The organism is Sporolactobacillus sp. KGMB 08714, assembly GCF_036598985.1.
Taxonomy (GTDB): Bacteria; Bacillota; Bacilli; order Bacillales; family Sporolactobacillaceae; genus Sporolactobacillus.
In genome coordinates this window covers 115,343-173,013 of the sequence record NZ_JAUUBW010000012.1, presented here as the reverse complement: position 1 = coordinate 173,013, position 57,671 = coordinate 115,343, and the positions used below count along the sequence as shown (strand labels likewise).

Genomic DNA, 57,671 nt, shown 5'->3' with positions numbered 1-57,671 from the left:
GTACTCGTCTATAACGCCGACAGTGAACGGGTTGTCTCTTTTATTGCCGGAAAAACAAAGGCGCGGAAGGTCCCTTTTTCGATGACCGGCAGAACGGAGGACGGCGCTTATATCGAAGACGGAGCCATTTATTTTCGGACGGAGCGGATTCTTGAATGCAGCGAAATGGGGCTGCCGGGCACCCACAATCTTCAGAACGCGCTTGCCGCCGTTGCGGCGGCAAAAATATCCGGCGTACCGACGGCGCAAATTGTCCGGATATTGAAAACATTCACGGGCGTCCGTCATCGCCTCCAATATGTCAATGTCACACGGGGCAGGACGGTCTACAACGATTCAAAGGCGACGAACATACTGGCAACGTCGAAAGCGCTGACTTCTTTTCCCGGAAAATCGATCGTGCTGCTGGCAGGCGGACTGGACCGCGGCAATACGTTCGATGCGCTGATCCCTTATTTAAAAAAGGCCGATATCAAAGCGGCGCTTCTTTTCGGCGAGACAAAAGACAAACTGCGTGATGCCTGCGAAAGAGCCGGCATTGCGCGGGTTGAAAATGTTGAAAATGTCGAGCAGGCCGTTCCGGAAGCTTTCCGCCTTTCCGGGCCGGGCGACGTCGTTCTCCTGTCGCCGGCCTGTGCCAGCTGGGATCAATATGACTCATTCGAACAACGGGGTGACATCTTTATTAGCGAAGTGAATAAGTTTAGATAAGGACAGGTCGGTCTGCGGCAGTTCAGCAGGCGACTCGAGGGCCTGATCTGAACGGAGTGTTGTGCATGCCCGAACATCGATCGTCACCGGACCGTTTGCTGCTTGTCGTTGCTTTCGCCCTTTTGGCTGTGGGGCTGATCATGGTATATAGTGCAAGCGAAGTCTGGGCTTCCTACAAGTTCGGAGGAGATTCGTTCTACTTTTTTAAAAGACAGCTTCTTTTCGCTGCGATCGGAACCGTGCTTATGTTTATGGTGATGAGGATTGATTATCGGATCTGGCGTTCGTGGGCGAAAGTCGGCATGGCTGTCTGCTTTCTGCTGCTGATTCTCGTGGTGATCCCGGGAGTCGGCCTTGTGCGCGGGGGGGCGAGCAGCTGGCTCGGAGTGGGAGCTTTCTCGATCCAGCCTTCTGAATTCATGAAAGTTGCCTTGATCATTTATTTGTCCAGACATCTTTCCGAGCATCAGCCGGCGCTTCGCTATTTCAGAAAGGGCCTGCTGCCGGCCCTTCTTCCTGTTTTTCTCGCTTTCGGGCTGATCATGCTTCAGCCCGATCTCGGAACGGGGACGGTGCTTGTTCTGACCTGCATTACCATGATATTTGTCGCCGGAGCCCGTATCCGCCACTTTGCCGTTATGGGAGCGGTCGGAGCGGCCGGAGCGGCTGCACTGATCCTGTCGGCGCCTTATCGGGTTAAGCGGCTGACTTCGTTTGTTAATCCATGGCAGGATCCGCTCGGAAGCGGATTCCAGATTATCCAGTCGCTGCTGGCTATCGGGCCGGGGGGGCTGCTCGGATTCGGGCTGGGCCAGAGCAGACAGAAATATCAATATCTTCCGGAGCCGCAGACCGACTTCATTTTCTCGATTATATCGGAAGAACTGGGGCTCATCGGGGCCGCGGCTGTACTGCTTCTCTTCTGCATGCTGCTCTGGCGCGGCCTGCTGATCGCGATGAAAGCGGACGACTTGTTCGGAACATTGCTGGCCGTCGGAATTACGGGCATGATCGCCATCCAGGTGATGATCAATATCGCTGTCGTCACAGGCCTGATCCCGGTGACCGGAATCACGCTGCCTTTCCTGAGTTACGGCGGATCATCGCTGACTCTGATGCTTGTGTCGATCGGCATACTGCTGAACATCAGCATGTCCGCCCGGCAATAGACAATGTGAACAGCAAACTCTGTTTTATGCGGTCGGTCTGCATAACGGGTTTGCTGTTTTAATCAAAAGAAAATAAAATAGAATTAACGGAGAAGAAAGCGACAGCGTTTAAAACCCTTCTTCCCGAAGCACCGTATTATCCGATAGATGAGAGAGGGGGAGAGCCGTGGACAGGAAAAAAGTCGTGCCGCTGGAAGACCGGCTTCCGCAATTAAAAAAAGAACGGAAACAAAAGGCAAACCACCGTTTTGTTCTTTACGCATCCTTCTTTTTCCTTCTGCTATTGGTTGTGGTCTATTTTCAGTCTCCGTTCAGCAAAGTCAGCCAGCTTTCCGTATCGGGCGAGCAGCTGGTCAGCTACAGCCAGGTCGTTCAGGCCAGCGGCATTTCCGACCGGACACATATCTGGGATGTCCGGCCCGCAGCCGCTGAAAAACAGATTGAAAAGCTTCCGACCGTCCGGACCGCTTCCGTCCGGGCCGAATTTCCAAACCGCGTAACGATTCGGATACAGGAATACGAACGGAAAGCTTATCTGGAAAAGAACGGCGGATACTATCCGATTCTTCAGAACGGCGCGCTGCTTGCCAAAATTTCCGGCAGCAGGCTGCCTGTTGATGCGCCGGTGTTATACGGTTTCAGCCGTCAGGCCGATTTAAGGGCGGTTACCGAGGGATTGGCGAAGATTCCTCAGCAGGTGATTCATAGCATTTCCGATATCCATTACATATCCGCTCCGACGGACAATGACAACCTGATGCTTTATATGAATGACGGCAACCGCGTAGTTGCCAGTACGAATACTTTTGCTAGGAACATACAGCTTTATCCTGAAATTGCCGCCAGTTTGCCCAAGGGAGCGCACGGGACGATTCATCTCAGTGTCGGCAGTTATTTTGTCCCCGACAGCACGCAAGGCAGCGCCGGAAACTGACCGGAGACAGACGAACAGCACGGGAAGAACCGTCCTGCGAAAAAATTCGGATGGATTAATCTTCTGAATTTTATGTCTTTAACCGGATTAAAAGAAGTTTTCAAATGGATTACTAATCGTGATTATGCCTTTTCTAGTCTACCAAGTTGGTGTAGACTAGAATTTAGTTCTAGTTTCATCGTTTGCTCTTTTAATTTGGGAATGAAAAAGTAAGGGATTCTCTTCATTTTATTCTCAAGAATGCCGATGAAAACATGTAGAACGGGATGATTTTTTGTTTTATCGATTAAAATAAAGGGATATGTTCTGTTTTGTAGAATACAAAGATTAAGGTGTGTTTCTATAATGAGGAGCAGAAAGCGTTGGGTTGAAAATAAAATGAGCCTTCCTTTGTCTTTCAGAAGTCCAGCCATTTATCACTCGATCCAAACATCCCGAATAGAGGAACAACGGATGCTCAGGTAAAGGGGGTGCCACAGAATGAACAGCGAGGATGTATTTGTTAGCCTAGACATCGGTACGTCCAGTATTAAGGTTGTCATCGGAGAAATGGCCGGCGAATCCCTTAACGTCATTGGTGTTGGCGAATCTGTATCATATGGGATCAGGAAAGGTTCTATTGTTGATATCGATGAAACGGTCCGGTCCATTCAGAATGCCGTGGAACAGGCTGAAAGAATGGTGGGTCTGAATATTAAAAGCGTGATCGTCGGTGTTTCCGGAAACCATATCCAGCTAAGGCACTGTCATGGTATTGTAGCTGTCTCCAATGAGAATCATGAGATTGGCGATGTCGATATCGCAAGAGTCATAGATGCCGCCCAGGTCATGTCCATTCCTCCCGAGCGGGAGATCATCGACGTTGTGCCGGAACAGTTCATCGTTGACGGAGTGGATGAAATTCACGACCCGAGAGGAATGATCGGGGTCAGGCTTGAGATGGAAGGAACGCTGATCACAGGATCCAAAACTGTTCTCCATAATTTGCTGCGTTGCGTGGAGAAGGCGGGATTGCAGATTTCGGATGTCTGCCTGCAGACACTTGCGCTCAGTTCGGTTGCCCTGTCCAAAGACGAGAAGAATCTCGGTGTCGCCCTGATCGATATAGGCGGGGGAGCGACGAGTGTTGCCGTTTTTGATCAAGGATCTCTGCTTTCCACATTCGAGCTGCCCATCGGAGGAAATCATATTACAAAAGACATATCGATTATTCAGCGAATTCCCACGGATGAAGCGGAACAGCTGAAGGTCAAGCATGGCGCGGCCTTTGTCGGAATCGCATCCGAGGAGGATACTTTTACGGCTTCGCAGATCGGCAGCGCCAAAAAACAGATGCTCAATCAGGAAGAGCTTGCGGAGATCATTGAAGCAAGGATGGCGGAAATTTTCGATATTGTCCGCGAAGAACTGGAAAGAATCGGAATTTACGATCTTCCGGGCGGCTTTGTGCTGACCGGCGGCGTGACGGCTATGCCCGGCGTGCTGGATCTTGCGGTCAATAAACTGGCTTCCAACGTCCGCATTGCGGCACCGGATTATATCGGCGTTCGCGAACCAAAGTATACGGCCTGCATCGGTCTCATCCAGTTCGCCTATCACAATGTCAAGATTCAGGGCAAAGAAGTTGCGGCTGCCGTTGCTCCCGAACGCTATGAAGCTGAGCCGAAACAACGAAAGCAAAAAAAGAAGATAAATCTGGATCGAAATGAACATGAAGGCGTAACGGCCAAAGTGAAGAACTGGTTCAATTTATTCTTCGATTAATCGGGTGGCGGAATCATTATATGGGAGGAAATGAACAATGTATGAGAACGATGTGGAGATGGAGGAACGTCTCGCGAAAATAAAAGTCATCGGCGTGGGTGGCGGCGGAAATAATGCGGTCAACCGAATGATCGAAAGCGGCATTCAGGGGGTTGATTTTGTATGCGCTAATACGGATGCGCAGGCGCTCAAGCTGTCGAGGGCGAGAGTCCAGCTTCAGCTCGGCGAAAAGCTGACCCGCGGACTCGGCGCAGGCGCGAACCCCGACATCGGTAAAAAGGCCGCTGAAGAAAGCCGGGATCAGGTCGAAGAAATTCTGAAGGGTGCCGATATGGTATTTATCACGGCCGGCATGGGCGGCGGAACCGGAACGGGTGCCGCACCGGTTATTGCCGAAGTCGCAAAAGAAGTCGGCGCGCTGACTGTCGGGGTAGTTACCCGGCCGTTTACCTTTGAAGGAAGAAAACGGGCCAAGCAGGCTTCGAACGGAATCGCTACACTCAAGGAAAAAGTAGATACATTGATCGTGATTCCGAATGACCGCCTGCTGGAAATCGTCGATAAAAACACACCGATGCTTGACGCGTTCAGAGAGGCAGACAATGTTCTGCGCCAGGGCGTTCAGGGCATATCCGACCTGATCGCTGTTCCCGGCCTGATCAATCTTGATTTCGCCGATGTGAAAACGATCATGACCGAGGGCGGTTCGGCACTGATGGCGATCGGCATTGCTTCGGGAGAAAACAGAGCGGCCGAAGCAGCGAAGAAAGCGATTGCCAGTCCGCTTCTGGAGAAATCGATTGACGGCGCGAGAGGTGTGCTGATGAACATCACGGGCGGGAGCAATCTCAGCCTGTACGAAGTTAATGAAGCAGCGGATATTGTGGCTACGGCAGCGGACGAAGAAGTTAACATGATTTTCGGCTCGGTCATCAGTGAAGAACTGGAAGACGAAATCGTTGTCACTGTGATCGCGACCGGTTTTCAGGAAGAAGCGCAGGAGCATCAGCAGATCAAACCGGAACAGGAGCCTCACCTTGGCCGCCGTCAGGCGGCGAGTGCGGCTTCCGATACGGAAAAAAAGCCGGGCGGCTTGAAACATGAAGTCCGCCGCGATGAAGGGCCGGGTCTTCCGAAACAGCCGCTCCGCAGGCCGCATAGCCTTGTGGAGGACGAGGAGACGTTGGACATTCCGACTTTCCTGCGCAATCGGAGAAGCAAAAATCAATAAGCGGCCGTGCAGCCGGATCAGGCTGCATCCGCCGGATCAGACAGATTCTCTCAATGATTGTTCCACGCAACGCACAATGAATAGTGACAGGCTCCGGAACGATGATTCTTGCAATCATCCGTTTCCGGAGCTTTATTTTTGTTCTGCGAGCGACAAAAAGAGCCAAAATAACAGGGAAAATCCTGCCAAGGAATGACAGACTTTCATGGATAAAGGCCCGTATACTATTCCTAAACATGCAAAGGAGGTGGGAGCTTGGTTCTTTACCTGGATGCCGTATGGCTTCTTAATCTGCTGATCGATGCCAGTTTGCTGCAATTGACGGCGCTGATGCTCAAGCGGCGGACAAATCGGCTGCGCTTCTGGCTCGGCGCACTCACGGCATCGTCCGTCGTTCTGATCCTTTTCACGCCTCTTGCTTTTCTGGTCGCCCATCCCTTAGGCAAATTTCTTTTTTCCGTGCTGATCATATACGTCACCTTTGGATTCCGCCGGCTATCCGTTTTTGTACAGAATCTTGCAGCTTTCTACTTTCTGGCATTTGCGATCGGGGGAGGACTTTTTGCCCTGCATTATTTTTTTCAGAATGATGCGTTCTATGCGAACAGCCGTTTCCTGACGACACTGAATTACGGGGATCCGGTCAGCTGGATTGTAATCGTCGCCGGTTTTCCGTTTCTTTGGTTCTTCTCGAAAAAAAGGATCGATCATACGGTAGTCAGAAAATGGCAAAGTTCTGCGGGCGCCGAAGCGATCATTCAGATGGCTGATCTGACGATTAAAGCGAAAGCCTTCATCGACAGCGGCAATAAACTGTATGAACCGCTGACCCGGTTTCCGGTCATGTTTCTGAGCCGGGAGGCTTGCAAGGATGCGCTTCCCGCCGAACTCTTCCGGGCTTTTTCCGGAGAGGAAGGCATGCTGGGCCGGGAGAGCCTGGCGGCCGAATGGAAAAACCGTCTCGCACTGATTCCGTACACGGCGGTTGACGGCAGCCGCCGCTTTGCGACCGCCGTCAGGCCGGATCGCGTTCTGATCATACACGAAGGGAAACTGATTGAGTGCCGAAAAGTCTATGTGGCACTGACGGAACACGCTCTCAGCGCAGCGGGTGATTTTGACAGTCTTCTTCACCCGGACATGCTGCTTCACGGCAAGGTGATTGAACCGGCATCCTGACCTGCGACTGCAATCAAGGAGGAATAAGCGAATGAAAACCTTTTTTCGGAAAATGTGGTTTCGGATTCTTGTTAAGCTCCATATAAAACCTGAAGAAATTTACTATATCGGGGGAAGCGACGGACTCCCTTCTCCGCTTTCGAAAGATGAAGAGGCGGAGCTGATGAAAAAGCTGCCTTCCGGCGATCAGAAAGTGCGCGCCACGCTGATTGAGCGCAATCTGAGGCTCGTGGTCTATATCGCGCGCAAGTTCGACAATACGCGGATCAATATTGAAGATCTGATCAGTATCGGAACCATTGGATTAATTAAAGCCGTCAATACCTTTAATCCCGAAAAGAAGATCAAACTGGCGACCTATGCATCGCGCTGCATTGAAAATGAAATTCTGATGTATCTGCGCAGAAATAACCGGACACGTACAGAGGTTTCGCTGGATGAACCGCTGAATGTGGACTGGGACGGCAACGAATTGCTGCTGTCGGACGTGCTCGGCACGGCGGTCGACATAACGACAAAAGGCATGGAGCGGAAAGTGGATCGTTCGCTTCTGCAGCGGGCGATGCTGATGCTGAGCGACCGGGAAAAAGAAATTATGACGCTGCGTTTCGGGCTGGCAGGCGGAAAGGAGAAGACGCAGAAGGATGTTGCCGATCAGCTCGGCATCTCGCAGTCGTATATTTCAAGGCTTGAAAAACGGATTATCAAACGGCTGAAGAAGGAATTCAGTAAAATGGCCTAGTCCGCCCGCGACGGAAAACAGGAGGGAATTGCCGTGCATAAAATGACATCCGCAGGAGATACTTGACGTTATAGAAAGCTCCGATTATGTGGGGAGGTCATCCTTTATGGCACGGCACAAAGTAGAAATCTGCGGGGTGGACACAGCAAAGCTTCCTGTCCTGACGAACGTAGAAATGCGTAAGTTATTTACAGAACTTCAGTCGGGTACGATCGAGGCGAGAGAGAAACTTGTAAACGGCAACCTTCGCCTTGTACTCAGTGTGATTCAGCGTTTTAATCACCGCGGCGAGTCTGTGGACGATTTGTTTCAGGTCGGCTGTATTGGACTGATGAAATCGATTGATAACTTTGATCTAAGTCAGAATGTCCGTTTTTCGACCTATGCCGTCCCGATGATCATCGGCGAAATCCGCCGCTATTTGAGAGACAACAATCCGATCCGCGTATCGCGTTCTTTGCGCGACATGGCCTATAAGGCGCTGCAGGCCAAAGAACGCTATATTGCTAAACACTCCAAGGAGCCCTCCGCCTCCGAACTGGCAAAAATGCTTGATCTTCCTGTCGAGGATGTCGTTTTTGCCATGGATGCCATCCAGGATCCCGTTTCTCTTTTTGAGCCGATCTACAGCGACGGCGGCGATCCGATTTTCATCATGGACCAGATCAGTGATGAAAAGCACAGAGACAGAGAATGGGTGGACAAGATAGCCCTTAAAGAAGCGATGGGCAAGTTGCATGATCGCGAAAAGAAAATCGTTGCCATGCGCTTTTTTTATGGGAAAACCCAGATGGAAGTGGCTCAGGAAATCGGTATTTCACAGGCGCAGGTTTCCCGCCTCGAGAAAATGGCAATCAAGGAAATGAATCAGGATATCGGGCCGTGACGGATGCCTGATGGAAAACAACAATCCGGCGCTTGCTGCAGGCAGGCGCCTTTTTTATGTCCGCCGTGATAAGATCTCTGCAGATACCGCTCCTGCCGCCTGCTGCCGATCCCGTCTCCATTTTTCACTTCTCAACCCGCACGCGCCCCCATATATTAAGATAGTGAGAGGGGGAGAAGCCGTGCCAAGAATTTCCGATTTCCAGACAAAAGAGGTTGTCAATGTTGAGAACGGTAAAAGGCTGGGTCATATAGGAGACCTTGACGTGAATCTGTCTACGGGAAAAATTGAGAATCTGATCATCCCCGGTGCCGGCCGCGTCATGGGCCTGTTCGGAAGAGAAAACGATGTGGTTGTACCATGGAACAATATTGTACGCATTGGAGCCGATGTCATCCTTGTCCGCTTTTACAATGATCGGGATCCGGCTCCGGGCGAAAAAGAATCATAAATTAAAGCGCTGTTCCGGCGGATATGGTAGAATAAAGGAAAATAATCGTGCCCTTGAATCCGCGAAGAAGGGATGAACGTGATGGCGGAACCTTTCTCCATTAAGAATAAGCTGACTCTGATGACGGAACCGGCTGCTGCAGGGCATAGAATGATCCTGTCCGGCATTTCGCTGCGGACGGGAGGGACGAGTCGGGCGCCTTTTGCCTCGCTGAATCTGGGCCTTCACGTCGGCGACGATCGGGAAAATGTTGTGGCAAACCGCAGAAAGGCTGCCGAAGAGATCGGCTTTTCTTTAGAGCGCTGGGTTTGCGCGCAACAAGTGCACGGTACAAACATCGCCCGTGTGACGGGTGAATGTGCCGGCGCCGGAGCGACAAGTCCCGACACCGCTGTTAAAAATGTCGACGGCCTGTTTACAACAGAACCGGATCTGCTGCTCGCGCTCTGTTTTGCAGATTGTGTTCCCGTGTACTTTTACAGTAAACAGCCCGCTGCCGTCGGGCTGATGCACTGCGGCTGGCGCGGCACCGTTCGGCTCGGTGCCGTCAGAATGGTTGAAACTATGTGCAGGACGCTTGATCTCGTGCCGGAGGATATTTATGCGGTCATCGGTCCGGCGATTGCCGGTGCGGACTATGAAGTAGATCAGACGGTTATCGATGAAGTATCAAAGCTTGGCCGCGGGATCCGGAACGGTGCAGTCACGCTGCACGGAGACGAGCATTATCTGCTTGATCTTCAGGCGCTGAACCGGGCTGTCCTGATCAGGGCAGGCGTCCCTCAAGAACAGATTCAGGTAACCGGCTATAAGACGAGCGTCTTCCCGGAACTTTTTTATTCATATCGGAAAGATCATGGGCGCACCGGGCGTATGATGGGATTTATCGGCATGAAGAACAAAGGGGAAGGTACAAGTTGACAGTTGCGGAAAATCTTCGTATCATTGATGAAAAAATTGAGGAGGCCTGCAGGAAATCGGGCCGCCGTCCGGAAGAGGTGACCGTGATTGCGGTCACAAAGTATGTCGGAAACGAACGGGCGCAGGAAGCCGTCGATTGCGGACTCTTCAATCTGGCCGAAAACCGGAAAGAAGGGCTGCTCGAGAAACAGAGCGCCATCCATGACGGCCGCGTTGTCTGGCATCTTATCGGGACGCTTCAGACAAGAAAAGTAAAAGACGTTGTCGGCCGGATCGACTATTTTCATGCGCTTGATCGCTTAAAGCTGGCGGCCGAAATCAATAAACGGATGAAGGCCGGCAAACTGAAATGTTTTATCGAAATGAATCTTTCCGGAGAAGCATCGAAGCACGGAATCGCTGAAGAAGAACTGGATTCTTTTATTGAAGAGCTCGGGGCTTTTGAACATATTCAGGTGATCGGCCTGATGACGATGGCGCCGAATACAGAAGACACGGCACTGATCCGCAAAGTATTCCGCGGCCTTCGCCAGTGCCGCGACCGGATCAGAGACCGCCGCCTCGACTATGCACCGTGCACGGAGCTTTCAATGGGAATGTCCCATGATTTCCAAATTGCCGTTGAAGAGGGTGCAACATTCGTCAGAATAGGGACCTCGCTGGTTGGAAATGAATGGAAGGGGAGCTGAAAAAGATGGGGCTCAAAACGACATTCAGGCGGTTTTTTGATCTCGAAGAAACTGTGGAACCTTCGGACGAAAGTGCTTTTTACAAAAATAAGGATGCTGTTCAGATACCCGCCGAGAAACGAACGATTGAAAAGGGCGGGAGAATCGTTGCTATTCAGAACGTCCGCCAGCGGGACAAGGTTGTTCTTGTCGAACCGAAATCGTTTGAAGAGGTGGAAGGCGTGGTCGGACATCTGAAGAACAAACGCACGGTCATCTGCAACCTGCAGAGTGTGACGAAAGCGGAGGGGCAGCGGATCCTCGATTTTATGGGCGGGACCGTTTTTGCCCTGGACGGACAGATTCGAAAAATAGGAAGGGATACATTCTTATTTGCACCGGATTTTGTCGATATCACAGGAATCATTAACGACTGGAAAGAAGACGGACAATCTTATTGACCGGATGAAGCGAGGTGAATGCATTGTATCTGATTGCAGATGTGCTGGCACAGCTAATCAGTATTTATTCATGGATTTTAGTCATCTATATTTTAATGTCGTGGCTGCCGAGCGTCCAAAGTTCCCGGATCGGCCGCCTGTTTGCAAGAGTGTGCGAACCTTTCCTTTCCCCATTTCGGAGGATCATTCCGCCGATCGGCGGCGTCCTTGATCTTTCTCCGATTGTCGCATTTCTTGTGCTTCAGCTGGCGACGAGAGGCATTTACCAGATCGCCCTGATGTTCGGGTGATTCAATATGTCCGTTTATGAACATTTCCGCCGCGAAGAGCGGCCGATTATCGATCATTTTCTGGATTTAAAGGATCAGGTTTCGAAATACTATGCGCCAAAACTGACCGATTTTCTCGACCCGCGCCGGCAAAAAATTTTACATTCGGTGATCGGCGGCGAGGAGATCACGTTTGCTCTGTCGGGAGGCCATGCGGAGGCGGAACGCAAGCGGGCGCTGATTCTTCCGCCGTACCGCGAAGCTCGGGAACAGGATTTCGGGCTTTCATATATTGAGGTGGATTATCCTTCGCGGTTTGCGGATCTGTCGCATGCGCAGCTGCTCGGTGCGCTGCTCGGGACCGGCCTTGTCAGAAGCAAACTGGGCGATCTGATTGTTTCGGACGGGCGGGTTCAGTTCATTGCCGCAACGGAAGTTGAAAAATTTTTGCTGATGAATCTGACGTCTGTCGGAAAAACAGCGGTGACCTGCCGGAAGATTGACCGGGCGTCACTGATACATAGCGAAGAGAGCTGGCTGGAGTCTGAGGGAACGGTCGCTTCCCTCAGACTGGATGCGGTCATGGCGGAAATTTATCATTTGTCCCGCTCTAAAGTCTCCGAGCTGGTTGCGCGGGGAATGGCCAAAGTGAACTGGCAGATTGTGGACAGAAAAGATTTTTATATCGAAGAGGGTGACACACTGTCTTTACGCGGCTACGGACGAAGCAAAATAATCGTGATCGCCGGCCTTACAAAAAAGAACAAAATTCGTTTGCGATATGGTAAACTGAAATAAGTAATTCTATACGTGACTATACATTGACTGGGAGGTGAACCGGATTGCCATTAACACCGTTGGATATTCATAATAAAGAATTTTCTCGTGGTTTTCGCGGTTACGATGAGGACGAGGTCAACGATTTTCTTGATCAGATCATTAAAGACTATGAAGCCTTGATCAGAGAGAAGAAAGATCTGGAACTGCAGGTTAAAAATTCAGAAGAAAAGCTCAGCCACTTTTCAAACATTGAAACAACATTGAATAAAAGCATTCTGGTCGCTCAGGAAACAGCGGAAGAAGTGAAACAAAACGCTAATAAAGAAGGCAAGCTGATCGTGATGGAGGCAAAGAAAAATGCCGACCGGATCATCAACGAAGCACTTGAAAAATCGCGCAAAGTGACAGTCAATATTGAAGAACTGAAAAAAGAAGCCAATGTCTACCGCACCCGTTTTCAGATGCTGATTGAAGCACAGCTTGAGCTCCTGAAAAGCGACGACTGGAAGAATCTTGCCGCCGGTTCGGGCGATGAGGACGAACCGGCGGATCAGGACGGCAGTGTCATACAGACGCGAGCTTGACACCATGCCGGCAAATGCATATACTGGCTTTATATGAAGATTTTTAATATTCAGCAGGCGATGACGGAGAGAGTAATCAGTGCGGCGAAAGCAAGCGAGCCGGGAGGCGGTGCAAGCCCGGTGTTTCAAGCACTGAAGAAAATCACTCCTGAGTTCGGATCTGAACGGGCGGACAGCTCCGCTCCGAGTAGGGAAGACGCTTCATTCACGTTATGGAATGATTCGAGCGGCAGAGCAGATCTGTCAATAGGGTGGTACCGCGGTCCTTCCGTCCCTTTGGGATGGGGGGGCTTTTTTGATATAAATTTTTTGTGACTGACTTTGAGAAAGATGGAGGCGCAAAACATTGGATTATAAAAAAACCTTGCTGATGCCGAAGACGGCTTTTAAAATGCGCGGCAATCTGCCGAACAAAGAGCCGGTGATGCAGCAAAAGTGGGATGACGATCACATCTACGAGCAGTCTTTAAAACGCAACGAGGGCAAACCGAAGTTTATCCTGCATGACGGTCCTCCCTATGCCAACGGCGATATTCATATCGGCCATGCCGAGAATAAAGTGCTGAAAGATATCATTAATCGCTTTAAATCGATGTCCGGCTACCAGACCCCTTATGTACCCGGATGGGATACGCACGGGCTGCCGATCGAACAGCAGCTGGCCAAACAGGGTATCGACCGCAAAAAAATGTCTGTTGCCGAACTGCGCGAGAAATGCAAAGACTATGCGCTCGGCCAGGTAGAGCGTCAGAAGAAGCAGTTCAAACGCTTGGGCGTCCGCGGCGACTGGGATCATCCTTACCTGACCCTTAAAAAGGAATTTGAGGCGGAACAGATCGAAGTCTTCGGCACCATGGCGAAAAAGGGGTATATCTATAAAGATAAAAAAACTGTTTATTGGTCTCCGTCCTCAGAATCTGCGCTTGCCGAAGCCGAGATTGAATATAAGGATGTCCAATCTTATTCGATCTATGTCGCCTTTCATGTCACGGACGGCAAGGATGTTCTGCAAAAAGACGAAGAAGTGGTAATCTGGACGACCACACCCTGGACGATGCCGGCCAATCTTGCCATCGCGGTCAATCCGAAATTCGATTACAGTGTAGTTCGGGTCGGAGAGCGAAAATTTGTCGTGGCGTCGGATCTGGTTGCATCGCTCACAAAGACGCTGGCCTGGGAGAATCCTGAAGTGCTTCGGACTTTTAGCGGAAAAGCACTTGAAGGCGTGGTCTGCCGCCATCCGTTCTATAATCGCAATTCGCCGCTGATTCTCGGCGACCACGTCACGCTTGACGCCGGAACCGGCTGTGTCCATACGGCGCCGGGCTTTGGCGCAGATGATTTTAATGTCGGCAAAAAATACGGCCTCGATATTCTTTGCCCCGTCGATGATCGCGGCTGTATGACGGACGAAGCACCGGGTTTTGAAGGCATGTTTTATGAGAAAATCAATGAACCGGTCCTTGACAAACTGAAAGCAGTTCATGCACTGTTGAAAGTCGGCACCTTTACTCATTCGTATCCGCATGACTGGCGGACGAAAAAACCGGTCATCTTTCGGGCAACGAAGCAGTGGTTTGCTTCCATCAAAGCATTTCGTCAGGATATTCTAAAGGCGATTCATGAAGTGAGATGGATCCCTTCATGGGGCGACGTCCGTATGACGAACATGATTAAGGATCGCGAAGACTGGTGCATTTCACGCCAGCGTGCCTGGGGCGTCCCGATCCCGGTCTTTTACGGAGAAGACGGCGAGCCGATCATCACCGATGAAACGATCCGCCGCGTTGCCGAATTGTTCCGCAAACACGGATCGAATATCTGGTTCCAATGGGACGCGAAAGATCTGCTTCCCGAGGGTTTTGCTTCTGTGCACAGTCCGAACGGAACGTTCAAAAAAGAGACGGACATTATGGATGTCTGGTTTGATTCCGGATCGACGCATCAGGGAGTGCTGACGACCCGCCCGGAACTGCGCCGGCCGGCGGATATGTATCTCGAAGGTTCCGACCAATACCGCGGCTGGTTCAATTCTTCGCTGGCGACGGCGGTGGCGGTTACGGGACATGCGCCGTACAGGCAAGTGCTCAGTCACGGATTCACACTTGACGGCCGGGGGCTGAAAATGAGCAAGTCCGTCGGCAACGTCATTGACCCGATGAAAGTGATGAAACAGTTCGGAGCCGACATTATCCGGCTCTGGGTCGCATCCGTCGACTATCAGGCGGACGCCAGGGTCTCGAATGACATTCTCGCGCAGGTGGCGGAAGTTTATCGTAAAATCCGCAATACGATTCGTTTTATGCTCGGCAATCTGAATGATTTCGATCCGAAAAATGCAGTGGCCGTTGAGGATATGCCGGAACTGGAACAATTCATGACGGTTAAGTTGAACGGATTGGTGGATACATGCCTGAAGAGCTACAACGACTACCAGTTCCTGAATGTTTATAAGGCCGTTCAAAACTACTGTACGACGGATCTGAGTGCTTTTTACATGGACATTGTGAAAGACGCGCTTTATGTTCAGCCGAGAGCAAGCCTTGTCCGCCGTGCCGCACAGACGGTGCTCTACAGGACTGCAGTGGCCCTGACTAAATTGCTGTCGCCGATCATCCCGCATACGGCCGAAGAAATCTGGCAGTTCATCCCGGGTGCCGCTCGGGTTTCCGCTTACGTTCAGCTGACCGACATGCCGGAACCGGTTCATGTGCCGGATGCGAAGGCGCTTGAAGAGAAATGGGAAAAGATTCTTGCGGTTCGCGACGACGTGCTGAAGTCGCTGGAAAAGGCCCGGGATGCCAAACTGATCGGCAAATCGCTTGAAGCGTCGGTTGCTTTGTATCTGCCCGAGAATATGAAATGGTTAAAAGAACAGCCCGCTCTGGACAAACTGTTTATCGTCTCCCATGTCGACTGTTCCGACGGTCCGGACTCCGCTCCTGAAACGGCGGACCGCTATTCTCCGGAAGCCGTGAACGTCGGCCGCGCCGAAGGGGAAAAATGCGAACGCTGCTGGGCGATCCTGCCGACAGTCGGACAGGATCCGGAGCATCCGACTCTGTGCGCCTCATGCTGTGAAACGGTCAAACATGACTATGCGGGTGTCAGTCTCGACGACTGACCGGCCCGGCGGCCTGTGACAGAAGAAAAATTTTTCCTTAAGACGTAATTTTTTCGCCGTCTTAAAATGCCCCCTTTACTGCACACTAAACATGTGTGCGGAAAGGGGGATTTAATTTGTTCAGCTACCGCAGGATAAAGAAACAACTGCTTAAACGCAAAGAAATGCTCGAAAAAAAAATGAAAAGCGACATGGAGACCGCCGCGGAACTGGGGTCGGTTTCCGACATTGCATCGGGAGAGCTGTCCGCTTATGATAACCATCCGGCAGAATCCGCCACACAGCTTTATGAACGGGAGAAGGATCTGGCTTTCAGCAAACGCATGCATGATGAATGGAACGATATCAATGACGCTCTGGCAAAAATGGAAAAAGGGACGTACGGCATTGATGAAATAACGGGCAAAAAGATTCCGATTGCACGCCTGAAAGCGCTTCCGACAGCCAGAACCGCGGTTGAAAACGCACCGCCGAAACATAGCCGGAAAGAACGCCCGGTTGAAGAATCGCTGATCGCCGATCCCGGCCGAACGGGGTTCTCGGCTTTGAATCAAAGTGGTTTCGACGAACAGAACGCCTTTGATCTGGTCTCCGAATACAATGATCAGGAGATGATTTATGAAGACACTCCTTATAGCGATGATGAAGAAGGGATCGGTTTTGTCGAAGTTGTGGAAGCGATAGCGGCCACGGACATTGACGGCTATTCGGGCGACGAAAGGGTCCGCTTCTTAAGAAATCAGTACTACGATCAGTGGATGGACGGGATCGACGAAAGCGACCCGGCCGAGCACTGAAAATGGCGGCGGACGGCACGGTCCGCCGCCGTACATAATCTATTCCGGGATCCGGACGCGAAGGAAGCGGTTTTTAGGGCTGAGGGATGCCCGGCCGGGGCCAAGTGTGCTAAAATGCAGAAAGGATGCAATTGTCTTTTTAAAGAGAGAAAAGCTTGGAGGAATTTAAGTGATCTTCTACATAATTGCACTGATCATTCTGGCGCTCGATCAGTTATCCAAATGGCTGGTCGTTCAGAATATGAGCGTCGGAGAGGATATTCCGGTCATCCCGCATGTGTTCTACCTGACTTCGCTTCGCAACACGGGAGCCGCCTGGAATATACTGGAGGGACAGTTTGTCTTCTTTTTTATCATAACAGCCGTTGTGCTTGGAATCGTGATTTATTATATGCAGAAGGCGGGAAGAAAGCAGCCGCTGCTCGGAACGGCTCTTGCTCTGATTATCGGCGGAACGCTCGGAAATTTTGCGGATCGGCTTTTCAGGGGCGAAGTCGTCGATTTTATCCACATCTATATTATTCATTACAGCTACCCCGTGTTCAATATTGCCGATTCCTCGCTTTTCATCGGTGTCGTTTTGCTGATTATTTATCTTGTCGTGGACGGGAGGAGAAAGAATTAGGTAATGACGGATCTGGAGAAAGTTGCGCTTCAGCGCGATGAAGGAAAACGAATCGACAAGTGGGCTGCCGGACTGCTCGGCTCCGAGTCGCGAAACCGCCTGCAGCAGTTGATTAAAGATGGATATGTCCGGGTTAATGATCAGGGCGTCAAGGCCAATTATCGCTTGAAGGAAGGCGACCGGGTCACGATTCTTCTGCCTGATCCCGAGCCGGTGGATATCCCCGCGGAAGCTATTCCGCTTGATATTGTCTATGAAGACGATCAGGTAATTGTCGTCAATAAACCGAGAGGGATGGTGGTCCATCCGGCCCCCGGCCATCTGACCGGCACACTTGTCAATGCCTTGCTCTATCACTGCAAGGATCTGTCGGGGATTAACGGCGTGCTGCGCCCGGGCATCGTCCACCGGATCGATAAGGATACCTCGGGCCTGCTGATGGCGGCGAAAACAGACGATGCCCACCGTTGTCTGGCAAAACAGCTAAAAGACAAGACGACGCGGCGTCTCTATCTGGCCATTGTCCACGGCGAATTATCCGATCCGTCCGGGACGATCGATGCCCCGATCGGCCGCGACGAAAAAGATCGGAAAAAGATGGCGGTAACCGCTCGCAACGGCAAAAGGGCCGTTACGCATTTCAAGGTGCTTGAGCGTTTTACCGGCTACACGTATGTCGCCTGCCGCCTGGAGACGGGACGGACGCATCAGATCCGTGTACACATGGCTTATATCGGGCATCCGCTTGCCGGCGATCCGAAATACGGGCCGAGAAAGACATTGGCTATCGGCGGACAGGCGCTGCACGCCGCCGAGCTTGGCTTTACCCATCCGAAGTCGCGTCGGTTTATGCTTTTCAAAGCGGAACCGCCGGCCGATTTCCAGAACCTGCTGAAAGAACTGCGCCGGTCGGTTTTAAGGTAAAATCCAGTGCTGTCTCTCAAATTTATACAAAGAGGATAATCCGCTGCGCTTTAAGAAAAACGATAATGAGTATCCCCCTCAACTCATGTATCCCGTCGGGGCGCATCGTGGAAGCGCCGTCGATTTTTCCGAAAAACGATCGGTTTTCACGAGCGGCCGTCCGGTGCCCCGAATGTTTGTGCGAACGGCGATCTATTCTGCTGAAAAGGGAGATACCTTGTATGGACAGACGTTACATGGCGGAAACACCTGATCTTCTTCTTCGGCCTGCTGCGTACCCCCGTAAATCGGTGTGCGCCGAAAAACGCATCAGTTAATCGCCGTAAAGCAGTAAAGTGCAAAATATTAACAGTAATCGGCAGTAAACGGACCGGAATCAATAGGTGCGAATGATCGGAACAGCAATTTGTACCCGATTGATTAAATCAACCCGCGGCCGGGAATTTTGGCCGTTTATCGGTCGACGCACCGAATCGTGTTAAAGCCGCACCGAAATAGAAAGAAGTCGCACCAAACAAGAGAGGTCGCCCCGAATCCGGCTATAGACGCACCCGAAATGCGGAGAAGCCGCACCGAAATGCCGAAAAAGCGCACCGAATCGGGCCAAACTTGCACCAAATCGTCGGGAAGCCGCACCAAACAAGAGAGGTTGCCCCGAATCCGGCTGCAGTTAGGTGCTGTTTTTCGGTCGGCGCCGGTGCTTAATCGGTCTTCGAGGATACATCCGGTTTATCAACCGCGACAGGAAGTTTATCAACTGCTGCAAAAGTTTGTTCATCGCAGAAACGCTCGCCGTCTGTGAAAACGTGCCATCGTGTCCGGACTTATCCTCCTCCAAAAATATACCGGTTCTCGTTCAAAAACATGATTCTTCGCAAAACCGATCAGCCGGAGTGCGGATACCGGTTCATTTTGAATTGACAATCGGACAGAATTTTGTCATACTGAATGCAGTTGAATGAATTCCTTTTAAATAAGTCCCGAGAGGCTGAAAAGGGTGATAGACGTTGACAGTATATTTTGTCGGCAGTACAGTCTCTTGCTTCTAAACAGGCAAGTTTTTTTTATAGCTGAATAAGGGCAGCGGGTGAGTTTTGTTTTGGAAGAAAAAGAAATCATGGATGAGAAAGCGATTGCCAGGGCGCTGACACGACTGGCCCACGAGGTGATCGAGCGCAACGAAGGCATCTCTTCAGTCGTGCTGATCGGCATCAGGACAAGAGGCATTTATCTGGCCGATCGGCTTGCTGAAAGGATCGCCGGAATTGAGAACAGCAAAGTATCGGTCGGTGAGCTCGACATCACCCTCTATCGTGATGATTTAAAACAGAAGACGGCGGACCCGGAATTCAGCGGCAGCAGGATTCCGGTATCGATCGAAGGGAAAACCGTGATTCTGGTCGATGACGTGCTGTACACGGGACGGACGGCGAGGGCGGCAATGGATGCGCTGATGGATATCGGGCGGCCGCAGCGGATCCAGCTGGCGGTGCTGATTGACCGCGGGCACCGTGAACTTCCGATTCGTCCGGACTATATCGGAAAAAATGTACCGACATCGAAAGAAGAAATCATTGCCGTTCAGCTCAAAGAGGTGGACGGAGCCGACCGGGTCGTTATTCGGACACGGAACAAATAATTGAATAGCGTTCGTTAAGCATCTTTTAAGGGCAGTCCCGAGAGACTGATAAAGAGCAGCGTTAGCGCGGAACAGCGGTATTTTGCACATTAACCTCTTTGTCGGATCTCCGGCAGAGAGGTTTTTTCTTGATTTTGAAGGACCCGGAACCGTTTTAAAGACGGCCTGCCGCACGGTGAAACACATATTAAAAAATGGGGAGGAATCACGACATGGTCAATCTGCTCAGTTTAAGCGATCTAAGCCTGGATGAAATTAACGGCATTCTGAATCGTGCGCAACAAATTCTGGATATGAAGGAACGCGGCTGGTTTGCTCCGAAACAGACGCTGGTCGCCAATCTTTTCTTTGAACCGAGTACGAGAACACGATTCAGTTTTGAAACAGCGGAAAAAAGGCTTGGCTTTCACGTCCTCAATTTCAGCAGCAAAGCATCCAGTACGCAGAAGGGAGAGTCGCTGTACGATACGGTTAGGACGATGCAGGCCATCGGCGCGCAGGCGGTGGTCGTCCGCCATCGAAGAGAAGGCTACTACCGCGAACTGATGCGCGGCATCGGCATTCCCGTCCTGAATGCCGGAGACGGCGCCGGGGATCACCCGACCCAGGCTCTGCTCGATTTACTGACCATCCGGCAGGAATTCCTGCTCTTCAAAGGGCTGACTGTGGCAATCATCGGCGATCTCAGGTACAGCCGCGTCGCCCGCTCCGACGCAAATGTGCTGTCCCGGCTCGGATGCCGGATCCTTCTGTCCGGCCCGGAAGCATGGAAGAATGACAGCCTTCCCGGCGATTATGCAGCAGTCGACGAGGCCGTCCGTGCCGCCGACGCCGTCATCATGCTCAGAATTCAGCATGAACGGCATGAACAGGCGATGGAAATGACGAAAGAAGCGTATCATCGCCGTTACGGCCTGACGCGCGAACGGGCTGCTGTTATGAAGCCGGGCAGCATCATCATGCATCCGGGCCCGATTAACAGAGGAGTGGAACTGGACGGCGACCTGGTCGAATCCGGCCGCTCACGTTATTTCAAACAGATCGGCAATGGGGTGGCTGTCCGCATGGCAAGTCTCGAATGGGCGCTTCGTATAGAAAAGGAGGCCGAGGAAAATGATCGGGTTGCCGAGAAATGGTAAGGCCTTCCCGGCTGCTCCGCTCCGGGAAGATCTGAGTATGAATAATCCGCGAAAAGAAGAAGCGGCCGGCGTGAATAAATCCGCACCAAAAGGGAAAGGCGCACCGTTAAACGGCAGGGAATTGCCGGAGCCGGCCGCGGGTGTCGGAGCAATGGTCTGCGAAAAAGGAGTGACTGCAGGTTGAAGAGACAGCTTGTGCTAGAAAATGGGGAAAGTTTTAGCGGAGAAGGATTCGGCGGCAGCACGGAGATAAGCGGGGAAGTCGTTTTTAATACGGGGATGACAGGGTATCAGGAAGTTCTGACCGATCCTTCCTACTATGGGCAGATTGTAACCTTGACTTATCCGCTGATCGGAAATTACGGCATTAACCGTTCGGACAACGAATCGGTACGTCCGAGAATTTCCGGACTGATTGTCAAAGAAGTGTCGAGAACGCCTGCACACTGGCAGAAGGACAAAACGATGAGCGACTGGCTGGCCGAGTACGGCGTTCCGGCGATCGAAGGGATCGATACAAGAAGGCTGACCCGAATCATCAGAGAACACGGAACATTGAGAGGGAGGATTGTATCGGCGGAGGCCGATGCGGCAATGGTAGCCGAAGCACTCAGAAACCGGCCGCTGCCGACCGATCAGATCAGCCATGTCTCGACACATTCTGTCTACGAGACCCCCGGTCCCGGCCCGCGTATCGTTCTTGTCGATTTCGGAGCAAAGCAGGGCATTCTGCGTGAATGCATCAAGCGCGGCTGCGACGTCGTCATCGTTCCCTACCGGACGCCTGCGCGTGAGATTCTTAAGCTTCATCCCGACGGCATTCTGCTCAGCAACGGCCCGGGAAATCCGAAGGACGTTCCCGAAGCCGTCCAAATGGTCGGAGAAATATTGGGTAAAATTCCGCTTTTCGGCGTGTGCCTCGGCCATCAATTATTCGCGCTGGCATCGGGTGCCAATACAGTAAAAATGCGGTTCGGCCACCGCGGAGTCAATCATCCTGTCCGCGACCTGCGCACCGGCAGATTTATGATTACGTCGCAGAATCACGGGTTCACGGTCGAAAAAGGATCTCTGCGGGATACGGAGCTTGAGGTGACCCATCTGGCGATTAACGACGGGACGGTCGAGGGGCTGAGGCATAAGCGCTATCCCGCGTTCAGCGTTCAGTTTCACCCCGAAGCCTCGCCGGGACCGGACGACAGTCAGGGTCTTTTCGATGACTTTCTGAAAATGGTCAATAACTTTAAGAAAGAAGGTGTCCGGTTTGCCTAAGCGGACGGATATTCACAAAATCCTCGTGATCGGTTCCGGACCGATCATTATCGGCCAGGCAGCTGAATTTGATTATTCGGGTACACAGGCCTGCCAGTCGCTCAGAGAAGAAGGATTCGAGGTCGTGCTTGTCAATTCCAATCCGGCGACGATCATGACGGATACGGATATTGCCGACCGGGTCTATATTGAACCGCTGAACGTGGAGTTTGTCAGCAGGATTATCCGCAAGGAACGTCCCGACGGCCTGCTCGCTACCCTGGGTGGACAGACCGGGCTCAATCTCGCCGTCCGGCTCCATCAGTCCGGTATTCTCGATGAACTCAATGTCCGCTTCCTCGGAACGAGCCTTGAAAGCATTGAGAAAGCGGAGGACCGTGAAAAATTCAGGGAACTGATGATTGCACTCGGCGAACCGGTGCCTGCGAGTAAAACGGTGACCAATCTCGATGAGGCACGTGACTTTGTCCGGGAAATAGATCTGCCGGCGATCATCCGTCCGGCATTTACATTGGGCGGTACCGGCGGGGGCATCGCAGCGACCGAAGAGGAATTCGAGACGATTACGGAAAACGGGCTGAAGCTGAGCCCGGCTCATCAGGTGCTGATTGAGAAAAGTATCGCCGGGTTCAAAGAAATTGAATTCGAGGTGATGCGGGATGCCAACGACGGTGCCATTTCTGTCTGCCATATGGAGAATGTCGATCCGGTCGGCATCCATACCGGTGACTCCATTGTTACCGCTCCCTGTCAGACGCTGAGCGACCGCGATCTTCAGCGCCTGCGCAGCGTATCCCTTAGAATCGTCCGCGCCCTTAAAATCGAGGGCGGCTGCAACGTACAGCTGGCGCTCGATCCGGTCAGCGACCGCTATTATGTTATCGAAGTCAATCCGCGTGTCAGCCGCTCTTCGGCACTTGCTTCAAAAGCGACAGGCTACCCGATTGCCAAAGTAGCTGCAAAAATTGCCGCCGGCTATCATCTGGACGAAATCAAAAACGCGGTCACCGGCACGACTTACGCAAGCTTTGAGCCGGCCCTTGACTATGTGGTGACGAAGATTCCGCGCTGGCCGTTTGACAAGTTCGATGACGCCAAACGGACACTGGGTACTCAGATGAAGGCAACAGGCGAGGTCATGGCCATTGGCAGAACATTTGAAGAGTCGCTCCTGAAAGCCGTCCGTTCGCTTGAAACCGGAAGCCTGCATCTGGAACTGAACGAAGCGGCGGAGATGACGCCGGACGATCTCTATGAGAACATCCGGAAAACGGATGATCGAAGGCTGTTCTTCATTGCCGAAGCGCTGAGGCGGGGGGCGCCTCTGGACAGGCTGTGCCAAATGACGAAGATCAACCGCTTTTTTCTGGAAAAGATTGCCCGTATCGTGGCAATCGAAGATCTTCTGAAGAAGCACCCCCGCGATCCATCCGCTCTTTGTGAAGCAAAGAGATCCGGCTTTTCCGATGCGAAAATTGCCGGCTGCTGGAAGATGACGGAGTCTGCCGTTGCGGCATGGCGCAAATCGCGGGGGATCCGTCCCGTCTATAAAATGGTCGATACGTGTGCCGGCGAATTCGAATCAAAGACACCCTATTATTACAGTACCTACGAGGAAGAAAATGAATCCGCGGTTTCGGACCGGCAGAGCGTCGTTGTGCTTGGTTCGGGTCCGATACGGATCGGGCAGGGTGTCGAATTCGACTATGCGACCGTTCATGCTGTATGGGCCATTAAACGGCAAGGCTATGAAGCGATTATGATCAACAACAATCCGGAGACCGTATCCACCGACTTCAGTGTTGCTGATAAACTGTATGTCGAGCCGCTGACTCTGGAAGACGTCCTGCACGTGATCGAACTGGAAAAACCGAAAGGCGTCGTCGTTCAGTTCGGCGGGCAGACGGCAATCAATCTTGCCGCCGGTTTGGCGGCAAACGGAGTGCGGATACTCGGAACATCGCTGGATGCGATGGATCAGGCGGAAGACCGCGACCGTTTTGAACAGCTGCTCCTGAGGCTGGATGTCGACCGGCCGGAAGGAGATACCGCCTTCTCAACGGAAGAAGCCTTAAAGATAGCGGCGAAACTGGGCTATCCTGTTCTCGTCCGCCCGTCCTATGTCCTTGGCGGACGCGCGATGGAAATTGTCTATCACGAAAAAGATCTGATCCATTATATGAAAAATGCGGTGCGTATCAATCCGCAGCATCCGGTTCTGATTGACAGATATCTGGTCGGGACTGAAATCGAACTGGATGCACTGTCCGACGGAACGGATGTTTACATCCCGGGGATTATGGAACATATCGAGCGGGCCGGCGTTCACTCCGGCGATTCGATTGCCGTCTACCCGACACAGACTCTGAGTGAAAAAATCAAAAAGCAGATTGTCGATACGGCGATTAAAATAGCGAGAGGGCTCGGTGTGGTCGGCCTGCTTAATATCCAGTTTGTCATTCATCGCGATCGCGTGTATGTCATCGAGGTCAATCCGCGGGCAAGCCGGACCGTGCCCTTTCTGAGCAAAATCACAGGTGTTCCGATGGCCAACGCGGCCGCCCGGCTGATTCTCGGCGCAACGTTGAACGGGCTCGGTTATGAGACGGGCATCCATCCGGAGCCGGAGAAAGCCGTTTTTGTCAAGGTGCCGGTCTTTTCCTTCGCTAAACTGCGCCGGGTTGACGTGACGCTCGGACCGGAGATGAAATCGACCGGCGAAGTCATGGGGCAGGACGAAACACTGGAAAAAGCTTTATATAAAGGGCTTCTGGCGGCGGGGATGGCGATTCCCTCCCACGGCTCGGTTCTGTTTACGATCGCCGACAAGGATAAGGAAGAAGCTCTGGCACTCGTCAGGCGTTTTTATAATATCGGCTATAACATTCTTGCCACTGAGGGCACGGCTAAAATGATCGCGGCTCAGCATCTGCCGGTGACCGTCGTCAATAAGATCGGAGGAGAGGCGCCGAATCTTCTGAACGTGATCAGGCACGGAGGGGCTCAGTTCGTGGTCAACACACTGACAAAAGGGCAGCGCCCGGCAAGAGACGGCTTCCGGATCCGCAGAGAATCCGTCGAGAACGGCGTCGTCTGCCTGACCTCGCTCGATACAACGGAAGCACTGCTGACCGTGCTTGAGTCGCTGGCCTTTCGCACGGAATGCATGCCGCCAATGGACGATCTCCGCACGGATGCCGTCGAAGATTCGCATTCTGCCGCAGACAAGGCGGGTGTGGTTCGATGATGCAGGAAAATATGCTGGTTACCGCCCAGCGCAAGATAGCGGATAACATTTTTGAGATAAAACTGCATGGAGAAATGACGGCCGCCGTTTCGCAGCCCGGACAATTTGTCCATATCCGTGTGAACGGATCGGATTCGATCAATCCGCTGCTTCGCAGGCCGATCAGCATCTGTTCAGTTGATAAGAAAGAGAAGGAAATGACGCTGATATACCGTCGCAGCGGGCTGGGCACAGATCTGTTGTCTCATGCGGGCAAAGGCGGGCGGATTGATGTGCTCGGACCGCTCGGGCATGGATTCCCGCTGCAGCAGGCGGAAGCTGCCGCAAAGGTCCTGATCGTCGGCGGCGGCGTCGGCATTCCGCCGCTCTACGGACTGTCGCGGGAACTCGCCGGGAAGGGCGTCCGGATTACTCATGTGCTCGGTTTCCGCTCGGCAAAAGATGTCTTCTATGAAGATCGGTTTTCCGGGCTGGGGCGAACCGTTCTGCTGACAGAAGACGGAACAGGCGGCCGCAAAGGCCGCGTCACCGATGTGCTCGATGGTATAGATTTTACAGCTGCTTTTGCCTGCGGCCCGCTGCCGATGCTGAAGGCGATTAAGAGCCTGATCCCCGACAAGCCGCTGTATCTTTCGCTGGAACAGCGGATGGCCTGCGGCATCGGAGCCTGTCTGGCCTGCGCCGTCCGCGTCTCAGACAAAAATGATGCGAAAGGCTACCGGCGTGTCTGCTGCGACGGTCCGGTTTTCAGAGCGGGGGAGGTTGAATTATGCTAGAAGTCCATCTGCCAGGTCTCGACTTGAAAAATCCGGTGATGCCGGCCTCCGGCTGTTTTGCTTTCGGTGCCGAATACGGACGGCTTTACGACTTAAATAAGCTTGGGGCCGTCATTATCAAAGCGGCGACGCTTGAACCGCGTTTCGGCAATCCGGCGCCGCGCGTTGCCGAGACACCGGGCGGCATGCTGAACGCGATCGGCCTGCAGAATCCCGGCGTCGATCGGATCATCCGTGATGAATTGCCGAGACTTGCCGGGCTCAATGTGCCGGTCATCGCCAATATTGCCGGAAGCGAAATGTCCGATTATGTGGCGACGGCAGAAAAAATATCAAAGGTTCCCGTCGTCAAAGCACTGGAGCTCAACATATCCTGCCCCAATGTGAAACGCGGCGGCATGATGTTCGGCACGGTTCCTGAAGTAGCGGCCGAGCTGACGGCCAAAGTCAAAGCGGTCTCGCAAAAACCTGTCTACGTCAAATTGTCGCCCAATGTAACGGATATTGTTGCCATGGCTCAGGCTGTCGAAGCTGCCGGAGCGGACGGCCTGTCGATGATCAACACGCTGCTCGGCATGCGGATCGACCTTAAAACACAGAAACCGGTTCTGACCAACCAAACAGGCGGGCTGAGCGGCCCGGCGATTAAACCGGTGGCGATCCGAATGATTTATGAAGTCAGCCGGAAGGTCGGGATCCCGATCATCGGCATGGGCGGCATTCAGGATGCAGATGACGTGATTGAATACTTTTTGGCCGGAGCAAGCGCAGTCGCTGTCGGAACGGCGAATTTCATCGATCCGTTTGTCTGCCCGAAAATTATCGGGCAGCTTCCGAAGAAACTTGAAGCACTGCATGTAACGAATATTAACGAACTGGTCGGGAGGAGCTGGAAGCCTTGCGCGAAGAAGAACGCATCATCATTGCGCTAGATTTATCAACGAAAGACGAGATGTTCCGCATTCTGAAACGGATCAATCAGCCGGGCTGCTACGTTAAGGTCGGAATGGAGCTTTATCTTCAGGAAGGTGCGGATGTCGTCCGGGAACTGAAAGACCGCGGCTATTCCGTCTTCCTTGATTTGAAATTGCACGATATTCCCCATACTGTGAACAAAGCGATGAAAGGCCTGGCGCGCGTCGGTGCGGACATGGTGAACGTCCATGCAGCCGGAGGATCGGAAATGATGAGAGCGGCAGTCGACGGACTTGGAGACGGCGCATTAAAGAAACGTCCGATCTGTCTTGCGGTGACGCAGCTGACCAGCACGGACCAGAGCATGCTTGAAGATGAGCTGATGATCGGGTATCCGATGATCGACGTGATCAAACATTACGGCGAACTGGCCTTCCGGTCCGGCCTGGACGGTGTTGTCTGTTCGGCATGGGAAGCCGGACAAATAAAAGCCTGCACATCCCCTTCTTTTCTTGCCGTTACACCCGGAATACGTCTTGAATCGGATGCGGCCGGCGACCAGAAACGAGTGGCATCGCCGGCGCAGGCGCGAAGACTCGGCAGCGACTATATCGTTGTCGGCCGCAGCATTACGAGTGCTGTCGATCCGGCCGCGGCTTTTAACAGGATATTAGACGAATGGAGGAATAAAGAATGGATTATAAACAATTGATTGCCGGTCATCTATTAAAAATTAACGCGGTTGTTCTCAATCCCGACACACCGTTTACATGGGCATCGGGCATCCAGTCGCCCGTCTACTGCGATAATCGGCTTATTCTGGCCTATCCGGCGATCCGGGCCGATGTTGTCAAAGCCTTCGTCCGTCTGATCAAAGCCGAGTTTCCGGATACGGAGGTGATCGCCGGGACGGCGACTGCCGGAATTCCGCATGCCGCCTGGATTGCTGAAGCGCTGCATCTTCCGATGGCCTATGTCCGCTCGTCCGCAAAATCACACGGCCGGAAAAAGCAGATTGAAGGCCTGATCAGGCCCGGACAGAAAGCGGTCGTGATCGATGATTTGATTTCGACGGGCGGCAGCGTGCTGACGGCTGTTCGCGCGCTGGAAAAAGCGGATGCCGATGTACAGGGCGTGGCCGCTATTTTTACATATCAGCTTCCGCAGGCAGACAGGAATTTCAGTGAAGCGAATACGAAACTGAAGACATTAACGGATTTTGAAACGCTGATCCATCTTGCGGTTGCTCAGGGAGTCATCAGTGGCGCCCAGCTCCGGCAGTTAAAGAAATGGTATGCGGATCCGGCTTCGGACAACTGGAAAACACTCAAATTATAAGAATAAAAGGGTGCTCAGCGCATCCTTTCCACTAAAATGTGAGATAATTCCGGCAAAAAAGCATGTCAGATAATCTAACATAAATGATGCAGACCTAAAAAGTTACGGTCTATAATGAATCTATTAAAAGTGAAAGGGATGATTCTCCATTCAAAAATTGGAACGATGTTCCACTGAACGAAACATTAAAAATTAAAAGAGAGGGAAGATGAGCAGGTGTCGGAATTGGGTGCAAAGGCAAAGATTAACGTGGGCCAGGAAAATGAAAAAATCGGCAAATATCAACATCAGACGGTTTGGGCTGCTTCAATCGGCTATGCAATGGATGGACTGGACATGATGATGCTTTCGTTTGTATTGCCTCTGATTATTGCTTATTTCGGAATTAATTCGGCTCAGGCAGGGAGCATTTCTACGATCACGCTGCTGGGCGTCGTTCTTGGCGGCTACCTATTCGGCGTGATGGCTGACGTATATGGACGTGTCCGGGTCTTTACCTGGACGATTTTAATATTTTCATTGTTTACCGGTTTGTGTGCTTTCGCACCTAATTTTTCAACATTTAATGTATTTAGGTTCTTTTCCGGGCTCGGCCTCGGCGGAGAATTCGGAATCGGCATGACACTCGTTACCGAATCCTGGCCGAAAAAATACCGGACACGTGCGACTTCATATGTGGCGGTCGGGTATCAGGCCGGGACGGTTTTGGCAACGTTAACTGCTGCACTGATTGCACCGCATTTCGGCTGGAGAGGCGTATTCCTCGTCGGCGTCATTCCGGCCATTTTAGCCTGGTGGACGAGGAGACATCTCGACGAACCGGAAATGTGGAAAAATATCAAAAAAGAGAAAAAGAACAGAGTTTCCATCTCCGAACTTTTTCATTCTTCAAAGATAACCGGAACGACACTGGGTCTGATTGTTGTTTGCAGTGTACAGAATTTCGGCTATTACGGCATTATGTCCTGGATGCCGACAATGCTGGCAAAACAGCATCATTATACAATCAGCGGCACAACCTACTGGACGCTTTCAACAATTGTCGGCATGGTCGTCGGCATCGTTTTCTTCGGCTGGCTCGCCGACCGCTGGGGACGAAAACCGGCGTACATTACTTTTCAGATATGCGCCGCATTAATCATTTGGATTTACTTCCAGATTTCAAACCCGACGCTGCTTGTTATTCTGGGCTCGGTGCTCGGCTTTTTTGTCAACGGAATGATGGGCGGATACGGTGCACTGCTTGCCGAACATTACCGTACGGAGGCAAGATCGACGGCTGAAAATATTATTTTTAACACAGGACGGTTCGTAGGCGGATTTGCCCCATTACTGATCGGCATTTTTGCCCTGAACAGTTCCCTGAGCGCCGTACTTGGATTTCTCTCCCTCATATATGTCCTGGCCGCGGCGTCGATGCTTTTTCTTGTACCGGAAACGAAGGGAAAGGAACTGGTCTGAGCTGACCGGCAATTGATATAATGAGTGTATCGGAGGGGGATGTTTCTTATCGAATGGATGGATCGTTTTGTTAAACTGATGGATGTGATCAGCGACTGTCCGTCCCCGGGCATCGGCATCGCGGAAATTTCCCGGCGGACCTTGCTCAGCAAGGGAACGATTCATCGGATGCTGCAGGACATGCTTGCCCACAAACTGGTTGTACAGAATCCTGAGACAAAAAAATATTTGCTCGGCCCCAAGTCGATGAAATGGGGAAGTGCTTTTTTGAAGATGCAGGATCCGCTGGGCCTGCTGTCAAAGTATTGCAATGATATCGGGGAAAAGACAAAATTGTATGCTTTTATCTGCCGATTCCAGGGGGACGAGATTTTCTGCACCTATACGCATCAGCCGTCCGAGGTGCGCAACAGTTTTTTTGTTCACGTGGGCCAGCGCATGCCGCTGCACTGTTCGGCGGCAGCCAAGATTATTTTAGCCTATCAATCGCCCGATATCATTCATCAATTACTCGAAAAAGAATCATTAAAACGTTATACAGATTTTACAATGACTGATAAATCAGAAATATGCAAAGAAATCCGGGAAGCCCGTCAGAACCGGATTGCTTTCTGCAGGCAGGAGCTGGAACTGGGCGTTGCAGCGTTGTCTGTTCCGATTTTTCATAACGCCGATCAGACGGCCCTGAGCATCAGCCTGGTTGGCGAGCACTATCACATTGAATCGCGAAAGGAAACATTGATTCAGGACCTGCACGCGGCGTCACTGGAAGCCAGCGATCATTTGATGTCGATGAATGCTCTAAGCTCGGTCATCTGATTTTTTCCGGGAAGGAGGAATAGTGATGAAGAGGACCCATGAAATTCGGATGGCGATGACGGGTGATTCGTTTATTACTCAGCGTTTGCCGAGAGATGATGCGTCTCTGCAGGCGATCCGGAAACTGCTGATGGATGCGGACGTGCGGTTCACCAATCTTGAAACGACGGTGCATAACTTTGATGCCTACCCGTCTGCAGCAAGCGGCGGAACGTGGGCGGCTTCGCGGCCGAGTGTTCTGAAAGACTTGCGCTGGCTGAATTTTAACTTGCTCGCCTGCGCAAACAATCATTCTCTCGATTGGTCGCACAATGGTTTGCTGCAGACGATTCATTATCTCAGTCAAGAAGACTGGACATTTGCCGGCATCGGCAGCAATCTGGCTGAAGCAGGCCGGCCGTGCTATCTGGATACAAAAAATGGCCGGGTTGCCTTAATTTCCGTCACTGCGACATTTGAGAACTGGCATCGGGCAGGCGAGCAGCGTCCTGACGTGATCGGCAGGCTTGGGGATCAATCCGCTCGGACATCATGCGATTCATTACGTTCCCGACCGCTGGATGCAGGTGCTGAAACAGATCGATCAGCAGACGGACATTGATGCGAAAGCCAATCTTGACATAATAGAAGGTTTTAAATCCGGCAACGGCGGCAGTTTTTGCGTTGGAGGAGCAGAATTCCGTTTGGGGAAACCGGGGACGTCAACCTTGATGGACCGCGGGGACGCTGAAAGAATCGGCCGTTCTATCCGCGAAGCTTCGCGTCAGGCAGACGTTGTGCTCATCAGCATCCATTCCCATGAAATGAGAGGGATGGATAAAGAACAACCGGCGGAATTTATCAGACAGTTTGCGAGATTCTGTATTGATCAGGGAGCACAGGCGCTGATCGGACATGGGCCCCATGTGCTTCGCGGAATCGAACTTTATAAAGGATGTCCGATTTTTTACAGCCTGGGCGATTTTATTTTTCAAAATGATACCGTTGAAAGGCAGCCGGCTGAGTTTTATGATCTTTATCACCTTGACTCGGACAGTACACCGGCGGATGGTTTTGATGCCCGCAGCGATCATGGAAACAGGGGCCTTGCTGCGAATCCGAAAGTCTTTGAATCGGTTATTGGATCGATGATCTTACAGAATGGCCGGGTTGAAGAAATCCGGCTGACGCCCATCACAATGGGATTTGATAAGCCGCGATCAGGCAAGGGCCGCCCATCCCTGGCTTCTTCTTCCGACGGCACACGGATCATCGGACGCTTGAAAAAGCTGTCGGAACCTTTTGGGACAAAGATCTCAATCAGAGAAGGGATTGGCTGCATTTCAATAAGAGAGAATCAGCGGGTCAGTGAATTAAGCGAGGATGGCGATAGAAATGGTGAAGATCAATCGATGGAAACAGACTTTTGATCGCATGAATCAGTTCGGAAAAACAGATAATGGAATGACTCGGCTAGCTTACAGTAAAGAAGAGCAGGGGGTGACGGATTATTTCATCGCCTGCTGCCGGGCATCGGGATTAGCTGTCACATTTGACCCGGCCGGAAATGTGATCGCGAGACGTCCGGGAGAGGATCCCGATTTGCCGGCCGTCGGACTCGGCTCGCATCTGGATACCGTATATGAAGGCGGCCAATACGACGGGGTTGTCGGGACACTGGCTGCTCTTGAAATTGTCCGTGACTTAAATGACCGCAAGATCCGGACGAGGCGGCCGATTGATATTTTCTCCTTTGCCTGTGAAGAATCTTCTCGTTTTGGATTTTCGATGATCGGGAGTAAACTGATGGCCGGCCTGATCAAAAAAGAAGATATTGCAAAATTAACGGACAAACAAGGCGAAACCATTCAGTCGATTTTTACTCGCCGCGGTTTAGATTTTGATAAAGTTGAAGAGGCCGGACGATCGCCGCATTCACTGGCTGCTTTTCTGGAATTGCACATTGAACAGGGACCGATTCTCGAGGCGCAAAACAGGGAAATCGGTGTGGTGACCGGCATCGCCGCGCCGACCCGGTTTTCCATATGTGTCAAAGGACACGCCGCCCATTCCGGATCAACGCCAATGAATCAGCGCCATGATGCGTTAATCGGAGCCGCCGAGATAGCGCTCGAACTGGAAAAGGCGGCAAGACGGGAGATGGCATACGGGACCGTGGCGACGGTCGGCGACATTGAAATTGAACCCGGAGCTATGAACGTTGTACCGGGTGAGACAAATCTGAAGGTAGACATCCGCAGTATTTCCAGGCCTTCGAAAAACAGGGTTGTTCAGCATCTGTATGAAACGATTGACCGGCTCGAACAGACGCGTCACTTGAGAATCGAACGGACGATGATCAGTGACGAGGAACCCGTCCGTTTGGATGGGCAGGTTATCGCTTCTTTTGAGAAGGCCTGCAAGAAATTGAAAGCCAGCTATGTAAAGATGCCGAGCGGCGCCGGCCACGATACGATGAACATGGCTGCGCTCTGTCCCGCCGGCATGATTTTTATTCCGTCTGTCGGGGGTATCAGCCATCATCCGGATGAACATACCGACCTGTCTCAAATCGTCAAAGGGATTGAGATCCTGGAGGAAACGGTGCTTCAGTGGGCGGAATCCCCTTCGGATGCCGACAGCGGGGAAGGAACAACGTATGAAAAATCTTCACTCTAAGATTCTTTTCAATCGGCCGGTGAACGATCGTTACTGGAAAATGGCCGTCGATGCTGCGGCACTTGAAGAGCCTGTCAGCCCCGGACAGTTTTTTCATATCCGCTGCAGCGACAACTGGAAAAATCTGCTGCGCCGGCCGTTCAGTATTTATCATTTTGATCGCCGTACGCGGATTCTGGAATTTCTTTATCTGGTAAAGGGGCCGGGGACACAGGCATTAACGGGAAGGAAGCCGGGGGAGACGCTCGATATGATCGGACCGCTCGGCAAGCCATTTACGCTTCCCGCCGGAGATGCGCCGATTTTGCTCGTGGCCCGAGGCGTAGGAGTAGCGACGCTTCATGCGCTGGCCCGGTCCGCAGCGGCGGACGGCAGCAGGACGGTTGCTATTGTCAGTGCCCGAAGACGTGAAGACCTGCTTGCCGTCGATGATTTGAAACAGTCCGGCGCTGCGGTATACGCCGTAACGGACGAAGATGGGACAAGTGCCGTGGATCAGGTTAAAAGACTGGCGGAAAAGCTGATTGAAAACGATGGTTTTTCTGCAGTTTATACGTGCGGATCGAGAAGGCTGGCGAAATTAATCCAGAACCTGGCAGTTTCCCGCAATCTGTATGGCGAAATAGCTATGGAAGCCCGTATGGCCTGCGGCCTGGGCGACTGTTACGCCTGCGCGTGCCCGGTCCGCAGAGAAAGAGGAATTGAAATGGCGCGGATCTGCTGCGAAGGTCCCGTTTTTCCGCTTCGCCAGGCGGTACTTTCATGACCCGGAGGCCGGATTTATCAATAAAAATCAGTCGATTGATGTTAAAAAATCCGATTATGCCGGCATCCGGCACGTTTGGCATGGAAATGTCGCCTTTCATCGATTTTAACCGGTTGGGGGCGATCGTTCCCAAAAGCATCACGCTGAACGAACGGCCGGGAAACAAGGGCCCGCGTATTTGCGAAACTGAGGGCGGCATGATCAATTCGATCGGTATTCAGAGCAAGGGTATCGATTATTATATTGACTCGATCATCCCGGATTTCGCGAAGTACAATGTCCCGCTTATTGCCAGCATATCAGGCGATACGATCGATGAATTTGCCGTTCTGGCGCAACGCCTGAGCGAAATAGAAAAAGTCGCGGCTCTTGAACTGAATATCTCATGTCCGAACCTGCGCAACGACGGCATTGCTTTCGGCATGAACGAGAAAACAACGGAAGAATTAGTCGGGACAGTCCGGCAGGCAACGGACAGGCCGCTGATTGTCAAATTGTCGCCTAATGTCACGCATATACAGGATATAGCCTGTGCGGCGGAAAAAGGCGGGGCCGATGCGCTGACGGTTGCCAATACGTTTCTAGCGATGGCGATCGATACTGAGACACGCCGGCCCAAGATCGGCAACCTGATGGGCGGATTTTCCGGGCCGGCAGTCAGGCCGCTGATCATCCGGCTGATTTTTCAGGTTCATCAGGTTACAGCCCTTCCGATCATCGGAAGCGGCGGCGTCATGACGGGCCGGGATGTGATTGAAATGATGCTGGCCGGTGCATCGGCCGTCCAGGTCGGCACCGCGAATTTTATTAGGCCGGCCGCGATGCTGGACATTATTGACGAAGTGACCGACTACATGATCAGACATCACATTGATCGAATTGCGGATCTTGTTGGGAAAATCGATTTAGATGAGAGGGAAAAAGGATGATATGGGATTATGTCGTTAAAAATGGTCAACTTGTCACGCCCGATCAGTCGTTTCAAGCAAATATTTATATCAAGGACGGCCGGATTGCAGCCATTTCCGACCGGCTGTTGGAGGGTACGGCAAAAAAAGAAACGGATGCGAGCGGCAAATATGTTTTGCCGGGGCTGATCGACATTCACGTCCATTCCAGAGATCCGGGCCCGACTTACAAGGAAGATTTTTTTCATTCCACTCAGGCGGCGGCTGCGGGCGGGATTACCACTGTTTTTGAAATGCCGAATACGACCCCTCCGACAAACAATGTGGAAAATTTTCATCGGCAGGTTGCCAATCTGACCGGCAAAGCACATGTTGATTTTGCTGTCTGGGCGCTTTGCCTCGGGCATCTGAACAATGCGGATATTCCCGCTCTCCATGAGGCGGGAGCCGTCGGATTCAAATTCTTCTGGGGTTATGCCATTAACAAAAAGACGTTCCAGCTGACGTATAATTACAAACCGGGTATGGATGACGTCATTCCGCCTTTTTCCGACGGCGAAGTGTATGGGATTTTCCAGACCGTAGCTAAAACTGGGAATGTTCTCGCCATTCATGCCGAGGACAGCAGCCTGATCCAGGCTCTGACTGAAAAAGTGGAAAAATCCGGACGCAGAGACTATGATGCCCTGCTGGAGGGGCGTCCCAATCTGGCTGAGGAAATCACCATTCAAATGGCCCTGTCATTCGCCCGCGAATCGGGTGCCCGTCTGCATGTGCTGCATGTCAGCACGGGAGAAGGGGCTGAACTTGTCCGGCAGGCGAAGGCGAAAGGCTATCCGGTGAGTGCCGAAACGTGTCCGCATTATCTGTTCCTGAGCAATGAAGATTATCCGCGAGTCGGCCCGGTCCTTAAAGTCTATCCGCCCGTTAAATACAAGAAGGATCAAGAGCGCCTGTGGAGAGGGATCGCCGACGGCACGATTACGATTGTATCTTCCGATCATGCGCCGCACACGGCGGAGGAAAAAGACGGCGATCTCTGGTCGATCCCCGCAGGCATGTGCGGCACGGAGACACTTGCGCCGCTGATGCTGAACGCAGTCAATGAGGGACGCCTTTCGCTTCAGAAACTGACCGCCCTTCTGTCGGAAAATCCGGCTAAACGGTTTGGCATATATCCGCAGAAAGGATCGCTTGAGGTCGGAACCGATGCCGATCTGACGATTGTCGACATGGATCAGGAAACAGTAATCAAAGCCGAAAATCTGCACAGCAAAAGCAAGGTGACCGCTTTTGACGGCCGGCCGATCAAGGGATTGCCGATCGAAACCGTTGTTCGCGGCGAAACCGTCATGAAGAACGGAGAAATTGTCCATACCCCGTTCGGCCGTTTGGTTATCCCGAAAAAATAAGAGAAAAATAGGCAGGAGTCCTTCATTGGAAGAATTGCTGCTTCTTTTTGCAATTTATGTGAAACCGTTTACATTTAAAGGATCTTTAGATGAAAAAATTTTTGAATGATTGTTATGATCCGGCTTTCGCACCTTAGTATGAACGGATGAAGCCTGATGTCATTGAGCAAACCTGTTATCCGCTGCACCCGCCGCCTCTTAATTGATTTATTGATCTTCTGATTTGTTGTAAGAAGTCCATCATCAAAAATTTTGAAATGAGTATCCCCCTCAATTCATGTATCCCGCCGGGCCGCAGCATGAAAGCGCCGTCGATTTTTCCGAAAAACAATCGGTTTGCGCGAGCGGCAGTCTGGTGTTCTGAATGTTCATGCGAACGGCGATGGATTCCGCTGAAAAAAGAGGGACATCCTGCGCGGACAGGTGTTACATGGCGGAAACACCCGTTTTTTTCGCGTATTCTTGTAAATCATCGGGGAACGAGGGTGTATCATCGATAAATCGCCGCTTACCTTTGGTAAAGTGCAAAATATTAACCGGCAGAAAATCAGACGGACTGCAATTAATAAGTGCGAATGATCGGAACAGCAAGTTGTACCCGATTGACTGAATCAACCGCGGCAGGCAGTTTAACAGTTTATCAGCCGCCGCACCGAATCCGGTTTCAGACGCACCGAAACGGGAGAAAGTCGCACCGAATCGAGCTATAGACGCACCGAAAAGCCGGGAAGACGCACCAAACAAGAGAGGTCGCACCGAATCCGGCTACAGACGCACCGAAACGCAGAATAGTTGCACCGAATCCGGCAGGAGTCGCACCGAAATGTCAGGAAGACGCACCAAACAAGAGAGGTCGCACCGAATCCGGTTTCAGACGCACCGAAACGGGAGAAAGTCGCACCGAATCGAGCTATAGACGCACCAAACAAGAGCCGTCGCACCGAATCCGGCTCCAGACGCACCGAAATGCAGAATAGTTGCACCGAATCCGGCAGGAGTCGCACCGAAAAGCCGGGAAGACGCACCAAACAAGAGAGGTCGCACCGAATCCGGCAGGAGTCGCACCGAAACGAGCTATAGACGCACCAAACAAGAGCGGTCACACCGAATCCGACCACAATCCGACGCTGTTTTTCGGTCGACGCCGGCGTTTAATCGGTCTTTGCAGGTACACCCGGTTCATCAACCGCGACAGGAAGTTTGTCGACTGCTGCAGAAGTTTGTTCATTGCGGAAACGTTCTCCGTCTTTCAAGAGAACGATGATTTCAGGAAGAGTCGATCATCAGTTGACGGCACAACAGACAATAAGCTAAAGGGATACTCGTATTTGAATACGAGATTTTGTCTCGAGATTTACACGGTGAAGCTTGAATATTTGTCTGACAAATTTTATGATTAGTTTTCCTGAAAATATTGTATGAGTCCATATCCCGCAGAAACAAAAAATACAATGCAACGGCTGTCAATCAGATTAAAATTGAAATGGTGCCGACGGCTGCTTAAAGATAAGTTGAATAGGATCACCCTTTCCGTTTGACTTTCAGGGCGCGCTGTGACATTATGTAGCATGTATTACGAGACTCGAAATTTACGTATATCGTATTATATAGATAGATTAGAAGAGAGGCAGACGGATGGATGAAAACATGATAGTCCATAAACTAATTGACCTTGTTCAGTACAAGGATATTTATCAGCAGAAGAGCTCTGGAATCAAACCGCAGGATATGTATGTCCTTGAAAGAATCTATTTTCATAAAACCGTTCAGATCAGGGATCTCACAAAAGACTACGGTATTCCGCCGTCCACCCTTACCGGAATATTGGACAGGCTGGAGCGTAAAAAGTATATCCGGCGTATCAGAAAGGCTAATGACAGACGGGCGATTGAGCTCGTAGCTTCAGACGAGGGCGATGCCGTTTTGCAGAGACATATATGTGAAGACAGGCTCTTCGCCCGGAATCTGTTCAATACTCTTCCGCCTGAGCAGCGCCAGCAGCTTTTGAGCCTTTTGGATGAACTGCTCATCAACGTGAGCAGAGAAAATCTGTTTCATGAGGGTGGATAAAAGGGAGGGTTTGTATTGGCTCAGATAGAATTCCAGAACGTCTCTTACCGCCATGAAAAAAAATCCATACTTAAAGACATTTCAATGAATGTTGAGCCGGGCGATTATATTTCTATCATGGGGCCTTCTGGCAGTGGAAAAAGTACGTTCTTAAAACTTTGCTGCCACCTGATCAGCCCGACCGGGGGCAGGATTTTGTTTAACAATGAAGATCTTATGCGGCAGGATCCCATTCAAATAAGAGAAAAAATCAGCTACTGTTTTCAGACGCCTGTGCTTTTTGGAGAAACGGTAAGGGATAATTTATCGTTCGTCTATTCCATCCGCAAACGTGCTGCAGACTGGAAGAGGGTGGATTTTCTCTTTTCCCGGTTTAATATGAGCCGGGATTATCTGAATCATAAGATTGAGGGCCTTTCCGGCGGAGAGAAACAAAGGATCGCCCTGATCCGGACTTTGCTTTTCAGGCCTGATGTTTTGCTGCTTGATGAAGTGACTTCGGCTCTTGATGCCGATAACACGCTCATCGTGGAGAGGGCAATTGAGGCGCTGAATCAGGAGGGGATAACCATTCTATGGGTGACACACAATCCTGAACAAGGAAAAAAATACGCCGGCAAGCTATTGACCATAGAGGACGGTCAAATAAAATCATTGGAGAAACTCAGATGAACGAAGCCAATGTCAGTATCACTTCCCTTCTTATTGCGTCTTCTCTTGTGATGGTCTCTTTGCTTTTTTCCTATTTTCAGAAGCTCAGACTAGAGAAAGAAACCTTGATTAGTGTCATTAGAGCTATTATCCAGCTTATTGCGGTCAGCTATATCCTTGAGTATATTTTTGGCCTGAACAATCCGTTATTTACGACATTGCTGATTGTGATTATGACGTTTAATGCCGCGTATAACGCATCCAAAAGAGGAAAGGGAATGAAAAACGGGCTTCTCGTCTCCTTCGTATCAATTGCGGCTGGAGCCGGGATGACCCTGTCCGTCCTGGTCCTTTCAGGTGCGATTAAATATCAGCCCAATCAGATCATTCCGGTCGGCGGGATGATTATAAGCAATGCCATGGTTGCGCTTGGGCTATGCTTCCGCCAGCTGTCTGCCGACTTTAAAAGCAGACGGGATGAGGTGGAAACCAAGCTCTCGCTTGGAGCGGATATTCTGCCGTCCTCCATTGAAATTATCCGTGATTCGATCCGGACGGGCATGCTTCCAACGATTGATTCAGCCAAAACACTTGGAATCGTTTCTCTGCCGGGCATGATGACGGGGCTCATTCTCGCCGGGATTTCGCCTCTTCAAGCGATCCGCTATCAGATTATGGTGACTTTCATGCTACTGTCGACAACGGCAATATCTTCCTTTATCGCCTGCTATCTTTCTTACAGGAACTTTTTCAATAAACGGAAGCAGCTGCAGTAAAGATAAGATCATCCAACAACGGTTAATAACACATAATCACGATCCTGAAAAAAATCATAGGAAAAAATAAAGCCGCTGAAAAGTCATAAAAATTTACGAGGGCATCATTTCTCACATAAAGTGCAGAAATGGTGCCCCTTTCCTTTATAATTGAAATATTCATGATCAAGCAGGCGGTACGATAAATCTCCAGGAATCGTCCATGATCCTGAGCTCATGCATAGAACTTTACGACTTGATTGTTCCAAGAACAATCTTTTGCGGGAAATGAATGAACCTGTTTCTTTTTCTTTTGTGATTAACGGACTAAAAAAATGACCCATTTTTTATTAAGCAGATGTATTCATGCCCGGTGAAGATATTGCTGTGCTTTATCCCCACAATAAGATGGCGCTCACCGGAGTCTCATTTTCAACCGCGGATGCGACAGTCTGCTCTGCTCTGATCATCCAATCTGACAAAAACAAAGGAAAATCGATAACACGCGAGGCATTAATATCGCAGTTAAAGGGTGACCTGGAAATGAATCGTCCATTTGATTTAGGCTATATAGTTATCATTGTTGCGATGATATTACGAATCTTATTGAATATTCTTGGGATCATTTTCATTATACTGGCAATCATCAACTGGCTTCGGAAAAGACAGGGGGAAACGGGCATTTCCTTAAAAATTCTCGTGATTGCTACCCTGATCGTATTCATTTTGAATATAGCGGTTTTCATTTTGGCCGATTTGCTGCCCTCATCATCCACATCCATTATGTGAAAACAAGCGGCTTCCTTCTTTCTGTTAGCTTATGAAAATAGTCGCAGTGAATGAAAATCCCGGATTGAATTCGGAATCATTCTTGACGCACGGCGCCCTGGGGTGAGACAATAAAAGCTGATAACTATTATAGTGTTATAGTGTGTTGGAAAAGCGAGCAGCCGATGCCCGCTTTTTTTGAAAGCGAGGGATCCATCATGTCTTTTGACGGCATTGTCACCCGCGCCGTTGTCCGGAGTCTGCAGGACTTCGTCGGCGGACGGGTTGCAAAAATATATCAACCGACGGCAACCGATCTGATTTTTCATCTGCGTTCCAGGAGTGCGCACGGAAAGTTGCTGATTTCCGTCAATGCAGCGTTTGCGCGGTTGCATCTGACCCGCCTGACTGAAGGAAATCCGCAGGAGCCGCCGATGTTCTGCATGTTGCTGCGCAAGCATCTGGAAGGCAGTGTGATTGAGCGGATCGAACAGGTTGGACTGGAGCGGATTGTTCACATCGATTTCCGAACGCGCAATGAACTCGGAGACTTATCGGAGAAACAGCTGATTATCGAATTAATGGGCCGGCACAGCAACGTCATTCTGATCGACAAAGATTCGGGCCGGATCATCGACAGCGTGAAGCATCTGACGTCCGCTGTCAACCGTTACCGGACGGTGCTGCCGGGTGAAACCTATGTCGCTCCGCCCGATCAGGGAAAACTGAATCCGCTGGAGATGCCGGTGAAGGATCTGATCAGCCAGCTGGAATGGAATGGCGGGCGGATCGACCGCCAGATCGTCGGTGCCGTCAGCGGTTTCTCGCCGCTGATCGGCAGTGAAATTGTCCATCGGGCCGGCCTGCCTTATCAGGAGGCGATTGCCCGTGCTTTTGAGATCGTGCAGGCCGCGATCCGCAATCATGACTATCGTCCGAATATTATCTATGGCAAAGGCGGCAGAGATGAGTGCCATGTGCTTGACCTGACTCACCTGGAAGGCAAGAAGCAAGAATTCTCCGATGTGAATGAAATGCTTGATCATTTTTATGTGGTAAAGGCGGAAACGGATGCCGTTAAGCAGAAAGCCGGCGATCTCAGCCACTTTATCGCACTGGAACTGAAAAAAAACAAAGCGAAACTGAAGAAACTTGAGAAGACCGTGCGGGAAGCGGACAATGCCGATACCTACCGCCTGTACGGCGAGCTGCTGACGGCGAACATGCACCGTTTCAAAAGGGGGGACCGCGCAGTCGAGGCCGTCAATTACTATGACGGCAATCAGGCGACCGTCACGATTCCTCTGAATCCGAACCGGACACCGTCGGGAAACGCCCAGGCTTGGTTTAAAAAATACAACAAAGCGAAGACCGCCAAACGGGTTGTCCGCGATCAGATCGGCCGGACAAAAGAGGAAATTGTCTATTTTGATAATCTGATGCAGCAGGTGGAAACGGCTTCGCTCAAGGACATCGCCGGGATCCGCGAGGAGCTTGAAGAGGGGGGCTATCTGAAAAAGAAACGGCCCGCCCGCGGGAAAAAGAAGAAAACGCGCCCCGAAATCGACCGCTATTATGCGTCGGACGGAACAGAGATCCTCGTTGGCAAAAATAACAAACAGAATGATTATCTGACGACAAAAGTAGGCGGGCGCGAAGAGGTGTGGCTGCACACAAAAAATATTCCGGGCTCGCATGTCGTGATCCGATCGGAACAGCCGAGCGAACGGACGCTTGCCGAAGCGGCGGCGCTGGCCGCTTTTTTCAGCAAATCGCGGCTGGGAAGCGGCGTCCCTGTTGACTATACAAAAGTAAAGTTCGTGAAAAAGCCGGGCGGCGCGAAACCCGGATTCGTCATCTATACGGATCAGAGGACACTCTATGTGACCCCGGATGAATCGCTTGTCCTGAAATTAAGGAAGAAACCCGAAGCCGAGGGGCAGGGCGGGTAAAGTTCTCCGCAGCGGCCGCAAAAATGACAAAAAACAGGTCGACATATTTTGCGGGTTTGCTTGCTTCAAAGGTGCTGTTTTGTTTAAAATGAGAGGGTGGAAGTGATTGGATGATAAACAGCATGACCGGTTTCGGCGCGGCATCGCTCAAACAGGATGAGACGACTGTCCGGGTTGAGCTGAAATCAGTGAATCATCGCTTTTTCGATCTTTCTCTCAACATCCCCAGACCTTTATTCTATCTGGAAGATAAAATCAGGAAGACCGTTCATTCCTATATTAAGAGAGGTGCGCTGACTCTTTTTTTAATGATCGACGGCAGTAAAGCCGTTGCCCCGCAGGTCGGTACGAATTGGCAGGTCGTCGATCAGTATCTGGACGCGGCCAGAGAAATGGAACGGCGCTGCGGCGGAAAAGAATGGGACTTCAGCAATATCCTGCTTTTACCAGGTGTTTTTTCCGTCCGGGAGGCAGACGGGTCGGCGGCGAGAGCAATGGAGCCGCTTGTCCTGAAGACGATCGGCCGGGCCTGCGAACAGCTTGTCGGGATGAGGCGGAGGGAAGGCGCCCGGCTCGGCGAGGATCTTCGAAAAAAGGTTGATTGGGTCGAACAGCAGATTTCCGAGCTCGCGGGATTTGCACCTCGCGTGCATGAAGCTTATGAGCAGCGGCTCAGGCATGATGTGTCTGACTTTCTGGGAAATCATTATGCGATCGATGAGGAGAGGCTGATGAATGAAATCGCCGTTTTTGCAGATAAGTCGGCGGTTGATGAAGAGCTGATCCGGATGAAGAGCCATCTTTCCCAATTCCGGGCTTTACTTGACGAGCCCCTGCCGGTCGGCCGCCGGCTTGACTTTCTTATTCAGGAAATGAACCGCGAAATGAATACAATCGGTTCGAAGGGAAACAGTGCCGAAGTGAGCGGAAGGGTTGTATCCATTAAAGGCGAGGTTGAAAAACTAAGGGAGCAGGTTCAGAATGTTGAATGACGTTATCACGAACAGGGAAGTGATTGTGCTGTGATCAGATTAATCAATATAGGATTCGGGAATATTGCGTCCGCGGGCAGAATTGTCTCGATTATCAGTCCCGAATCGCAGCCGATCAAGCGGCTGATCAAAGTCGCCCGGGATCATAATAAACTGATCGATGCCACATACGGCCGAAGGACCCGGGCGGTTATTGTCATGGATAGTGACCACGTCATCCTTTCTTCTGTGCAGCCGGAGACGGTTTCCCAGAGATTGATTCAGCATGACGATGTGACGGATGATGCATGAAAGGTTGGAGGTCTGTGCATGAGTTTTAAGGAGAAAGGGCTGCTGGTTGTTCTTTCGGGACCGTCCGGAGTCGGAAAGGGAACAGTCTGCAAGGCATTAAGAGAGAGAGGAAGTTCCCTTCAATATTCCATTTCTGTGACGACCAGAAAACCGAGAGAAGGCGAGATCGACGGGGTTCACTATTTTTTCAGGACCCGCGGACAGTTCCAGCAAATGATCAAAAAGGGGCAGCTGTTGGAATGGGCCGAATATGTCGGTAATTTTTACGGCACTCCGGTTGATTACGTGAAGAGCACTCTCGATAACGGGAAGGACGTCATTCTGGAAATTGAGGTCCAGGGAGCTCTTCAAGTCAAACATCGCTTTCCGGACGGCCTCTTTATTTTCCTTGCGCCGCCGGATCTGAAAGAATTGAAAAAACGGATTATCGGACGGGGCACGGAAACGGCCGAACTGATAGAAAGCAGAATGACCGTCGCCAGATCGGAGATGGAACTCATGCAGAACTATGACTACGTCGTCGAGAACGATCAGGTGGAAAAAGCCTGCGACCGGATTGAGGCAATTGTGCTTGCGGAACATTGCCGGGTGGATCGGCTGATTGAAAAGTATCAAAAAAATGAAGGAGCTGATGGACTATGATGATTTATCCGTCCATTGATAGTTTATTGGAGAAGGTCAACTCAACTTATACGCTGGTCACGCTTTCAGCGAAACGTGCACGCCAGCTTCAGGACGGAACGGGCCATTTGATGGTCGAACATCCGCGTTCCGATAAAGCGATCGGCCAGGCCCTTGAAGAAATCAACGCCGGCCTTCTGTATTACAAAAACTGATCATCCGGGCTCTGATCGGATACAGCAACAACCTTTCTGCAGGTTGTTGTTTTTTGTACAACCGCAGGGTAACGGGCTTTCAAACTAAAAAACGGGATTTACCGATCGTCAGCGCGTAGAGAAAGATCCGGCGTTGCGAGGAAAGGGGAGAAAAAAATGACGCTTTCCGGGAAAAAAATTGTGCTCGGCCTGACCGGCGGCATAGCTGCATATAAAGCCGCCGAACTTTCGAGCCTGCTTGTGAAATCGGGAGCAATCGTCGATGTGGTCATGACCGAAGCTGCCAAGCGTTTTATTGGCGAGGCGACTTTTCAGGCACTGACACGCCGGCCGGTTTATGAAAGTGTGTTCGCGGAAAAAAGAGAGGGGCAGATCGCCCATATTGATCTTGCCGATACGGCGGATCTGCTGCTTGTCGCTCCGGCGACGGCAAATATGATTGGAAAACTGGCGGCGGGCCTGGCCGACGATATGCTTTCGACAGTGATTCTGGCGTCCAAGGCTCCGGTATGGATTGCTCCGGCCATGAACGTGAACATGTATGCTCATCCTGCTGTTCAAAAAAATCTTCGGACACTTGAGGAGTTCGGCTATCGGCTGATCGGTCCCGATCAGGGGAGACTGGCGTGCGGCTGGACCGGGAAGGGGCGGCTGGTTGAACCGAAAGCCCTGTTCGCGGAAATCGAGGCCTACTTTGCCGGCACCGGGCCGGCCGATTTGCTGCCTGCGCTTAATGGAAAGAAGATTCTGGTTACTGCGGGCCCGACATTGGAAGCGATCGATCCCGTGCGCTATTTCAGCAATCACTCAAGCGGTAAAATGGGCTATGCCGTTGCCTGTGCCGCCAAACGGGCGGGCGCCGAAGTGACGCTTATAGCCGGTCCTACCCAGCTGGAAGCGCCTCAGGATGTTCCTGTCATTAAAGTGAATTCGGCTCGTGAGATGTACGAAGCGGTGGTCAAACGGTTTGAAACCGTCGATGCTGTTGTTAAAGCGGCCGCAGTGGCTGATTATCGGCCGGAGACGGTCAGCCAACACAAAATCAAAAAGGGCGACGGGCCGCTGGTCGTAACGCTGGTCCGCAATCCTGATATTCTCAAGGAAATCGGCAGCCGGAAAACCCATCAGCTGCTGGTCGGTTTTGCGGCCGAAACGGAGGATCTGGAAACAAACGCAAGGCAGAAGCTGGAGGAAAAGCATCTTGATTTACTTGTCGCCAACCGGGTGGAGGACGGATTCAGAAAGGACACGAACAAGGTCACCTTTTTCTTTGCCGACGGCCGGCGGCAGGCACTCGAACAAATGTCAAAACAGAAGGTTGCCGAGGAGATTTGCCGGGCGCTTGCCGGTCTCCTGGAAACGAGCGTTCTGCATTGATTGCCGAAGTCTATGTTGATATAGCGGCCAGCCCCGTTGACAAGCCTTTCGATTATCAGATTCCTGAAGCGCTTTCTGATTTTGTCAGGCCGGGAATGCGGGTGATCGTACCGTTCGGAAGGACCCGGCGGCTCGGGTTCGTCGTATCGCTTAAAGAAGAATCCTCTTTCGGCAAATTAAAAACCATTGAACGCCTCGTCGACCATCTGCCGGTGCTGACCGGTGAATTACTGGATCTCGGCCGCTGGCTTGCCGATACAACGCTTTGTCCGACCGTTTCCGCCTTTCTGGCGATGCTGCCGGCGGTGATGAAAGCCGACTATCATAAAGGTCTGACGGTTGAAAATCCGGACCGGCTGCGCCAGCGCTTTCCGCAGCTGAGCCGGATTTTTCTCTCTGAAAAGACGATCGAATGGGACACGGTTGAAAAAAAGTATCCTGAACTGTTAAAAGAAGTGAACGAGGCGCTTGATGAAAACATCATTTCCCTTAACCGGCTTGTCGGAAATCAGGCCCGTGCCAGAAAAGTCCTGGCGTTTTCCGCGGCTGTCCCGCGGGAGGAGCTGCTCCGGGCCGAGGGAGAGCTTGACGGACGGTCGAAACGGCAAAAAGAAGCGCTGTCTTTTTTTATCGATCGGCCGCTTCGATTGCCGGTGAACGAACTGATTCATAAATATCATCTGAGCAGAGAAGCCCTGGGGCGATTAGAAAAAAAAGGCTTGCTGAAACGGGAAATGGTTGAGCAGTTCCGCAATCCTTATCGTCGGCCGGGCCCGCCGACCCGTCCGCTTCCTCTGACCGCGGAACAGAATCAGGCACTGGCTCCGATTCTTGGTTCAATCGAAAAGGACGAGCCCCGTGTTTTTCTTTGTCACGGGGTGACGGGCAGCGGCAAGACCGAGATTTATCTTCAGGCCATCCAGAAAGTGATTGCGCTCGGAAAGCAGGCGATCGTGCTAGTTCCGGAAATCTCGCTGACCCCGCAGATGGTGGAGCGTTTCAAGGGACGTTTCGGCGATGAGGTGGCCGTCATGCACAGCGGCCTGAGCCGGGGCGAAAAATACGATGAGTGGCGCAAAATCCGAAAGGGCCTTGTCAAGGTAGCTGTCGGGGCACGATCGGCCGTTTTTGCTCCTTTCGAACGGCTGGGCCTGATTGTGATCGATGAAGAACACGAGACAAGCTATAAGCAGGACGACAGTCCCCGCTACCATGCCCGGGATGTAGCTATTTATCGCGGACGCCGCCACGGCTGTCCCGTCGTGCTCGGCAGCGCGACACCGTCTCTGGAGTCTTTTGCCAGGGCTCAGAAGAAAGTCTATACGCTGCTCACACTGAAAGACCGTTTCAACCATCATCCGATGCCGCCGGTTGAGATTGTCGATCTGCGCGAAGAAATGCGGGCGGGCAACCATTCGATGTTTTCAAGAGCTCTGTTTTTTAAAATCAAGGACCGGCTGGAAAAAAGAGAACAGATCTTACTGTTTCTGAATCGGCGCGGGTATTCGACTTTTGTCATGTGCCGGTCGTGCGGAACCGTGATCAAATGCCCGCACTGCGACATTTCATTGACATACCATCATGCCGGCCGCCTGCTCAAGTGTCATTACTGCGGTTATGAAGAACGGATGCCCAACACCTGTCCGTCGTGCGGCAGCGATTCTATGCGTTATTTCGGAACGGGGACGCAGAAGGTAGAAGCCGAGCTGAATCGCCTGCTTCCCGAGGCACGGGTCATCAGGATGGATGTCGATACGACAAGGCAGAAGGGCGGCCATGAAAAACTGCTGCGCCGGTTCGGTGCGCATCAGGCGGATATTTTGCTTGGGACCCAGATGATCGCCAAGGGCCTTGATTTTCCGAAAGTGACGCTGGTCGGCGTTCTGGCGGCGGATTCGATGCTCCATCTTCCCGACTTCCGGGCATCCGAAAAAACCTTTCAGCTTCTGACGCAGGTTTCCGGCAGGGCCGGCAGACATGATCTTGCGGGAGAGGTTGTCATTCAAAGCTATACGCCGGATCATTATGCCATAGTCGACGCGGCGCATCACGATTATATGCGCTTTTATCACGAGGAAATGCAGCTCCGGCGCCGTCACGGCTATCCTCCGTTCTACTTTCTCGTACTTATTAATCTGACCCATCCGGAACCGGCGCGGGCGGCGGATGCGGCAGAGCGCATTGTCTCGATGCTGAAGAACAACCTGTCGCAATCGGCACGGATATACGGACCCGTTGTTCCCGCGATTGCCAGGATAAAAGATAGATATCGCTATCAGTGCATGGTAAAATACAAAAGAGAGCCTGAACTTTTCCCGATCCTGAAAAAGATCTCGCTGCATTTTCAGAATACGGAAAAAGACGGTCTGCAACTGTCGATCGATCTGAATCCCGTTGTTTTAATGTGAAAACGGAAACGGGCAGAGGACAATAAAGAGGATGATTGAATGAAAGTGATTTTTATGGGAACGCCTGATTTTGCCGTCCCTGTTTTACAAAGACTGCTGGATGATAGAAATTATGAAATCCGCTGCGTGGTGACCCAGCCGGATCGCCCGAAGGGAAGGAAGCACACGCTGACACCGCCCCCGGTCAAACTTTTAGCGCTAAAATATCGGATCCCGGTGCTGCAGCCGGAAAAGGTGCGCGATCCGGAAGCGGTGCGTGAAATTCTGTCTTATAGTCCGGACTTATTGATTACGGCGGCGTACGGCCAGATCCTTCCGCAATCCCTGCTTGAGGCGCCGCCGCTCGGGAGCATAAACGTACATGCTTCCCTTCTCCCCGAATACCGCGGCGCGGCACCGATTCAGCAGGCGGTCATCGATGGAAAGAAGGAATCCGGGGTCACAATTATGTACATGGTCCGCAAACTCGATGCCGGAGACATTCTGACCCAGGTTCGCGTAGCGATTGGCGACAGCGACACGTTCGGCATTCTTCACGACAAACTGAGTGCCGCCGGTAGCGATCTGCTGATGAAGACGCTGCCCGAACTGGCGGCCGGGCGTTTGACGCCGGTGCGGCAGGATGAAGCGAAAGCGACTTTTGCTCCGAGTATCAAGCACGAGGACGAGGCGATCGATTGGAACGAACCCGCGGAAACCGTCCGCAATTTGATACGCGGCCTTAATCCTTATCCGGGCGCTTTTACGCGGCTGGACGGAAAGATCTTTAAAATTTATGCCGCACGGCTTTCAAAACAGAAAACCGCTGCGGCACCAGGCACGGTCATCGATACGGGCGAAGAGGGCTTTCTGGTTGCCGCCGGATCGGGGAGCGTGCTTGAGGTGGCCGAATGCCAGCCGGCCGGGAAAAAACGGATGAGTGCCGCCGATTTTCTGCGGGGAAAAGGACTCGAAATCGGCGCGCTGCTGGGGAAAGAAGCATGACCCGTCATTCGGCACGGGAGACGGCTCTTGATTTGCTGCTCTCGATCACAGAAAATCATGCCTACAGCCAGCTGGCGCTCAATGATGTCTTATCGGGGAGCGGCCTGTCTGTAAGAGACAGAGCTCTGGTGACGACAATTGTCTACGGCGTGCTGCAGCGCAGGCTGACGCTGGATTATTTTCTGTCCGCTTTTACCGGAAGCGATCGCAAACTGGATCAATGGGTCAGGCTGCTCCTGCAGCTCTCTTTTTACCAGAAACTCTATCTGGACCGCATTCCCGATCACGCAATTGTCAACGAAGCGGTGTCGATTGCCAAGCGGCGGGGACATCGGGGAACGGCAGGATTGGTTAATGCTGTATTGAGGCAGTTTCTGCGGCAGGGGGCTCCCGATCTTTCGGCCGTTCTTCCGGAAAGCCGGCGGCTGTCTATCCAGTACAGTACGCCCGAATGGCTGCTGGACATGTGGGAGAAACAGTGGGGCCGGGAAACGTCGCTCAAGATTGCCGAAGCGGGGAACAGGATTCCCTGCACATTTGTCCGTGTCAATCGATTGAAAATTTCCAGAAAGGCGCTGGCGGAAAAGCTGGCAGCAGAAGGTGTCCGTACATCGGCCGGCGGTCTGTCCCCCGACTGTCTGCGGGTCGAGGAGGGCCAGCCGGCGGCAACCGAGGCTTATAAAGCAGGACTGATGACAATTCAGGATCAGAGTTCGATGCTTGTCGCCGATGCCCTTGCCCCCGCGGCGGGGATGACGGTTCTTGATGCGTGCGCGGGACCGGGAGGGAAAACCGCCCATCTTGCCGAGCGGATGGGAAACAAAGGAAAGATTGTCGCACTCGATCTTCATGAGCATCGGACGAAACTGATTGACAAGACTGCCGCGCGCCTTGAAATTTCCATCATTGAAACACGGGCTATGGACGCAAGAAATGTCCTTAAAATCTATGGCGAAGCATCCTTTGACCGTGTGCTTCTGGATGCTCCGTGTTCCGGTTTCGGCGTCATCCGCCGCAAACCGGAAATTAAATGGGAGAAGACACGTGCGGACGCCGAGCGGCTTGTATCGATTCAACGTTCGCTTCTTGAAGCGTCCGCACCCCTGGTCAAAGCGGGCGGATGGCTGGTCTACAGTACGTGTACCATTAATCGTGCGGAAAACGATGACTTGTTGAACCGTTTTTTATCGCAACATCACGATTTTAGTTGGGAACCTGCTTTTTTTTCACGTTTTCCGTCGGCCATTCAGGCTTGCCGTTTGTCGCCGCAGGCATCGATGCTTCAGCTGATGCCGTTTCAGTTTGGAACGGACGGATTTTTTATCGGATGTTTGAGAAAAAAAAGAATATAATGTTGCCGCACGGGGAGCGTGACACAGGTGAAGGCTGTATACGGTACGGATCGCGGGAAAATCAGGAATCACAATGAAGACAGCATCGGCGTTTTTTACGGTGACGGGCAGATTCTGGCGGTTGTCGCAGACGGCATGGGCGGCCACGCGGCGGGTGATGTCGCGAGCCGGATGGCCATTGAAGTGATTCAGTCGAAATGGGAAAAAGTTTCCGGCACACTGAATGAAAGCGAAGCCGTACAATGGCTGAATCAGCTGGTCCGCTCGATTAATGTACATTTGTACGACTATGCGGCGGAACATGAGGAGTGCAGAGGAATGGGGACAACCATAGCCGCTGCTTTTTGCAGAAAGGATTTTGTTGTCGTTTCCGCCGTCGGCGACAGCCGAATTTACATATGGAAACAGGGAGAACCGATCCGGCAGATTACCGAGGATCACACGCTCGTCAATGAACTTGTTAAGAGCGGCCAGATCACGAAGAAAGATGCCGAGGTTCATCCGAAAAAACATATACTGATGCGCGCGCTCGGAACCGAGCCGGCAATTGAACTGGATACGTCGACACTGACCTGGCCGGACGGAGCCCTGCTCATGATCTGTTCAGACGGGCTGACCAACAAACTGTCGGACGAGACGATCGGTCGGATAATGGGAAACGGGCGTTCACTGCAAGAGAAAACAGAGACGATGATCAGTGAGGCAAATAATGCGGGCGGAGAAGACAATATATCAATGATCATCGTCTCCCGTGATGGTGAAGAAGTATGATTGGAAGAAGAGTCGGAGGAAGATACCAGATTCTGTCGCGCCTCGGAGAGGGCGGCATGGCAATTGTTTATAAAGCAAAGGACCTGATCCTGGACAGATTTGTTGCAGTGAAAATTTTGCGGCCGGAACTGGCGGGGGACGAGGAATTTGTCAGGCGTTTTCATCGCGAAGCGGAATCGGTGGCCAGTCTGTCGCATCCGAACATTGTGGCAATTTACGATATCGGAGAAGAGGAAGACTGCTACTATATCGTCATGGAATATGTCCATGCGATGACTTTGAAAGAATTTATCAAGGATTATTCACCGATATCGATCAGTGAATCCGTCGATATTATGAAACAGGTTGCCAGAGCGATCGCACACGCCCATGCACGCGGCATTGTACACCGCGATATCAAGCCGCACAATATCCTGATTGACGAAGAAGAACATGTTAAAGTCACCGATTTCGGCATTGCACTCGCGATCAGCGATTCGACAATTACCTACACGCATTCCATTATTGGTTCGGCTCATTACCTTTCTCCGGAACAGGCGCGCGGAGGAAAAGCAACCGTTAAATCGGATATTTATGCGTTTGGCATCGTCATGTTTGAGCTGCTCACGGGCAGGCTTCCCTTCCCGGGAACGTCGCCCGTATCCGTAGCGCTCAAGCATCTTAGCGAACCGATGCCCCTGCCGAGCGATTTCCGTCCGGAAATTCCGCAGAGCCTGGAGAACATCATCATCAGGGCTCTGGCCAAACGTCCGCAGGATCGCTATGAAAGCATGACCGACCTTTATGAAGATCTGGAAACCTCGCTGAATCCGGATCGTGCCGGGGAAAGCCGGCTGATTCTGGCAGCGGACCAGGCGGATGATCCCGACGACGATGATGAGAAAACAATCAAAATGGCGCCGGTTGTAGCCGGCCGGTCGGAGGATACGATCGCTGCGGAACAACCGCCCGCGGCACCGGATCCTGAAAAAGACGGCAAAAAGAAAAAGAAAAAAAGAAGATGGCCGGTCATTTTCGGCATTCTGCTGCTTTTGATCGCTGCCGGACTGGTCATCGGCCTTACGCTGCTGCCAAAGCTTTTCTATGTCGAAAATGTCCGTGTCCCGGATGTAACCGGGAAAACCTATCAACAGGCCGAACAAATCTTAACGAATAAAAACCTTAAGGTCACCCGCACAAATCAACACAGCGCCACGGTGAAAAAGGGTCTGGTTTTTCTGCAGAATCCTGCGGCCGGCACCGATGTAAAAGCGAAAACCGCGGTCGGACTCTTTGTCAGCGAAGGGCCGAGTTCCGTGCAAGTGCAGAATTATGTGGGCTATGACCGGGATTCGGTCGCCAATTCTTTGCAAGGCCAGGGATTTAAAAAAATTGTCTGGCATCAGCAGGAATCATTAGGATTTCCGGACGGGGAAATTATCAGCCAGAATCCTGTGGCGGGAACGCAGGTCGTACCGTCCGATACGGTGCTGGAGCTGACGTACAGTACCGGCAATCCGAATGTGACCGTTCCGGATCTCAGCGGCAAAACTCAGGATCAGGCGAACCAGCAGCTGAAGTCGCTCGGCCTCAGCGCCGCCTTTGCAACCGGTACTTATTCCGATACGGTTCAGAAGGGCAATGTCCTGAGCCAGGATCCGGCTCCGGGAAGTCTGATGGCCAAGGGGTCGTCGGTCCGGCTCGCCTTATCGAAAGGAAGCGAGCCTCAGTCGAAAGAAATCGATCAGCCGATAAAAGTTGTCTATTCAAAAGGAAATGGCGGGAACAAGGGGCAGCCGGTCCGTGTCCAGATCTATTATACGGATGCAAATCACACTGATACACTTTTCACCGATGAAAGTATCACCGATACGAAAACTTATACCATTCCTTTTATCCTGAACCCGGGGCAACAGGGGTCGTACAGCATTCTGCTCGACGGGGTCCAGAAAAAAACAGGGACGGTTAATTATCCGAATTAAGGAGATGGATTTCTCTTTGTACCGTGATACCGCCGGCTTCCAGGCGGATGAAACGGCCGGGAACCCGATCCGGATTTGATTGAAAGGCCCGGTCTATGGCTTGCCCGCAAACAGAAGAACGGACCGATCACCATAATTTTTATGAGGAGCTTAAGCATGCCTGAAGGAATGATCATTAAGGCCCTGAGCGGGTTTTACTATGTCACAGACGGGAATCGGCAGGTCCGCTGCCGGGCGAGAGGCGTTTTCAGAAAACGCCACGTTGTGCCCCTGGTCGGCGACCACGTGACCTATGAGGCAAAGAAAGCGACCGAAGGATATATCCTTTCTGTTGGTCAACGGAGCACTATGCTCAATCGTCCGCCGATCGCTAATGTAGATCAGGCAGTTCTCGTTTTTTCCGTTGCCGAACCGGCTTTTGATGATCAACTGCTTGATCGGTTTCTCGTACATATGGAGGCACACCGCATCCCTTCGCTGATCTGTCTGACAAAATGGGACCTTCTCGATGTCGGCGGCGATGAAGCGATGCGCAAGTTGATGGCACGCTACACGAAAATCGGTTATCCCGTGATCAGGACTTCCAGTGTGAAAAATCTTGGACTTGCAGATTTACGCAAACATCTGGAAGGCATGATCAGCGTCATCACCGGCCAGTCCGGCGTCGGGAAGTCTTCCCTTCTTAATGGGCTGGATCATTCGCTGAGCATTGACACTCAGGAAATTTCGCAATCGCTCGGACGAGGAAAGCATACCACAAGGCATGTCGAACTGCTTCCGATTGCGGCGGGCGGATTTGTTGCAGATACACCCGGTTTCAGCTCCCTTGAGATTCCGCCGCTTTCTCCCGGTGAACTGGAACAATGCTTCCCGGAATTTTCAGAGTTTCGGACATTGTGCCGGTTCAGAGGCTGCACGCACTTTGCTGAGCCCGGCTGTGCGGTGAAAAAGGCCGTGAAAGAACACCTGATTGACGTGAACCGATATGCTCATTATCAGGCTTTTTCTCAGGAAATCGGCAAAAGGAAACGCCGCTATTAATGATAGAACTGAGGATCCGGTTAAGGGCGGGTTAAATTTGCCTGCAATCAGGACATTGGAAGTAATCTTTCGCCCCACTTCTTCCGGCAAATAAAGAGGCTGACTCGGAAAGGCACGGATCAGCAGTTTTTCATTAAAATAAGCGGTCATCAAAAAAAGCTGTTGACTCAAAGGCCATTCCTTGACTGGTGCACTGAGCCGGTGAAAAAGTCTTTCACTGCTCTATAAAAAAAGATGAACGGCTACGGGATAGAAGAATACTGTCTGACCGGATTCAGAAAGCTGAACCGAACATGAGCGGCCGCACCGAATCGAGGGCAAAGCCACACCGAAATGCAGAAAAGTTGTGCCGAGCCGTGTGCGAATCGCCCTGGACAAGAGGGGACGCACCGAACCGCCGGAATGTCGCACCGAATCGAGGCAAAGCCGCACCGAAATGCAGAAAAGTCGCACCAAAATACTGAAAAGTTGTGCCGAGCCGTGTACGAATCGCCCAGGACAAGAGGGGACGCACCGAATCGAGGCAAAGTCGCACCGAATTGGGGCAAAGCCGCACCGAAATGCAGAAAAGTTGTGCCGAGCCGTGTGCGAATCGCCCTGGACAAGAGGGGACGCACCGAATCGAGGCAAAGCCGCACCGAAATGCAGAAAAGTCGCACCGAATCGCCGGAATGTCGCACCGAATCGGGGCAAAGTCGCACCGAATCAAGGCAAAACCGCACCGAACCGCGAATAAGCCGTTCCAAAATTCAGTTTTCAGTGTTTCAACAATGCCGTACAAAAGTCTGCGACTCAAATAAACGGCGTGGATCAGGTCAATCATTCATTTGATCGGGAAGCAGAAATGTTTAAAGGAGATGATCAAGAAATGCGTATCGCGATTGTTGCCGGAGGTCCGAGAACATTGATTCCAGACCTTACTTCCGACTTTTTTAAAGATTGTCTGTGGGTGGGAGCCGATCACGGAACATACATTTTACTGGAAAATCATCTATCTCCCGTTCGCGCTTTCGGCGACTTCGACTCTTTGTCGGATGAAGAAAGAAGTGAAGTCTTCGGAGCGGGGATCAGACTTGATACTTATCCGCGGGAAAAAGATAAAACAGATCTGGAACTGGCGCTTGACTGGGCGCTCGGCAGGGATCCGGATGAATGCCTGATCCTCGGTGCAACGGGAGGAAGGCTGGATCATGGGCTCGCCAATGTCCAAATGCTGCTCAAGGGCGCCGATAAAAAGACAAAACTGATTCTGCTGGACAAAAAAAATTGTATCACCTTGCTTACTCCGGGCATATATCATGTAAAGAGAAAGCACGTGTATCCTTATCTTTCTTTTTTGTCTCTGACTGAAAAGGTCGCGGGGCTGACCCTGAGAGGCGTCAAATATCCATTGACCGAGGCGGAGCTGTTGCTTGGATCGGGCCTCTGCATCAGCAACGAGGCGGAGGCCGAAATTTTCACGATTTCTTTTTCTGAAGGTATTCTGCTCATGATGCGCTGCAGTGACTGACACGGATTGATGATCATAGTTCCGGTACACGCTGCATATAGTTTAGAAGCGCGCAAAAAAGGCCGACGACGCAAGAAGCAAGGGGGAGCAAATCGATGAAATTTTATACAATTAAGCTGCCGAGATTTTTAGCGAGTATTGTGAGAGCCCTCCTCGGGTCCTTTCGTAAGGGGTAAGGGCACCTGTCAATGCGAAAAAGGCACCCTTGCAGAACGGGGGCCTTTTTTGCACGAACAGAACGGGAATGTTCCGATTCTTTTCTTTTATAGGGATTCAATAAAAGAGCGCCGATATGGGTGCTTTTTAACCCAAGCGGCGCTTCGCAATTATCCGGCCGTCAGACGCGTTCAACTTTGCCGGCCTTCAGTGCCTTGGTGGAAACATAGACACGTTTCGGCTTGCCGTCCACAAGAATGCGCACTTTCTGCAGATTTGCTTTAAACGTTCTTTTTGATTTATTTTCAGCAAATGAGCGATTCTGTCCGAACTTTGTCGTCTTTCCGGTTACAAAACAGCGGCGTCCCACGAAAATAACCTCCTTGCCAAACTATAATAATAAGCAACATTCCCATCTTATCATGTGGAGGCATTGCTTGCAATAGGGAGGAGCGGGCCGCCCGGCAAACACGTATTCAAAAGCAACGACTGATGCGCCCGCACGCAAAAGAATACCGCACGGAGATTTTTCCCGGCAGATCGTTTCATAAGCAGCAGTCATGTGAGGCCTTCAACCGCATCGCAATTCAGTTCTATAAATGATATGGGACATGCCCGGATTATTGCCGGCGATTTTTGAATCATTCTGCCGCTCGCTTAATGATTCGCTGTCGCATAGTCCTGCCTGCGCCTTCCTTCAATCCGCCATGCAGACGGCGGTCTTCCTGATCGGCCGGTGCTTTCAAATTCTGGCAGGCTAGTGTAAAATAGCGATAATGATCGATCATTGATTCGATAGGCAGATTTTGTTCCGGCCGGTGCGTGCTTCCGGCGGATGATCAGTGAAAAACGAGAATAGAGGGAGGAACCCGTAATGTCAATCTCGATTAATAATACCTATGGACAAATCGATATCTCGACAGATGTCATCGCGAAAATTGTCGGCGGTGCGGCTCTTGACTGCTACGGAATTGTCGGTATGGCCTCGAAAAATCAGCTCAAGGACGGATTTGCGGAGCTGTTGAAGAAAGATAATTTCAGCCGCGGTGTGATTATTCATTTCGATGAAGAACAAAACCTGATGATCGATATGTACATCATCGTCAGCTATGGTACGCAAATTTCGGAAGTCGCCGTGAATGTGCAGAACAAGGTGAAGGAAACATTGAACGCTGCATTGGGAATCGATGCTGCAGCCATCAATATATTTGTCCAGGGTGTCAGGC

Annotated in this window: 56 protein-coding genes (2 of these 56 running past the window's edge); 55 read left to right on the top strand and 1 reads right to left on the bottom strand. The window is 51.6% G+C overall.

The features are described from left to right. The 54 genes from murD to spoVM form a co-directional block, all read left to right on the top strand. On the top strand, nucleotides 1-711 hold the 3' portion of the coding sequence (murD, locus tag Q6A92_RS06970) for a UDP-N-acetylmuramoyl-L-alanine--D-glutamate ligase (protein ID WP_332237477.1). The gene continues 654 nt to the left of window position 1, outside the view; only the last 711 of its 1,365 coding nucleotides appear in the window; its start codon lies beyond the left edge, outside the window; the stop codon is at nucleotides 709-711. Nucleotides 712-776: 65 nt separating this feature from the next. After that, nucleotides 777-1,880, top strand: coding sequence for a stage V sporulation protein E (spoVE, locus tag Q6A92_RS06965; protein WP_274397521.1), 1,104 nt, complete (start codon nucleotides 777-779; stop codon nucleotides 1,878-1,880). A gap of 166 nt (nucleotides 1,881-2,046) precedes the next feature. Continuing rightward, nucleotides 2,047-2,814 carry a cell division protein FtsQ/DivIB gene (locus Q6A92_RS06960; RefSeq protein ID WP_332237476.1) on the top strand — a complete coding sequence of 256 codons (768 nt, stop codon included), beginning with the start codon at nucleotides 2,047-2,049 and terminating at the stop codon, nucleotides 2,812-2,814. Nucleotides 2,815-3,294: 480 nt separating this feature from the next. After that, entirely contained in the window at nucleotides 3,295-4,578 is a 1,284-nt protein-coding gene (gene ftsA / locus Q6A92_RS06955) for a cell division protein FtsA (RefSeq protein WP_274397519.1), read from the top strand. A gap of 37 nt (nucleotides 4,579-4,615) precedes the next feature. Next, complete coding sequence (gene ftsZ / locus Q6A92_RS06950; protein WP_274397517.1) at nucleotides 4,616-5,809, top strand: cell division protein FtsZ; 1,194 nt, start codon at nucleotides 4,616-4,618, stop codon at nucleotides 5,807-5,809. 255 nt (nucleotides 5,810-6,064) lie between these two features. Next, complete coding sequence (gene spoIIGA, locus Q6A92_RS06945) at nucleotides 6,065-6,988, top strand: sigma-E processing peptidase SpoIIGA (protein ID WP_274397516.1); 924 nt, start codon at nucleotides 6,065-6,067, stop codon at nucleotides 6,986-6,988. Between the two features lie 31 nt (nucleotides 6,989-7,019). Continuing rightward, entirely contained in the window at nucleotides 7,020-7,730 is a 711-nt protein-coding gene (sigE, locus tag Q6A92_RS06940) for an RNA polymerase sporulation sigma factor SigE (RefSeq protein ID WP_274397515.1), read from the top strand. A gap of 106 nt (nucleotides 7,731-7,836) precedes the next feature. Continuing rightward, nucleotides 7,837-8,616 carry an RNA polymerase sporulation sigma factor SigG gene (gene sigG, locus Q6A92_RS06935; RefSeq protein WP_274397514.1) on the top strand — a complete coding sequence of 260 codons (780 nt, stop codon included), beginning with the start codon at nucleotides 7,837-7,839 and terminating at the stop codon, nucleotides 8,614-8,616. A 181-nt stretch (nucleotides 8,617-8,797) separates the two neighbouring features. Next, nucleotides 8,798-9,067 (top strand): YlmC/YmxH family sporulation protein, encoded by a 270-nt coding sequence (locus Q6A92_RS06930; RefSeq protein WP_274397513.1) that lies wholly within the window; start codon nucleotides 8,798-8,800, stop codon nucleotides 9,065-9,067. Between the two features lie 81 nt (nucleotides 9,068-9,148). Beyond that, entirely contained in the window at nucleotides 9,149-9,988 is an 840-nt protein-coding gene (gene pgeF / locus Q6A92_RS06925; RefSeq protein ID WP_332237556.1) for a peptidoglycan editing factor PgeF, read from the top strand. Beyond that, entirely contained in the window at nucleotides 9,985-10,677 is a 693-nt protein-coding gene (locus tag Q6A92_RS06920; RefSeq protein WP_274397511.1) for a YggS family pyridoxal phosphate-dependent enzyme, read from the top strand. The genes pgeF and Q6A92_RS06920 overlap by 4 nt, the downstream gene beginning before the upstream one ends. A gap of 5 nt (nucleotides 10,678-10,682) precedes the next feature. After that, nucleotides 10,683-11,117, top strand: coding sequence for a cell division protein SepF (locus Q6A92_RS06915; RefSeq protein WP_274397510.1), 435 nt, complete (start codon nucleotides 10,683-10,685; stop codon nucleotides 11,115-11,117). Nucleotides 11,118-11,140: 23 nt separating this feature from the next. Further along, nucleotides 11,141-11,407 carry a YggT family protein gene (locus Q6A92_RS06910; RefSeq protein WP_332237555.1) on the top strand — a complete coding sequence of 89 codons (267 nt, stop codon included), beginning with the start codon at nucleotides 11,141-11,143 and terminating at the stop codon, nucleotides 11,405-11,407. Nucleotides 11,408-11,413: 6 nt separating this feature from the next. Further along, a complete protein-coding gene (locus tag Q6A92_RS06905; RefSeq protein WP_332237475.1) occupies nucleotides 11,414-12,184 on the top strand; it encodes a YlmH family RNA-binding protein in 771 nt (256 codons plus the stop codon). 44 nt (nucleotides 12,185-12,228) lie between these two features. Continuing rightward, nucleotides 12,229-12,750, top strand: a complete 522-nt coding sequence (locus tag Q6A92_RS06900; protein WP_332237474.1) for a DivIVA domain-containing protein — start codon at nucleotides 12,229-12,231, stop codon at nucleotides 12,748-12,750. A gap of 346 nt (nucleotides 12,751-13,096) precedes the next feature. Then, complete coding sequence (gene ileS, locus Q6A92_RS06895; RefSeq protein WP_332237473.1) at nucleotides 13,097-15,874, top strand: isoleucine--tRNA ligase; 2,778 nt, start codon at nucleotides 13,097-13,099, stop codon at nucleotides 15,872-15,874. A gap of 116 nt (nucleotides 15,875-15,990) precedes the next feature. Next, on the top strand, nucleotides 15,991-16,671 hold the full coding sequence (locus Q6A92_RS06890; protein ID WP_332237472.1) for a hypothetical protein: 681 nt from the start codon (nucleotides 15,991-15,993) through the stop codon (nucleotides 16,669-16,671). A 169-nt stretch (nucleotides 16,672-16,840) separates the two neighbouring features. Then, entirely contained in the window at nucleotides 16,841-17,296 is a 456-nt protein-coding gene (lspA, locus tag Q6A92_RS06885) for a signal peptidase II (RefSeq protein ID WP_274397504.1), read from the top strand. Between the two features lie 3 nt (nucleotides 17,297-17,299). After that, nucleotides 17,300-18,220 carry an RluA family pseudouridine synthase gene (locus tag Q6A92_RS06880; protein ID WP_332237471.1) on the top strand — a complete coding sequence of 307 codons (921 nt, stop codon included), beginning with the start codon at nucleotides 17,300-17,302 and terminating at the stop codon, nucleotides 18,218-18,220. A 1,099-nt stretch (nucleotides 18,221-19,319) separates the two neighbouring features. Then, on the top strand, nucleotides 19,320-19,859 hold the full coding sequence (gene pyrR, locus Q6A92_RS06875) for a bifunctional pyr operon transcriptional regulator/uracil phosphoribosyltransferase PyrR (protein ID WP_443029695.1): 540 nt from the start codon (nucleotides 19,320-19,322) through the stop codon (nucleotides 19,857-19,859). A gap of 212 nt (nucleotides 19,860-20,071) precedes the next feature. Further along, nucleotides 20,072-20,998 carry an aspartate carbamoyltransferase catalytic subunit gene (locus tag Q6A92_RS06870; protein WP_332237469.1) on the top strand — a complete coding sequence of 309 codons (927 nt, stop codon included), beginning with the start codon at nucleotides 20,072-20,074 and terminating at the stop codon, nucleotides 20,996-20,998. Then, the gene (locus Q6A92_RS06865) at nucleotides 20,973-21,182 is read left to right on the top strand and encodes a hypothetical protein (RefSeq protein ID WP_332237468.1); all 210 of its coding nucleotides are present in this window, start codon (nucleotides 20,973-20,975) and stop codon (nucleotides 21,180-21,182) included. The genes Q6A92_RS06870 and Q6A92_RS06865 overlap by 26 nt, the downstream gene beginning before the upstream one ends. Continuing rightward, nucleotides 21,179-22,270, top strand: a complete 1,092-nt coding sequence (gene carA / locus Q6A92_RS06860) for a glutamine-hydrolyzing carbamoyl-phosphate synthase small subunit (RefSeq protein WP_332237467.1) — start codon at nucleotides 21,179-21,181, stop codon at nucleotides 22,268-22,270. The genes Q6A92_RS06865 and carA overlap by 4 nt, the downstream gene beginning before the upstream one ends. Next, entirely contained in the window at nucleotides 22,263-25,517 is a 3,255-nt protein-coding gene (carB, locus tag Q6A92_RS06855; RefSeq protein ID WP_332237466.1) for a carbamoyl-phosphate synthase large subunit, read from the top strand. Before carA ends, carB begins: the two co-directional genes overlap by 8 nt. Further along, on the top strand, nucleotides 25,514-26,293 hold the full coding sequence (locus Q6A92_RS06850) for a dihydroorotate dehydrogenase electron transfer subunit (protein WP_274397494.1): 780 nt from the start codon (nucleotides 25,514-25,516) through the stop codon (nucleotides 26,291-26,293). The genes carB and Q6A92_RS06850 overlap by 4 nt, the downstream gene beginning before the upstream one ends. Further along, on the top strand, nucleotides 26,287-27,225 hold the full coding sequence (locus tag Q6A92_RS06845) for a dihydroorotate dehydrogenase (RefSeq protein ID WP_332237465.1): 939 nt from the start codon (nucleotides 26,287-26,289) through the stop codon (nucleotides 27,223-27,225). Before Q6A92_RS06850 ends, Q6A92_RS06845 begins: the two co-directional genes overlap by 7 nt. Nucleotides 27,226-27,245: 20 nt before the next feature. Continuing rightward, nucleotides 27,246-27,920 (top strand): orotidine-5'-phosphate decarboxylase, encoded by a 675-nt coding sequence (pyrF, locus tag Q6A92_RS06840; RefSeq protein ID WP_332237553.1) that lies wholly within the window; start codon nucleotides 27,246-27,248, stop codon nucleotides 27,918-27,920. After that, entirely contained in the window at nucleotides 27,902-28,546 is a 645-nt protein-coding gene (gene pyrE / locus Q6A92_RS06835; protein WP_274397491.1) for an orotate phosphoribosyltransferase, read from the top strand. Before pyrF ends, pyrE begins: the two co-directional genes overlap by 19 nt. Before the next feature lie 216 nt (nucleotides 28,547-28,762). Then, a complete protein-coding gene (locus Q6A92_RS06830; protein ID WP_332237464.1) occupies nucleotides 28,763-30,007 on the top strand; it encodes an MFS transporter in 1,245 nt (414 codons plus the stop codon). Between the two features lie 39 nt (nucleotides 30,008-30,046). Next, nucleotides 30,047-30,826 (top strand): IclR family transcriptional regulator, encoded by a 780-nt coding sequence (locus Q6A92_RS06825; RefSeq protein WP_332237463.1) that lies wholly within the window; start codon nucleotides 30,047-30,049, stop codon nucleotides 30,824-30,826. A gap of 25 nt (nucleotides 30,827-30,851) precedes the next feature. Continuing rightward, on the top strand, nucleotides 30,852-31,427 hold the full coding sequence (locus Q6A92_RS06820; protein ID WP_332237462.1) for a CapA family protein: 576 nt from the start codon (nucleotides 30,852-30,854) through the stop codon (nucleotides 31,425-31,427). After that, the gene (locus Q6A92_RS06815) at nucleotides 31,333-32,235 is read left to right on the top strand and encodes a CapA family protein (RefSeq protein WP_332237461.1); all 903 of its coding nucleotides are present in this window, start codon (nucleotides 31,333-31,335) and stop codon (nucleotides 32,233-32,235) included. The genes Q6A92_RS06820 and Q6A92_RS06815 overlap by 95 nt, the downstream gene beginning before the upstream one ends. Continuing rightward, the gene (locus tag Q6A92_RS06810) at nucleotides 32,201-33,484 is read left to right on the top strand and encodes a Zn-dependent hydrolase (RefSeq protein ID WP_332237460.1); all 1,284 of its coding nucleotides are present in this window, start codon (nucleotides 32,201-32,203) and stop codon (nucleotides 33,482-33,484) included. Before Q6A92_RS06815 ends, Q6A92_RS06810 begins: the two co-directional genes overlap by 35 nt. Next, entirely contained in the window at nucleotides 33,465-34,250 is a 786-nt protein-coding gene (locus Q6A92_RS06805; RefSeq protein ID WP_332237459.1) for a dihydroorotate dehydrogenase electron transfer subunit, read from the top strand. The genes Q6A92_RS06810 and Q6A92_RS06805 overlap by 20 nt, the downstream gene beginning before the upstream one ends. Then, nucleotides 34,247-35,179 carry a dihydroorotate dehydrogenase gene (locus tag Q6A92_RS06800; protein ID WP_274397485.1) on the top strand — a complete coding sequence of 311 codons (933 nt, stop codon included), beginning with the start codon at nucleotides 34,247-34,249 and terminating at the stop codon, nucleotides 35,177-35,179. Before Q6A92_RS06805 ends, Q6A92_RS06800 begins: the two co-directional genes overlap by 4 nt. Then, the gene (allB, locus tag Q6A92_RS06795; protein ID WP_274397484.1) at nucleotides 35,176-36,570 is read left to right on the top strand and encodes an allantoinase AllB; all 1,395 of its coding nucleotides are present in this window, start codon (nucleotides 35,176-35,178) and stop codon (nucleotides 36,568-36,570) included. Before Q6A92_RS06800 ends, allB begins: the two co-directional genes overlap by 4 nt. 1,635 nt (nucleotides 36,571-38,205) lie before the next feature. Continuing rightward, complete coding sequence (locus Q6A92_RS06790; protein WP_332237458.1) at nucleotides 38,206-38,640, top strand: MarR family winged helix-turn-helix transcriptional regulator; 435 nt, start codon at nucleotides 38,206-38,208, stop codon at nucleotides 38,638-38,640. Nucleotides 38,641-38,655: 15 nt separating this feature from the next. Next, complete coding sequence (locus Q6A92_RS06785) at nucleotides 38,656-39,312, top strand: ABC transporter ATP-binding protein (RefSeq protein ID WP_274397480.1); 657 nt, start codon at nucleotides 38,656-38,658, stop codon at nucleotides 39,310-39,312. Continuing rightward, complete coding sequence (locus Q6A92_RS06780) at nucleotides 39,309-40,067, top strand: ABC transporter permease (protein WP_274397479.1); 759 nt, start codon at nucleotides 39,309-39,311, stop codon at nucleotides 40,065-40,067. The genes Q6A92_RS06785 and Q6A92_RS06780 overlap by 4 nt, the downstream gene beginning before the upstream one ends. A 345-nt stretch (nucleotides 40,068-40,412) precedes the next feature. Further along, the gene (locus Q6A92_RS06775) at nucleotides 40,413-40,835 is read left to right on the top strand and encodes a hypothetical protein (protein ID WP_332237457.1); all 423 of its coding nucleotides are present in this window, start codon (nucleotides 40,413-40,415) and stop codon (nucleotides 40,833-40,835) included. Between the two features lie 197 nt (nucleotides 40,836-41,032). After that, complete coding sequence (locus tag Q6A92_RS06770; protein ID WP_274397477.1) at nucleotides 41,033-42,766, top strand: Rqc2 family fibronectin-binding protein; 1,734 nt, start codon at nucleotides 41,033-41,035, stop codon at nucleotides 42,764-42,766. Nucleotides 42,767-42,876: 110 nt separating this feature from the next. Continuing rightward, nucleotides 42,877-43,758 carry a YicC/YloC family endoribonuclease gene (locus Q6A92_RS06765; protein ID WP_274397475.1) on the top strand — a complete coding sequence of 294 codons (882 nt, stop codon included), beginning with the start codon at nucleotides 42,877-42,879 and terminating at the stop codon, nucleotides 43,756-43,758. Between the two features lie 30 nt (nucleotides 43,759-43,788). Next, nucleotides 43,789-44,049 carry an extracellular matrix/biofilm regulator RemA gene (gene remA, locus Q6A92_RS06760; RefSeq protein ID WP_274397473.1) on the top strand — a complete coding sequence of 87 codons (261 nt, stop codon included), beginning with the start codon at nucleotides 43,789-43,791 and terminating at the stop codon, nucleotides 44,047-44,049. 18 nt (nucleotides 44,050-44,067) lie between these two features. Continuing rightward, nucleotides 44,068-44,691, top strand: coding sequence for a guanylate kinase (gmk, locus tag Q6A92_RS06755; RefSeq protein ID WP_274397471.1), 624 nt, complete (start codon nucleotides 44,068-44,070; stop codon nucleotides 44,689-44,691). Then, nucleotides 44,688-44,885: a DNA-directed RNA polymerase subunit omega gene (gene rpoZ / locus Q6A92_RS06750; protein ID WP_274397469.1), complete on the top strand. Its 198-nt coding sequence runs from the start codon at nucleotides 44,688-44,690 to the stop codon at nucleotides 44,883-44,885. Before gmk ends, rpoZ begins: the two co-directional genes overlap by 4 nt. Before the next feature lie 156 nt (nucleotides 44,886-45,041). Further along, nucleotides 45,042-46,262, top strand: a complete 1,221-nt coding sequence (coaBC, locus tag Q6A92_RS06745; RefSeq protein WP_274397467.1) for a bifunctional phosphopantothenoylcysteine decarboxylase/phosphopantothenate--cysteine ligase CoaBC — start codon at nucleotides 45,042-45,044, stop codon at nucleotides 46,260-46,262. Further along, nucleotides 46,259-48,670 carry a primosomal protein N' gene (priA, locus tag Q6A92_RS06740; RefSeq protein ID WP_332237456.1) on the top strand — a complete coding sequence of 804 codons (2,412 nt, stop codon included), beginning with the start codon at nucleotides 46,259-46,261 and terminating at the stop codon, nucleotides 48,668-48,670. The genes coaBC and priA overlap by 4 nt, the downstream gene beginning before the upstream one ends. 39 nt (nucleotides 48,671-48,709) lie before the next feature. Beyond that, nucleotides 48,710-49,654, top strand: coding sequence for a methionyl-tRNA formyltransferase (fmt, locus tag Q6A92_RS06735; protein ID WP_332237455.1), 945 nt, complete (start codon nucleotides 48,710-48,712; stop codon nucleotides 49,652-49,654). Further along, nucleotides 49,651-51,006, top strand: a complete 1,356-nt coding sequence (gene rsmB, locus Q6A92_RS06730; protein ID WP_332237454.1) for a 16S rRNA (cytosine(967)-C(5))-methyltransferase RsmB — start codon at nucleotides 49,651-49,653, stop codon at nucleotides 51,004-51,006. The genes fmt and rsmB overlap by 4 nt, the downstream gene beginning before the upstream one ends. Before the next feature lie 27 nt (nucleotides 51,007-51,033). Next, nucleotides 51,034-51,777: a Stp1/IreP family PP2C-type Ser/Thr phosphatase gene (locus Q6A92_RS06725; protein WP_274397461.1), complete on the top strand. Its 744-nt coding sequence runs from the start codon at nucleotides 51,034-51,036 to the stop codon at nucleotides 51,775-51,777. Further along, nucleotides 51,774-53,738 (top strand): Stk1 family PASTA domain-containing Ser/Thr kinase, encoded by a 1,965-nt coding sequence (gene pknB / locus Q6A92_RS06720; protein WP_332237453.1) that lies wholly within the window; start codon nucleotides 51,774-51,776, stop codon nucleotides 53,736-53,738. Before Q6A92_RS06725 ends, pknB begins: the two co-directional genes overlap by 4 nt. A gap of 156 nt (nucleotides 53,739-53,894) precedes the next feature. Then, a complete protein-coding gene (gene rsgA / locus Q6A92_RS06715) occupies nucleotides 53,895-54,779 on the top strand; it encodes a ribosome small subunit-dependent GTPase A (RefSeq protein WP_332237452.1) in 885 nt (294 codons plus the stop codon). Between the two features lie 868 nt (nucleotides 54,780-55,647). Further along, nucleotides 55,648-56,289 carry a thiamine diphosphokinase gene (locus tag Q6A92_RS06710; RefSeq protein WP_332237451.1) on the top strand — a complete coding sequence of 214 codons (642 nt, stop codon included), beginning with the start codon at nucleotides 55,648-55,650 and terminating at the stop codon, nucleotides 56,287-56,289. A gap of 95 nt (nucleotides 56,290-56,384) precedes the next feature. Beyond that, on the top strand, nucleotides 56,385-56,465 hold the full coding sequence (gene spoVM, locus Q6A92_RS06705; RefSeq protein ID WP_188801779.1) for a stage V sporulation protein SpoVM: 81 nt from the start codon (nucleotides 56,385-56,387) through the stop codon (nucleotides 56,463-56,465). A gap of 161 nt (nucleotides 56,466-56,626) precedes the next feature. Here the strand turns inward: spoVM and rpmB are convergent, their stop codons facing one another. Then, nucleotides 56,627-56,815, bottom strand: a complete 189-nt coding sequence (gene rpmB, locus Q6A92_RS06700; RefSeq protein ID WP_023508941.1) for a 50S ribosomal protein L28 — start codon at nucleotides 56,813-56,815, stop codon at nucleotides 56,627-56,629. Between the two features lie 504 nt (nucleotides 56,816-57,319). Between rpmB and Q6A92_RS06695 the strand changes: the two genes are divergently transcribed. Further along, nucleotides 57,320-57,671, top strand: partial view of an Asp23/Gls24 family envelope stress response protein gene (locus tag Q6A92_RS06695; protein ID WP_332237450.1) — the 5' portion only. 47 nt of this gene lie beyond the right edge of the window; the window shows 352 of its 399 coding nt (coding positions 1-352); the start codon lies at nucleotides 57,320-57,322; the stop codon falls past the right edge of the window.

What these genes read in the sequence shown, in the direction of transcription:
- spoVE (WP_274397521.1), top strand. Translation starts at nt 777, where the DNA reads ATGCCCGAACATCGATCGTCACCGGACCGTTTGCTGCTTGTCGTTGCT.
- ftsA (WP_274397519.1), top strand. Translation starts at nt 3,295, where the DNA reads ATGAACAGCGAGGATGTATTTGTTAGCCTAGACATCGGTACGTCCAGT.
- ftsZ (WP_274397517.1), top strand. Translation starts at nt 4,616, where the DNA reads ATGTATGAGAACGATGTGGAGATGGAGGAACGTCTCGCGAAAATAAAA.
- sigE (WP_274397515.1), top strand. Translation starts at nt 7,020, where the DNA reads ATGAAAACCTTTTTTCGGAAAATGTGGTTTCGGATTCTTGTTAAGCTC.
- sigG (WP_274397514.1), top strand. Translation starts at nt 7,837, where the DNA reads ATGGCACGGCACAAAGTAGAAATCTGCGGGGTGGACACAGCAAAGCTT.
- pgeF (WP_332237556.1), top strand. Translation starts at nt 9,149, where the DNA reads ATGGCGGAACCTTTCTCCATTAAGAATAAGCTGACTCTGATGACGGAA.
- Q6A92_RS06915 (WP_274397510.1), top strand. Translation starts at nt 10,683, where the DNA reads ATGGGGCTCAAAACGACATTCAGGCGGTTTTTTGATCTCGAAGAAACT.
- Q6A92_RS06905 (WP_332237475.1), top strand. Translation starts at nt 11,414, where the DNA reads ATGTCCGTTTATGAACATTTCCGCCGCGAAGAGCGGCCGATTATCGAT.
- Q6A92_RS06880 (WP_332237471.1), top strand. Translation starts at nt 17,300, where the DNA reads ATGACGGATCTGGAGAAAGTTGCGCTTCAGCGCGATGAAGGAAAACGA.
- Q6A92_RS06870 (WP_332237469.1), top strand. Translation starts at nt 20,072, where the DNA reads ATGGTCAATCTGCTCAGTTTAAGCGATCTAAGCCTGGATGAAATTAAC.
- Q6A92_RS06865 (WP_332237468.1), top strand. Translation starts at nt 20,973, where the DNA reads ATGATCGGGTTGCCGAGAAATGGTAAGGCCTTCCCGGCTGCTCCGCTC.
- Q6A92_RS06850 (WP_274397494.1), top strand. Translation starts at nt 25,514, where the DNA reads ATGATGCAGGAAAATATGCTGGTTACCGCCCAGCGCAAGATAGCGGAT.
- Q6A92_RS06845 (WP_332237465.1), top strand. Translation starts at nt 26,287, where the DNA reads ATGCTAGAAGTCCATCTGCCAGGTCTCGACTTGAAAAATCCGGTGATG.
- pyrF (WP_332237553.1), top strand. Translation starts at nt 27,246, where the DNA reads ATGTTCCGCATTCTGAAACGGATCAATCAGCCGGGCTGCTACGTTAAG.
- pyrE (WP_274397491.1), top strand. Translation starts at nt 27,902, where the DNA reads ATGGATTATAAACAATTGATTGCCGGTCATCTATTAAAAATTAACGCG.
- Q6A92_RS06825 (WP_332237463.1), top strand. Translation starts at nt 30,047, where the DNA reads ATGTTTCTTATCGAATGGATGGATCGTTTTGTTAAACTGATGGATGTG.
- Q6A92_RS06820 (WP_332237462.1), top strand. Translation starts at nt 30,852, where the DNA reads ATGAAGAGGACCCATGAAATTCGGATGGCGATGACGGGTGATTCGTTT.
- Q6A92_RS06810 (WP_332237460.1), top strand. Translation starts at nt 32,201, where the DNA reads ATGGTGAAGATCAATCGATGGAAACAGACTTTTGATCGCATGAATCAG.
- Q6A92_RS06805 (WP_332237459.1), top strand. Translation starts at nt 33,465, where the DNA reads ATGAAAAATCTTCACTCTAAGATTCTTTTCAATCGGCCGGTGAACGAT.
- Q6A92_RS06800 (WP_274397485.1), top strand. Translation starts at nt 34,247, where the DNA reads ATGACCCGGAGGCCGGATTTATCAATAAAAATCAGTCGATTGATGTTA.
- allB (WP_274397484.1), top strand. Translation starts at nt 35,176, where the DNA reads ATGATATGGGATTATGTCGTTAAAAATGGTCAACTTGTCACGCCCGAT.
- Q6A92_RS06790 (WP_332237458.1), top strand. Translation starts at nt 38,206, where the DNA reads ATGGATGAAAACATGATAGTCCATAAACTAATTGACCTTGTTCAGTAC.
- Q6A92_RS06780 (WP_274397479.1), top strand. Translation starts at nt 39,309, where the DNA reads ATGAACGAAGCCAATGTCAGTATCACTTCCCTTCTTATTGCGTCTTCT.
- Q6A92_RS06775 (WP_332237457.1), top strand. Translation starts at nt 40,413, where the DNA reads ATGCCCGGTGAAGATATTGCTGTGCTTTATCCCCACAATAAGATGGCG.
- Q6A92_RS06770 (WP_274397477.1), top strand. Translation starts at nt 41,033, where the DNA reads ATGTCTTTTGACGGCATTGTCACCCGCGCCGTTGTCCGGAGTCTGCAG.
- Q6A92_RS06765 (WP_274397475.1), top strand. Translation starts at nt 42,877, where the DNA reads ATGATAAACAGCATGACCGGTTTCGGCGCGGCATCGCTCAAACAGGAT.
- gmk (WP_274397471.1), top strand. Translation starts at nt 44,068, where the DNA reads ATGAGTTTTAAGGAGAAAGGGCTGCTGGTTGTTCTTTCGGGACCGTCC.
- rpoZ (WP_274397469.1), top strand. Translation starts at nt 44,688, where the DNA reads ATGATGATTTATCCGTCCATTGATAGTTTATTGGAGAAGGTCAACTCA.
- coaBC (WP_274397467.1), top strand. Translation starts at nt 45,042, where the DNA reads ATGACGCTTTCCGGGAAAAAAATTGTGCTCGGCCTGACCGGCGGCATA.
- fmt (WP_332237455.1), top strand. Translation starts at nt 48,710, where the DNA reads ATGAAAGTGATTTTTATGGGAACGCCTGATTTTGCCGTCCCTGTTTTA.
- rsmB (WP_332237454.1), top strand. Translation starts at nt 49,651, where the DNA reads ATGACCCGTCATTCGGCACGGGAGACGGCTCTTGATTTGCTGCTCTCG.
- pknB (WP_332237453.1), top strand. Translation starts at nt 51,774, where the DNA reads ATGATTGGAAGAAGAGTCGGAGGAAGATACCAGATTCTGTCGCGCCTC.
- rsgA (WP_332237452.1), top strand. Translation starts at nt 53,895, where the DNA reads ATGCCTGAAGGAATGATCATTAAGGCCCTGAGCGGGTTTTACTATGTC.
- Q6A92_RS06710 (WP_332237451.1), top strand. Translation starts at nt 55,648, where the DNA reads ATGCGTATCGCGATTGTTGCCGGAGGTCCGAGAACATTGATTCCAGAC.
- spoVM (WP_188801779.1), top strand. Translation starts at nt 56,385, where the DNA reads ATGAAATTTTATACAATTAAGCTGCCGAGATTTTTAGCGAGTATTGTG.